The following is a 57,671-nucleotide window of genomic DNA, read 5'->3' as shown; positions in this document are numbered from 1 at the left end:
GGCTGGCGTGGTGCAACGATCCGGGGGTCGACGCTTCCACCCCTGCTGCTGACGGGCCGCGCCTGAACCAGAGCTTTGGCAGGAATAATGTCGACTACATCTGGGTGGGGCTCGCCCAAAACCACGAATTGGATCGAAGGGATCTCCGCGTCGACGAGCTGACGAACCAGATCGCGATACTTGTTTCCGACTAGGCGGCTGTTCATGTAGGTGCCATCATCGAAAACGTGGACCACGAACACGCCCAAGCGCAGGGCTCGCAAGCGTTGCAGATCCTCCTTGTTCATTCCCACCAGCGTCGTAAAGATCCTGATGCCGTGGCCCTTGGCGAAAGCATGCTCCACCATTTCGGTGCAGTCCGGATTGAGCCAAGGCTCGGAGTACCCCGCAAAACCAATGTCGACGGAAGTTGGTACGCGCGCCAGACATCGCTTGAAATCTTCAAGGCGTAGATGCTTCGCATGAGATACTTTTCTTTGCCGGTCAGCGAACTTGTCCTGCGGACAATATGAACACCCCACGATGCATCCTATGGTCGTCGTTATCTCCAAAACCCTGCCGGCTGGGATTGCTGAGCGAAGTTCCGCCAAAATCACTGGTAATGACTCCTGCCTTCTTAAATCCTGCGAAGCGCCACGATGGTGTGCTTTGGCTTTCTTGACACCGCCTGCTAGGCCCACTGAGGGAACGCGGCCATCTACGCCTTGGCAGCCTAAGCTGCCGGCTTCCCGATTTTGCTGAGCCGATTTACACAAACTTCGAGCGCATCGGCCAGAGACCGCATCACATCTGTCGACCATCAGCCATTGCGGAACATGTAGCCATAACCGTTGATCGCGGGCCCGCCGCCGAGATGGGCGAATAGCACCCTCGATCCCTCCGGAAAGAAGCCTTTCTGGATGAGGTCGATCATCCCTTGCATCGATTTGCCCTCGTAAACGGGATCCGTAATCATCCCCTCAAGCCGCGCACACAGGCGAATGGCCTCCTTGGTTTCCTCGGACGGAACGCCATAACAGGGGCCCGCGTAGTCCTCGAGCAACACGACGTCATCCTCGACGATTTCCGTTTCGAGCTCGATGAGCGCCGCTGTATGTTGGGCAATGCCAAGCACCTGCGCTCTGGTCTGGGCGGGGGTGGCAGATGCATCGATACCTACCACCGTGCGCTGTCGACCGTCCTTGGCGAACCCGACGAGCATGCCGGCATGCGTTGAACCGGTGACCGTGCAAGCGACGATGTAGTCGAAGACAAACCCAAGCTGTTTCTCCTGAGCGCGCACTTCCTCTGCGAACCCCACATAGCCAAGGCCGCCATTCGGGTGAACTGACGCGCCGGCTGGTATCGGATAAGGTCTGCCGCCCCTTGCCTTGACCTCGTAGACTGCTTTTTCCCAGCTGCGGCTGATACCAATGTCAAAGTACTCGTCGACCATATTCACCTCTGCTCCCATGAGGCGGCTCAAGAGAATGTTGCCGACCCGGTCATAGACGACATCCTCATGTGGTACCCAGCTCTCCTGGACCAGCAGACAATTCATGCCGATCTTGGCGGCGACCGCAGCGACCATCCGCGTGTGATTGGACTGCACGCCGCCGACGGTGACGAGCGTATCGGCATCTAGCGCGATCGCATCGGGAACGATGTATTCGAGCTTGCGCAGCTTGTTTCCGCCGAAGGCGAGACCGGAGTTGCAGTCCTCGCGTTTGGCGTAGATTTCCACCTTGTCTCCGAGAAGCTTGCCGAGGCGCTCGAGCTTCTCGATGGGTGTAGGCCCGAAGGTGAGCGGATAGCGTTCGAACTTTGTCAGCAATGTTTTCTCCAGAAAGCGGCCATTGCGCCTGAACCAGCTCCAGCCTGAGATGGCGTTCTTGTTTGAAGCCAGCGATGTTCTGAGACGGTGCAGTGAGCCTCATCATTATCGCCAGCGGTCTCGTTCGATCGAGATGAAGCAATCCGCGTGCCGGGCGTTACGGCGATCGACGCCAATACCGATGGAGCCGAACACTGCATCCTCCGGCTTAGATCGGCCGGAATACAGTCGCCTCTGACAGTCCCAAGTATCCCTTCAAACAATCGCCTCACCGTTCATGGTTGATCAAACGAGATGAACTGGCCTCTGATCTTGGCACGGCGGCTCACGGGATGAGCAGCGATATGCCGAGCATCGGGTTGCGTAGGAGCACATCTGGAGATTCATCCCTAACCTCATCATCATTTGGGGACTGGCATCGAAATTTCTGGGAACTGCCGGAAACGCCAGCGCTTTGACCAGTTTTGTCAGCGCCGCCGGACCGCCGGACCAGAAAGAGCACGCTTGCGAAATAGACCATTTGAAGCAGCAGCAAACAGGCCAGCATTGCAACGACGACTGCGCGGATCGAATGCGAAGCGATGTAGACAGTCACAGCGCTGCCGAAGAGGACCAGGCCCTGGAGCCGGAAAAAGGTTATGAAGCGCAATGGCGTTCTCCTGGTTTTTCGTCTCGTCAAATCAAGCTGCTCATGCCGCGATCTGGTCGGCCGCGACATGGGTCTGGCAATTCTTTGGGCAGACGCGGGCGCAGGCCCCGCAGCCTATGCAGCGGCCGGCATGATCAACGACCATGATCATGCGATTGAGCTCGCCATCGAAGTCATCATCCTGGTCGTCGCAGGGACCAAGGATTACACCCGCGTCATCAACGCCGTGAAGATGCATGACCTCGCGCGAGCAGACCTTGAAGCAGCGTCCGCAGCCAATGCAGGTCTTGCCATCGATAGAAGTCAGATATTCCGGCATCCATCTGGAGCCGTCGCGTGTGACGAAGGCGATCGTCATCGTGAACGCTCCCAGGAAGCGAGCTCTGTCTTGGCTGCATCCAACTCGGCAAAAATCTCGAATGTCTTTTCGGCGACCGCCTTGATCTCGGTCCAGTTGACTGGGAGATCCTCGGCAAGGTCGTGCAATGACATCTTCGCATTCCCCGCGCGCGACTGCAGCTTGCGGACTTTGTTCTGCAGATCCTCAAAGTTCGACATCATCCCCTCGAATAATCGCTTTCATCGTGCCCGGGCCAGCTCGGCGCTTGGATGCGAAGTGATCGGGTCGCCGGCCATTTTCGTGTCGGCCTTGGCCAATGTGCAGAACGCCTCGAAGCCGAACCGGCGGGTGCCGTAAGCGCTTAGACAGAACGCAACCTCCGGGCGCGGCCTGCGCCGCCCTCGGTTGCTCTCCATCATCGGCGATACCATGTCAGGAGCGGTCCTCAGCAGAGAAGATGAACCCCACTCCTGGTCTCCGGATAATCAGACTCCGGCTGCCCCGACCTCTGTTCGGCGCTCTAAAGACGTCAAACAACTTGGAGGCTTGGGCTTAGCGATGAATGCCTGGAAATAGCGCTCTCGATATGAGTACCTGGAACTCCCTGCCCTGCTCCACCCACATTTCGGGGCGCTTGCGGAGGAAACTCGACTGCAACTCGACAACTTCCGACGGCAACTTGGCGCTGACCAACGCTTTGAGATGCGAGACGTCGGCCTCGGCGTTGGCCCGCAATGCAGCAACCGTCTTCGTCGACATTTCGTCGCGGTTGGCTTTTGTGTTTCGACAATCAATTTAATCCGTCGTCCGGCGTACTGAGCATCCGACGCGATTTTGGCACGCGCTGCTGTCGCCTGCTCGTCGGCCTCTTTGGTGACCACCTGGAGAAAATCCATGGCTTTGGCAGGGTCCAATGCCAGGAAGTTGACGTTTTCATCGGCTTTGTCGTCGATGGCTTTGTCTTCGATTCTGGTCATTTTTGTATCCCTTCTGGGCGATGATTGCTTTGACGGCAGCCGATGCTTTTTTCTATGGCCCCACGGCCCCTTTCTCACCGACTAAGTGAAACGCTGAACTTCCGCTGGGTCGCCGGCCCGTCGCTACCGTGCTCGTAGCGTGTGGAAAACACAATCACGAGAATTGCTTTCCGCACTATGGCACGTCAGAGAGCGGATAAACGTAACTATATATCTTATATTTGTGGATTATTGTTTCATCACTGTATTGTTCGAGGATAATTTTTCACATCATTTCACATTTGGATGCTTTTGACCTCTATCGCAGCGGAAGCGATCTGAACATGAGCGCCAGTCACGCGTCATGCCCACGAAGCTTTCGGTAGGAGAGAATGGTGAATGGCGGCGCGCATTCAGCCGTCCCAAATCCTCCTGAGCGTAGCGGATGCTTAATGATCTGGATCACGCTGCAGGGAGGCCGGTCCTCAGCGCCCTTCCGAGGTCATACTGAAGGTCGAGACTTCCACTCATTTGGTTGCTTGTGCTGATGCCAGACCGCAGAAAAGTCGCGACAACTGCGGCAACGGGTGAAGCTCGGTGCGTCGCGGATACGGATATTGTCCAAAGCCAAGCCCCGTCGATCCTCTACTCGGCGGAAAAACCGCTCCAGGGTTCTCAAACAGATTGCCGCAGCAGGTTGGACTCGATCGGTCCATATGGACACTCCGGAACGAGTCAGCGCGCCAAAAACAGCGGCAATGTCGGCTTCTCGAATATCCATCTCGTCACGCCGCCAAAGAGCCGCTCACGCAGCCGACGGCTGCCATAAGCGCCCATGACTATCATTTCGGCAGACGTGTCGATTGCGTGCTGCGCAAGGACCGTGGCCGCCGGTTTGCCAGCACTTGGCAGTAGGTCAACCGACACCCGAGCACCATGCCGAGTCAGATAGGCAGCGATATCGGCTCCAGGCTCCGCGCCGTTCCCGTTGTAGTTCGCCTTCGGATCGACCAGAGCGACACGAACCTCCTCAGCAACGCATAGGAGACCCAGCGCTTCCCGAACCGCACGGGACGCCTCGACTCGCGAATCCCAACCGACCAGGACGCGCCGTGGCCATAGGGTGGCCTCAGCGCCCTCCGGCACAACGAGCACCGGCCTTCCCGTATCGAACAAGCAGCCGTTCACCACAGGAGGTCCGAGATTCTCGTCGTTGAGGAGGCCCGGTCCGATGATCGTGAGGTCGGCGCAGCGCGCCCGCTGTCGTGCCACTTCACCGAGGCTGACCGGATCGCAATAGTCGGTGTCAACGTCATAGGCGAGTGACATAGCTCTCAGCAGTTTCTGGATATCTTTGGAGCGTTTTTCCAGTCTTGCCACGTCCTGTGTAAATCGATCGATTTGCCGAAACCGATCGTTCAATCTGGCAATTGCCTGTCCACGTCCTCCAGGCCACTCGGGGACACCATCTCCGATCGACGGATAGGACATAAGGAGCATTGGAGGCAGTATAACCCGTACGGAAAGGTGCGCGCCGACTTCGGCACACAAGCCGGCGGCAGTTCTGACGTCCTGATCGGAATTATCAGCGCCGGTCACACAGAGTACGCTTTTAAAAGCCATTTGCCTGCTTCTCCTAAGTATTCGTTTAGGGCGTTTCAGGCCGCAGGACCGGCTCACCGCGCGCGGGAGGGGAGTGGCACCACACCCAGCACTTGATTCAGTCGTCCGGCTTCTCGAGCGAATAGCCGGCCGACCTGACGGTGCGAATGACGCTGCCGGGCGAAGCCGTTTTCAGGGCTTTTCTGATCCGGCTGATATGGACATCGACGGTGCGTGCACCGACATGGATATTGGGCGGCCAGGCCGCGCCAATAAGTTCGTCCCGGCTGAAGACCTTCCCGGGAGCTTCAATCATAAGCCGCAGCACGTTGAACTCGATGGGTCCGAGGTGGATGTCGTGGCCATTGCCGCGAACCCGGTGGGCGTCGAGCTTCATCTCGAGGCCGCCACAAGAGAGCCAACCGCCGTTTTCAAGACCATTCGCACCCCGCTTCGTCAGCGCCAGCCTCTCCCGTAGACAGTCGAGCAGCTTGGCCGGGGCGATCGGCCGCACAAAGCTCTCGTCAATGCCAGCCTTCAGGAGATCGAGGTGCTGGTTCTCGGCGCCGGGCGCGATCAGGGCAATAATCGGCAGCCCGCCGGTCCGGGGCTCGCGCTTGAGCCGGGCGCAGATTGCAGACCCGGTTATACTCGCTGGCCCGCAGTCCAGCACCACGGCCTTGAATTCCCGTTCGTCGGCCAATGCAAGCGCTTCCTTGGCGCCGCCTGCCGGCTCACTGGCGAAGCCGTCCACCTCCAGTATGTGGCTCAGGAACAGATAGAACTCGGTATCATGCGAACAGATCAGGACAAGTGGCTTCATCGGCGCTACCTCAAGAGCCCCATCGGCCCGGACCGCGTCGGCTGCGCAGGCTGGCCATCGCGGCTGCTCAAGACTTGCCATGACCCCTTCGCTCGACACCTGCTCCCATCACGCGCGCGCTACCTCGGGATAGGTTTCGATGGCTGCGATTGCGTCGCCGACCAGTTTGGTGCCGGCCTCGGCGAGCTTGCGGAGCGTCTCGAAGCCGAACCGGTGGACGTCGCGCAGCGTCTTCGAGAGGGCGACCAACCGCCCCGCCGTGAAAAGCACGCGCCCAAAGCCTTCATGGCTCAGCTCCATCATCGGCGATGCCATCAGGCCGCAACGCTCCTCGATCGCAAGCCCAACGGCGGCGTAAAACATATCAAGCCTCCACAGCACGTCCGGATCGGGATCGCCGATGATCGGGATTGCACGGCGCTGTTCCTTAGTGATGATGAAGGCGGCCAGCAGCTCGGTGTCCGCTTTGCCTTCCCAAGCCCCGTAGGAGTCCTGAGCACGGATTAGCCGCACGAGGCATTTGAGAAACGGGCTGGCAAGCGCCATCTCGTCCTCGGCGACAGCAGGGCTAACGGCAGGGTCGGACATTTCGCCTTCTCCTCATTTCAGTCGTCTTCCTCGAAGGACGGTTTCTTTTCCGCGACACCTGCCTCAGCCAGCACCTTGCGCAGCCACGGGGGAGGACACGTCCTGAGCATCATCTGCGTACGCAACAGCACCTCTTGGATACTCTGAGGCTGCCGCACCTTGATCGGATGGATCTTTGCCGAAACAAGCTTGGCTGCCGAAGGTCCGCCGATCGCCAGACAAAACAGGAGGTGGCAGCCCTTCAGCGCTTCCACCTTCGGTGCGATGCGGTCATCCCCCTCGGTCCGATGTTTCCCCCTTTCGTCGGAGACGTCGTCGAAGGCAACGGCTTCCACGAGGTTCCATTCCTCGCGCGTCACATCGTAGATGACAAAGCGCTTGGCGGACCCGAAATGTGCATTGAGCTCCTTCATGTCTTGGGTTGCGATTGCCACGCGCAAAGCGCCTGCTTGTCGTTTACGCATCGGACCCTGAACCTCGTCAGTGACGAGCGAGAGGCGACGAACGGGGCCCACCTGGCGCTTCCCGCTTGCGGAATGGATCAAGTTCCTCAGGCGTCGGCGCATGCCGGTCGGCTTGGAACATGTTGGCAACCTCGAAAACCAGATCACGGGTCCCTTGATAGAGGATTGAGAGCTTGTGCTGGCTGCCGAGCCGGTCGAAGACGGGGAAGCCGACGCGCATGAGCGGAATGCCAAGGCGATGCGACGCCTGGCGTCCATGGGAATGGGTGACCAGAAGATCAGCGCCGCCGGCAAGCGTTTCCAAATCGCCGAGATCGCCGATCTGAATCGACTCCGCCGGTACCTTTTCCAGAATTTCCGACATATCGGTCGTCGTGACCGCCGCCGTGATTTCGGAGCCCATGTCCACGAAGAAGGTTGCGTATTGGTAGAGTTGGTCTGGTTCAGCAGCGATCGCAATTTTCTTGCCTCCGAAATGGAAATGTCCGTCGAGGAACGCATCCTGCAATTGCGCCCGCCGACGGCACACGCCTGCCGGCACAGGCTCGCCAGAAATCCTGGACAGCAGGGAAACAAACTGATCGGCGTCCTTCAATCCGGTCAGTGACTCGAACAGCACGTAAGGGACGCCGGTCACCTTGTGCAGCACCTCGGCCGGCCGGCGCATATGCTCGCAGATGGCAATGCAGTGCTCGGCCGCGCCGAGCTCGCGGATGTCCTCGACGCTCGTACCGCCATAGGTGGTCGGGACCCAGTGGTCTGGTACAGTACCGTCAAGCGAGCCTGAGAGGTCCGGCAAAATCACCGGGTGCAGCCCAAAGCTTTTAACCATCTCGCGCAAATGCTCGATGTCAGCCACAGTGAGGTTCCAGCCGGGCAGGATTGCGATCTTCTTTGACTGGCGCGCCCGCTCGCCAGGCCGCGTAATGCCTTCGATCATCGCGGTGACAGCCTTGGACCAGCCCTCTTCGAGGGCGCCGCTGAAATCCGGCGTGTTGGCCAGCACGATCTCAGTACCCGCGAGTTCTTCCGCCCGTTTCAGCTTGATGTCGGCGATGTCGCCTGCGGAATCCTCGCCACGGGTTTCCACCAGGGCCGTCGTGCAGACCCCGATCAGCTTTGGCTTCGTGCGAGTCTTAAGATTGAGGATCGCCTCTTCCAGATTGTCCGACCCGCCGAGGATGGTTGTCACTTCATCCATGGCGGTGGTCTGTAGGGGGATCGTTTCCTTGAAATGCCGCACGAAGAGCACTAGCGCGAAGCTGGTGCAGCCCTGGGTGCCGTGGAACAGCGGCACTGCGCCGTCGATCCCTAGAAAGGCCAAGGCGGCACCCAGCGGCTGTGAGGATTTCAGTGGATTGACCGAGGCTGATTTGGACTGGGCAAGGATTCGGGTCATCGGATTTCCTCAACACTCGCCGAAATCGTCGGCGTCGTGCCGGCGAATTCCTGGGCAGAGTGCACCGTCGCGGTCTCGTTCTTCGTGCTCGGCTGTTCGTCCTTCACACCAGGCTGGCAATCCCACGGGGCCCGCTCCCGCACCTGGGACCAGATCGGGTTGTGAATGGCGAGGTCGATCTGGCGTACGAGTTCCACCATGCCGTCATAACCGGCGTATGGGTGTTGGCGCTCCTGGTTGATGTCGAGCCAGGGCGTCTTGGCCTTGAGCGCGACGAATTGCGTGCGCCCGCCCGACAGCATGATATCGGCCTTGCCTTCTGAGAGCATGGTATAAAGGTCGCGCGCCGCCATCTGCTCGAACATGTGGTTGTCGTCCTTGAGGATCTGTTTGATGCGCTCCTTGTCTTCGACCGTGGATTTCTTGACCGAGGTGCCCACGATCTCCATGCCGATCTCCATCAGCGCATGGACGACCGACCAAGACTTCACACCACCCGTGTTGAGCAGCACGCGCTTGCCTTGCAGCCCCCGCCGGTAGGCCTCGAGCTTCTCCCATGCAATCGCCTCCTGCTCAGCGATCAGCGTCTCTGTGCGGTCGAGGATCTCCCGATCGGCGCCCTTCCTCACCAGCAGCTCAGCAATTTTGCGAAGTGCTTCCGAAGTGTCTGAAATCCCGTAGAAGGAGCCTTCGAAGAAAGGGATGTGCCAGCGCTCGTCCATCTTGCGGGCTAGGTTGATGAGGGCCGTCGAGCACACCACCATAGCCGCCCGGGCGCGGTGCGCAGAGGCAATGTCGAGATAGCGCGCGTCGCCCGGAATGCAGGCGCGAACCCGGATCCCGAGCCGATCGAGGAGCGGCTTTATCAGCCAGAATTCGCCGGAAAGGTTGAATTCACCAAGGATGTTGATGTCGTACGGCCCGGCGTCGTCGGGTTCCACCGTGCCGATGACATGATCGAGCAGCGCCTCGGCGGCGAGCTTGTTGCCGAGGTTCTTGGAGCCGGCCAAGCCCGGCGCATTGATCGGAACCACGGCCAAGCCGAATTTTTCGGCGGCGCGTTTGCAGACTGCCTCGATATCATCGCCGATGAGCGCCGTCACGCAGGTCGAATAGACAAAGACTGCCGGCGGCGCATACGCTTCCTTGATTTCGCGGATCGCCTTGAAGAGCTTCCGCTCGCCCTGCCCCATCACCACATCGAGTTCGGTAAGGTCGGTCGTGAAGCTTGTGCGCCACAAGGTTGGCCCAGACGAAGCTGCACCGCGGTTGTCCCAGGAATTGCCCTCGCAGGCGAGCGGCGCATGGACCAGGTGCGCAACGTCAGTGATCGGCTGCAGGACGATCTTGGCCCCGTCAAAGGCGCAACCGCCCGCTGCCGCTCCCGGCGTCAGCGGCCTTGCGCAGCCCTCCTTGCGCGCCTTGGCATCCTTGCCACGGTTCTTGTCGCAGGCAGGCTCGTCGAAAACGTCCTGGATCTTGGCACTGAGCGAGGTCATTGCGTCAGTCTCCAAAGTCCATTCGGCAATGAACAGCCTGGGCGAAAAGCCGGCCGTGTCTTCTAGCGGGTGAGGTCATAGGAATAGTCCGTCACGCCCGTCTGGCTCGTCTCGCGATCGAGCTTGTCGAAGATCTTGTCGAGGATCGTCGTCAGCACGCGTAATCCGCCCTGGTAGCCCATGAGCGCAAAGCGATGGTGGTGGTGCCGGTCGAAGATCGGAAACGTCAGCCTGATCAGCGGGGTGCCGGTGTCGCGCTCCAGATACTTGCCATAGGAATTGCCGATCAGCAGGTCCACTGGCTCGGTGAAGAGCAGCGACCGCATAGCCCAAAGGTCCTTGCCCGCCCAGACCTGAGCGTCCTTGCCGAAGGGCGAGGATGCAAGCAGTTCCTTCAACTCGGCTTCCCACGCCGAGGTGCCGTTGGTGGCGAGGCAATGTGTCGGCTCGCCGCCCGTTTCCATGACGAAGCGGGCCATGGCGTACACGAAGTCCGGGTCACCGTAGATCGCGTATTTCTTGCCGTGCAGCCAGGACTGGCTGTCCGCCATGGCATCAATCAGTCGGCCGCGCTCCAGCCGGATTGCCTCGGGGATTTCCTTCCCGGAAAGCGCCGAGATCTTCATCAGGAATTCGTCAGTCGCCTGGACGCCGAGCGGATAATGGAACGAAGCCGTAGCCTGCCCGACTTGCCCGCAGTAGTCGAGGGTTTTTCGGGTGTTGTAGTACTGCAGTGAAACCGTCGCCTCGGCGTCGAGTGCCCGCTTCACCTCTTCGATCTTCGTGCCGCCGTCATACATGCGGTATTCCCCGTCCGATGGCGTGTCGAACTGGTCAGACGCGTCCTGGATGAAGGTGTAGGACACACCCATCACGTCGAGCAGGCGCTTGAGTTCCCGGTTGTTGCCAACGCAGAAGCCGTCGAAGCCCGGAATGACGTTGATGGTTCCCTTGGCTTCCGTGCGCTCCTGGCCTTTCCAGAAGTGCTCCAGAATGCCCTTCAGCATGCCATCATAGCCGTCGACATGGCTACCAACGAAGGCGGGCGTGTGGGCAAAGGGCACGTCAAAGTCGCGCGGGACCGATTTTTCGTCTTTGGCGTTCTCGATGAAGCTGTGCAGGTCGTCGCCAATGACCTCCGCCATACAAGTCGTCGACACTGCGATCATCTTGGGGTCGTAAAGCTGGTAGGTGTTGGCGAGCCCGTCCACCAGGTTCTTCAGGCCTCCGAACACTGCCGCGTCCTCGGTCATCGAGGAGGAAACCGCCGAAGCAGGTTCCTTGAAATGGCGCGACAGGTGCGAGCGGTAATAGGCCACGCAGCCCTGGCTGCCGTGGACGAAGGACATGGTCCGCTCGAAGCCCGCGGCCGCGAACACCGCGCCGAGCGGCTGGCAGGCCTTGGCGGGGTTTATCACAAGCGCTTCTCGGGCGAGGTTCTTTTCGCGGTATTCCCAGGTCTTGGTGAATTCGCCTTGATCGGTAACGATCTGATCCGGGTGCGGACATTCGAAATTCAGCTTCTTCTCGGCGAGCATTTGCCTGTATTCCGGCTCGCGGAACAGGGGAGCGTGGTCGAGAATCTTTTCGGCCGACTGCGGCATTGGGGTTACCTCTTTTTCATCTGGCCGCGCCATACGGCAGCTCAGGTACGTCGAGACGTTTCGGGCTTCCCGAGGCTCACAAGCTCGCGGGGTTCATGGTCTCTCTGGGGAGACCAGGCCAGGATAGGGTGTCTATTCGGCAGCTATCGCCCGCCCACTGGGCGGGCGTTCTTTCCAAGGGGCCTGGTAGAGATCCCAGACCGGATTGTTGATGGCAAGATCCACGTCACGTGCGAAAATGGCAAAGCCGTCATAGCCGTGATAAGGTCCCGAATAGTCCCAGGAGTGCATCTGACGGAACGGAATGCCCATCTTCTGCACCGGGTATTTTTCCTTGATGCCGGAGCCCACGAGGTTGGGGCGAACTCCCTCGATGAACTTCTCCAACTCGTAGCCGGTAACGTCGTCATAGATCAGCGTGCCGTTCTTTACGTAGTGACTGGTGCGCTGATAGTCATCGTTGTGGCCGAACTCGTAGCCGGTGCCGACGATCACCATGCCGAGGTCCTCGTAAGCTGTGATGACATGGCGGGGGCGCAGGCCACCGACGTATAGCATGACGGTATTGCCTTCGAGACGCGGCCGGTACTTGGAGATGACGGCGTCAACAAGCGGCCTGTACTTGGCGATCACCTTCTCGGTTTTCTCCTCGATTTCCGGCCCGAAATGCTTGGCTATGTTGCGCAGAGAGGTCTCGATCTGGGACGGTCCGAAGAAATTGTACTCCATCCAGGCGACGCCATACTTTTCCTCCATATGCCGGCAGATGTAGTTCATCGAGCGGTAGCAGTGGATGAGATTGAGCTTGGCCTTTGGCGCGCGTTCAATCTCGGCGAGTGTTGCGTCGCCCGACCAGTTGCCGACCACGCGCAATCCTATCTCCTCAAGCAAGATGCGCGAGGCCCAGGCGTCGCCGCCAATATTGTAGTCGCCGATCACGTTGACGTCGTAAGCACCGGCCTCAAACTCAACGTCCTTCTTGTCGAAGACCCAGTCGCGGATCGCGTCATTGGCGATGTGATGGCCGAGTGATTGCGAGACGCCGCGGAACCCCTCGCAGCGCACCGGCACGATGGTCTTTTTGTACTCCTTGGCCTTCTTGCGAGAAACTGCCTCGGTGTCATCACCAATGAGACCGATCGGGCATTCGGATTGCACGGTGATGCCGTTGTTCAGCGGAAACAGCACCTCGATCTCGTCGATGATCTGTTCCAGTTTCTTGTCACCGCCGAAGACAATGTCTTTCTCCTGGAAATCGGAGGTGAACTGCATTGTCCCGAACGTGTCGATGCCCGTTGTGCCCACATAGTAATTGCGGCGCTGTGACCAGGAATATTGGCCGCAACCGACGGGGCCGTGCGAGATATGGACCATATCCTTGACTGGGCCCCAGACCACGCCCTTTGAGCCGGCATAGGCGCAGCCGCGGATGGTCATCACCCCGGGGATGGACTTGATGTTCGATTTGACGTCGCATTCGGAAAGGATCTCACTTTCCCCCCCAGCCTCAACCCCGCTCTTTGCGATGCTGAGGTGTTTTTTGCGGCGCTTCGCCGCTTTGTCGGGATATTGCGATAGCACCTCCTCAATAAGCTTTGCATGGAGAGCACCATCATTCTCGTATTCCAGGCTCATGGGACCCCTTTCAAGGTGTCTGGTGACGCCTCACCGACGAGGCGCCGTTCTTTGCAAGGCGCGCGCCAACTCAAGGAGGCGCCCAATATCGGTCGTTACTGGGCGGCCGCCTTCGCCGCTTCCTTGGCCTGAAGCTCGGCAAGCATCTGCTCGTCGGTCTTCATGATGCCGAAATCGAGCAGCATGTCCTCGAGCTCCTCCATGGTGATCGGCGTCGGAATGGTGCCCTGGCCAGAATTGGCATGGATCTTCTCGGCCAGCGCGCGGTACTCTCCGGCCTGCTTGGAATCCGGCGCATACTGGATAACTGACATCTTCCTGAGTTCGGCGTGCTGGACGATGTTGTCGCGCGGCACGAAGTGGATGAGCTTGGAATTGAGCCTGGAAGCCAGTGCTTCAGCGAGGTCGAGCTCACGGTCGGTTTGACGCTCGTTGCAGATCAGCCCTCCGAGCCGCACGCCCCCTGAATGGGCGTATTTCAGGATGCCCTTGGCAATGTTATTGGCGGCATAGAGCGCCATCATCTCCCCGGACATAACGATGTAGATTTCCTGCGCCTTGCCCTCGCGAATCGGCATCGCGAAACCGCCGCAAACCACGTCCCCGAGCACGTCGTAGGAGACATAGTCGACATCGTCGTAGGCGCCGTTCTCTTCGAGGAAGTTGATTGAAGTGATGACGCCTCGGCCGGCGCAGCCAACACCCGGCTCCGGGCCGCCGGATTCCACGCATTTGATGCCTCTGTAGCCAATCTTGAGCACGTCCTGCAGCTCGAGATCTTCCACCGAACCTTCCTGTGCCGCGAGATGCAGGACTGTATCCTGAGCCTTCGAGTTCAGGATCAGGCGGGTGGAGTCGGCTTTGGGGTCGCAGCCGACGATGAGGATTCTCTGTCCGAGGTCGACAAGGGCGGCGAGCGTGTTTTGGGAGGTGGTGGACTTGCCGATGCCGCCCTTTCCGTAAAAGGCGATCTGACGCAGACCTGACATTATAGATTTCCTTCCTTCGTTCCATCCGTCGCGGCTGGCCGCATTATGAATGCCGATGGGCAGCTTTTGCAGCCTCACACCGAAAGGGTCTCAAGACTCGTGCCAAGTAGACTGGCTCATAACCAACAGGGATTTTTTCGTTTGTGTCCCGCGATTTAGCCTGAGCTCCAACGAGTGTTTGCTGCCAAACAAGTGATTGTCGGAACAAGCCCTGTAGCGGACCCGACAATGCCCGACACAAGGCGTCAGCTTCGAGACCGCTAGGGAGGAAGCTGGGCCTTCGAGCTAGAGCCGACTTTTGGCTGCATACAGGCGGCGGCAAGCGACCGGCTGCGTGCCCCGCTGCGGGACATCAGATGTCCGTGCTTGGTAGCTGGTTGCGCCTGGCTGGTTCGAGACTGGCCCGCGAAGTCGTCATGGAACATGCCTGATGCGACGCCTTCCGACGATCACATCCTTGTCCGGCTGGGACAAACCGGCACTGATATTGCACGCGGTGCTTTCACAACATGTCGGGCAGCGATGAACATTCCCTTCGTGCGACGCAGCCGGCAACGGCGTGCTCCTGGCATGAATGCGGGTCAATGCAGCCAACCCATGTTGCAGTGCACCCGAGCTGGCGAGCTTATTCATGACCGACTCCGCGACAAGCTTCATGGAGACTTTTCTGCACGGCCCAGAAAAGCCGGATCAACGGTCTCGTCCCGCATGGGGCGCGGTCATATCGCTTGCCCTGGGCACCTTCGGGCTGGTGGCGGCAGAGCTTTTGCCTGCCAGTGTGCTGACGCCGCTCGCGCATGATCTGCATGTCACAGAGGGTGCGGCTGGACAGACGATGACAGCGACGGCGATTGCCGCGGCAATCTCTGCGCCGACGGTCGCCTTCATAACAAAGCGCCTGGACCGTAGGATCGTCCTGTGGGCGATGATGCTGCTTCAGATCCTGTCCAACCTTCTGGCTGAGCTCGCGTGGTCGCTGCCGGTTTTCCTGGCGGCACGGGTCGTGCTCGGCATTGCGCTTGGAGGCTTCTGGTCGATTTCGGCATCGCTGGCGATGCGGCTCGTTCCAAATCACCTCCTGCCGCGCGCCATGTCAATCATCCTCACCGGCGTTTCGGTCGCTATCGTTTGCACGCCTCCAATCGGCGCCTATGTCGGCGACATCTGGGGATGGCGAGCCACCTTCGTGATCGCCGCAGCCGTCAATGCCGTTACACTGCTGGTGCAACTCGTAACCATTCCGACGTTGCCGCCGGTTGAAATGGCTGGATTCCGCGGTCTGCTGAATGTGATCAAGAAGCCAACCATCAAGGTCGCGCTTTTGGTCGTACTGCTGGTCGCTTCTGGGCACTTCGCCAGCTTCACCTATGTCCGGGTTTACCTCGAGAAGATTTCCGCGCTCCATATCGAGACGATCTCGCTGCTGTTGCTCGTTTCTGGCGTATGCGGCTTCTTCGGCAATTTAGCCGGCGCATTCCTGGCGAAACACAGCCTCAAGGCAGTCGCGGCGCTGCCGCCCCTGCTCATGGCGATAGCCGCTGTCTCGTTGCTGATGCCTGGGGCATCGGCCTCCGCCTCGGCCATTGCGGTTGCTGTATGGAGCTTTGGCTTCGGTGCGGTGCCGGTGGGGGTACAGACTTGGATGGTGCTGCGCGCCGTTCCCGAGCAGGCCGAAAGCGCCGGTGTGCTGATGACCTCAACGTTCCAAATTGCCATCGCAGCCGGCGCGATCTTCGGCGGACTGCTAGTGAATAATGCCGGCGTGGCCAGTGTGTTTGCCTACAGCGCAGTAGCCACGTTCCTCGCCGCCCTGACAGTGTTCTTGCTCGGACCGAAGCGCGAACCCTAGACCGCCTGACACAGGCCAGTGCAGCACGGGGAAAGATGCAATCGCATCAGCCGCGCGGCGCGATCCTGCCACGACTACTTTGTCGGTTCAGGGCTTCGTCTCGCCTATCGGATAGGCCGCGTGGAGTTCGCGGCTACTGCCTCCGCTTGGGACCCGACCAGTGCCGGTCGCCTCGCCTCGCCGGCTTCACCGTTCGCGGCTACAGGAAGTGCATCAGCGTTCGCCCGGGCGGAGTTGGTCAGGGTATCAGGGAGAAGTTCCTCGTCAGTTAGTCGTCAGCCAAGCGGTCTATTAGACCTGCCGCGCCTGACCAGCCTGAACCCATAGGAGTGCTGATACATAAACTGAGGACAGCATGTGCGGCGTGATTCGATCGAGTACGAGTCCCGACCGATTTTGGTTGCTGCTGAGCAGTACTGGGTCACGTCGTCGGTCCGGGCTGGCCGTGACGATTGACGAAATCATGCCGCTGGTTCTCAGAGGTCATGCCACCTGTCATCTAGGCGATTGCACTTACCCCGCCAAAGCCCTGATGCACTACGGCTGAGTGACATCAGCCCCAATCCATAGGCAGCGCGTTCTCGCCTATATCGGAGATGAATAAATGACGGGCATTGGCCGATCTGGAAAACCGCGAATTGGGGATGCTGGAGCCGGATCGAGCAGTTCGCGCTCGCAATCAAGTCTTGCCTCCGGGGAAGGCAGCCAATCATTCGGTTCCGTCCTGGAGCGGATGCACTCAGAGCCTCAAGGTAAAGGTTCACCCTCGGCGGGCGTTGGGCGCGGTGCCCATGATGAGCTTGGCGGCAGATCCTCCGGCCCCTCCGTCCCCTCACATCGAATCCCGGCTGCTGCGCCACGTGCGGCCGCCGGGCCACGTGCAGCCAGTCCGCGCCGGCGCGGTGTTCACCCAATGTCGGATGGTGAAGCCCTGGCGCCGGTGGCCAGCCAGTCGCCAACTTCGGCTGTGGCAGTCCCCATGTCCTCGTCAGGCGAAGAGATCAACACGGCAAAGGGACAAATGCACGTGCTGGTTCAGGAAATCGAGGTTCTCGAGAAAGAGAGCCTGCCAAACGGAGCATCGTGGGAGGAGGCGCAAGACCAGCTCGATCAGCTCGTCAATGCCGGCGCAAAAGTTCTGCACTACTACGCGAGCCTGCCCCCCCATGTGGCGCGTAGCATTCTGTCCGACGCTGATGTGCGTCAGTACCGCGACGACATGGTCCGTCGGGCGGAAAGTGGCAACATGGTGGCCGAGGCGATCTTCGAGAAGGAGGAAGAGGACCGGAAGCGGGTGGCCGGCATTCTCCACAACTTGGTCAAATCCAATGCCACCCTCGACCAGCTGAGCCGATCGGCTCCCAGTGCAGCGAAGTATCACGTGGCCCGCATGGAGTTTTATGACAAGAAAGTACAGCGCTACGAATGCATGCGGTCCGTCTGCGCCGCGACTGCCAACTTACCAAGCTCAACAGCCGAGATGCGGCAGGAAGAAGAGGCCGCACTGCGGCTGCACTCCGGCGGGGTTGTCAATTCAAAGGTAAGGCAGCTGCAATCGCGGATCAATCTCGCACAGGTCAACATGGCCCCCCAGGCGATCATGCTCGAAGCACCAATCAGGGAACTCCTCGTCGGTGAGAACGGGCAAGGGCGCCTGCTGGATAACTTCATCACCGACGTTTTTCCGGCATTCCTCTCGACGGGCGACGCTGTAATGAAGAACAAAGGGCGCCCGCTCGACGCAGAGCACTGCGCCGTTCTGGAAGGAGTTGTGGAGCGGCTTTCGGAATTTGCGTCGGCCTCGCACTCCGTGGTTGCCAGGCTTAGGGATCACCAAACAGGTGCCGGTCTCCCATTGGAACTGTTGAGCCAGATCGTGGACGACGCCTGGATCACTGCGGACGAGGTCATCCATCTCCTGGAACTGCAGCCGAAGCCGCCAGCCATTGCGCTGCCGGCCGACGCTGGTGCTGCGATACCAGCCGAAACTGCCGGCAAGACTACAGTGGCCGAAAGCACCACAGCGCCCAGAAAAAAAGGAAAAGGCAAGCGGGCCGCCCGCGCTGGGAGTTCGACGGCCCGGCGGCCCGAGCCGCAAGCCGCTGCGCCCGTCAGGGACCCTGCGCCAGAAGCCAAGGTTCTCGTGCGCTCGGATCTAGGCACGAAGAAGCTCGTGAGCGCGAGCGAGGCGCATGCGAGTGCGTCGGCGGCGGGCGCAAACTTGGCAATCTGGCGGGCCCCGCTGTCCATTGAGGTCCTGATGCCACGACTTGAGCGGTTGGACGAACTTTTGCAGTTCAATGTGGCCGGTCAGCAAAAAACCATCTCGCAAGCGCGCCAGATGAAGCCCGAGGACGCCGAACACGCGGTCGCCAGCGTGATCAATCGCCTGCAAACGCAGGCCACCGAGATGCAGGCCTGCCTTGCCGCGTTGGAGGAGCATCGTCAGCGCGTCCTACTCACGCCTGTGCGCGTGCAAGAAGCGCACCGCAAAATAGGCCAGCTCAAGTTGATGTTGTCCGAGGCGCAGGGACTGGCGAAGGCTTTGGACAGCGGAAAGGCCGCTAGTTCCATCGATTGCATGAAGACCTACCCCTTTCCCTCGCAGAAGTACCTTGAACACTTGCGGGCAGCCGAGGAGTTGGAGGCTGCGGATCGACCACGTGCGTTGAAGGGGGAGCCAGGCTCGCTGTTCGAGATCAGGCTGCAGCCCAAGGCGCTGCGTAATCGTGCAATACCGAGTCCGATGTGGGTGCACATCCATACGAACCGGCCGGTACACGCCCGCCACTTGGCAATGCTGGATGACGCAGCCTTCGCCGCTTGCCACGTCAAGTCCAATGAACAGCGCGGGCATAATCGGCAGTGGCAAGACGCCCGCGCTGCGATCGGCCACGACAACGTCGTAATCCACCGGGGCAAGCTCACTCCCGGGTTCTGCAAGTCCTTGTTGACTGACCGGGCCTAGATGTCGAAATGGTCCGGCCTGCTCGCCGCATGTTGTGGTCTCCAACCAGCTTGGCAGACCGAGGCGCGATCTGGGAGGTGCCCTGGCAGGGCGGGCAGTGGCTTGGATCGCAGGTGTGGCTGGGTTCTCGCGGTGGCGAGCATCGAGCGCGGTCTCGTTGGGTTCTCCGGGTCCTGCCCGACGCCCTGCCGACATTCAACGACGAGACGATCGAAGCAATTCGCGTGCCGGACGGGCGGTCCGTTCCGCTTCCACCTGCCGTTAACCGGACCCCGCTTTGCGACTTTCGGTGAGTCCCGACATTTTTTGTTAAATTTCGGACACAAGAAGGTCCCGATAGAGACGCTCGCCAAGAGCAAATCGGGCCTCAAGTTTGTGATCGTCCCACCGGAGCCGAGTTCGATGCTCACCCATTCCGGATCAGGGTGCGAAAGCGCGCGCGCTCATGATCGCTGCGCGAGTCGTATGATCGCGATAGCTGTGCCCCAGCACGCAATAATACGCTAGCGGCAGGCGCTATGCCGTGCCGCCGGTATGCGGACAGTGCATCGGCCTGGCCTGCCTGCTTCGCACTTTCCCATGCGATGGGGAGCGCTGGTATCCGCGCTACACAGGACTTTTGTTCAGTGTGATGACGTGACGGCTATAGCGCGCATCGGCTTGCCGAAGACGTCGTCCCCGAAGCGAAAGGGTTGGTGCAGAAGCAGCTTCATCGGAGATGGCATGCCGCTTGCTACTCGTGCTTAGAGCGCATTGAACCACGAAGAAAGCGACTTCCGCACCATGGCTGGCACGCGAAGCTCTAAACGATCGACAAACGCGGCGGTGGTCGTCGTCGCTGAAGACCGGGACGTCGTCCGGATTGCAGATTCGTCCTCGGAAGCCGCTTTGCGGAGGAAGCCCGATGTGGACATGCCAGATGATGCTCGCGCACTTGCCGTGTACCGGTTCGCATCAGCATGTGGATATCCAAGAGGCTCCTCAAAATTTCGCCAGAGCCCACGTCGGCCGGAAATAGGCAAGTCCAGCCAATACGCTGAACCAGTTCAGCCACGCCGGTCTGCGGCGTGGAGACTCACAATTGCGACTCATATGCTTATCCCGCTTCCCGCTCCTGGCATTTCCGGTTGCCAAGAGTTTCACCCCGGGCACGAGCAGTGGGTGATCCATGCCGGCTCCGGCGCCGTAGTCGCGGCAAGACGGATCGAGCCACTCGAAGGTGCCCTCATCCCTCACATCGACACTGTTCGGGTGAGAAAGATCTGGAGCCGCACCGTACCCATGCATCGGGTGCCGCGTCCCCTCATCCCTCACGTCGATGCCGTTCGGGTGAGAAAGATCTGGAGCTGGACCGTTCCCATGAATCGGGAGCCGCGTCCCCGCATCATCTCGCGCCCGGCACAGGACCCCAGCGCGGTAGTGCGCCAGCCCAGTCCAGTGCGGCAGTTTTTTCTAAAGGAGCAAGTTGAAATGACCGGTCAAAAGAAGGTGCCCTTCGTCACGTTTCTCACGCGTGTTCGCGATGATTCAGTCCCGGGGCCAAATCCATACCGCTGGGAAGAAAGGACATCCGACGACTACTTTGCCGGCAAGCGCGTCCTCCTGTTCTCGCTGCCTGGCGCTTTCACCCCGACCTGCTCGACCTACCAACTGCCAAATTTCGAAGATCTCTATGACGAATTTAAGAAGGAGGGGATTGACGCGATCTACTGCCTCTCCGTCAACGATGCCTTTGTCATGAATGCATGGGGGAAGTCCTTGGAGCTGCAGAAAGTCGAGTTGATCCCGGATGGGTCAGGCGAGTTCACGCGCAAAATGGGCATGCTGGTTGCCAAGGACAATCTGGGTTTCGGTATGCGTTCGTGGCGCTACGCGGCTCTGGTCAATAATGGTGTGGTGGAGCAGTGGTTTGAGGAGGAAGGTTTCTCCGACAACTGCGAGACCGACCCCTATGGCGTCTCATCCCCGCAGAACGTCCTTCAAACATTGAGGGCCGTTGCATGATCTGGTGCAGGATCGACCATGTGCAGCGGCGTTTTTGGGCGAGACCGTGCACGAAAGGCGAAACTCTAAGGCGCATCGTTTGAGGTCGATGTGACGCGTTAGAAGCCTCGACCTGCGAGAGATCCAGTTAGCCACGGCCAAGAGCTTCGTTGAAAATGAACTGACCATGAAATCATCGTTTGGCTTACTTCAGAAACAGTCTCTTGCAGCATCGCCTCAACTCATCGAGTCGATTCGCTTGCTGCAACTGACGCATGCCGAACTGCATCAATTCGTGGACCAGGAGCTCGAGAAGAATCCGCTTCTGGAGCCTGCGCCAAACGACGAGGGGCCTGGCGAAGTTGAAGGACCGAGCTGGGCTGGGTCCCCGGACCTGCCCAGGCAAGGGAAATCCCAGTCGAACGCGACCAACACCGCGCCGGGTGATCGTCCTGCCTTCGAGGAGTTTGTTGCCTTAGCCGAAACGTTGCACGACCATGTCGCTCGTCAGATCTCCCTCACTGCCTTCACACCGCACGAGCGGCTGATTGCTAATCAGCTTGCCGGTCATCTGGATGACACTGGCTACCTTCAGGTAAGTGCTTCGGACCTGGCTGGGAACCTAAACGTCGGGCTGGCCGATGTGGAACGAGTTCTGGGTATCTTGCAGCACCTCGATCCACCGGGAATTTTCGCACGAACGCTCAGCGAATGTCTTGAGATACAGTTGCGCGAACGAAACCGGTTTGACCCGGCGATGGCGGTTTTGGTTGCCAACCTTGAAATGCTTGCGCGACGCGATTTTCAGACACTGAAGCTGCGTTGCGGCGTCGATGAAGAGGATCTTCTCGACATGCTGCAGGAAATCCGTGCGCTCGACCCCAAGCCCGGAAACACATTCCAATCGGGGACGCCGGAATGCGTCATACCGGACGTCTGGGTTATGCCTGCGCACGGAGGTGGATGGCAGATCGAACTTGATCCGAACACGCTGCCCAAGGTGCTGATCAACCAGAGCTATGTCGCGGAGGTTTCAAGCCGAGCCGCCAAAAAATCGAAAGACATGACATTTCTCAACGAATGCTTGCAAAACGCGAACTGGTTAATCCGCAGCCTCGATCAGCGCGCAAAGACGATCCTGAAGGTTGCAACTGAAATCGTGCGCCAGCAGGATGCCTTTCTGCAATATGGCGTCGACTACCTACGCCCCCTCAATCTCAGGACGGTCGCTGACGCGATCAACATGCACGAGTCGACTGTAAGCCGGGTGACGTCGAACAAGTACATGGTTACCCCACGCGGGGTGTTCGAACTGAAGTATTTCTTCACTGTCGCGATCGCCTCCTGCGAAGGCGGTGACGCGCACTCCGCCGAAGCTGTTCGCCATCGGATCAAAGCGATGGTCGCCGAAGAATCGTTTGATAGCGTGCTTTCGGACGATGACATCGCTGACCGGCTCAAGGAATGCGGCATCGATCTCGCTCGCCGCACCGTCACCAAATATCGCGAGGCGATGAATATCCCCTCCTCCATACAGCGGCGCCGGGAAAAGCGCTTGTGGCGCAACGGCGATCAAAGCCTCAAGGACTCGTGACGAAAAGCGGCCCTTGAATCAGTGTGACGCGTTCTTCACATTCGCCGTCCTCCGGTCCGAAGCAACTGTCGAAATCGCTACATTCCCGGCAATTGGGCGCAGTGCATAGCGAAAACCCCTCGGCCTCACAGAGTTTGCGGTAAAAGTACTTCTTCCATTTCATGTTTTGGGTATTGCCAGCCGCCAGCATCGGAAAATGGATGGCAAGCAGGCGGTTGAGCTCGGCCCGATTGACAAGACCAAGGTCCTGCCACAGATGGTCGTCGCGCATGGCGCGCCGGGCGACAATCTTAGCGAAGCGGCCGCTCGCCGGGTCCCCCGGCCGGGCATGCGCCAGCAGCAGGCCGCGCAGAAGTTCTTCCTCCATGCCCGGCTCAGGATCGCTGACGTCTTCCAAGGCGAAGGTTGCCATAGCGGTGGCGGACAAACTGCGGGGCAGGACCTCGCGCAGCTCGGCAAGGGAAAGGCCTGTTGACTCCGTCGCTGTCGCTTCGCCATCCTCGACCTCCTTGAGCGCACACGAGAGAACGCAGGCAAGGACATGTTCGTCGAACCCCTTCTCCGGCTCAATGGCGGGGTATTGGCCTGCGCGGACACATGCATCGTTATGGGCGGACATGGTCCCGTCTCCGTCGCAGGGCAGAAAGGCAACCCGCCGGCCGCATCTTCACCCCTGCAGGGTGTCGGTGGGGTCGCTATGGTCGCTCTTCCGCTGCAAAGATGTCATGGTCCGTGGTCCCACTGATGCGGCCCTCCCGTTGCGAAGCTGCGAAGGCATTGTCGCCAGAAGCAATGCGACGCTTCCCGAGCGCGTAGACCGGATCGTCCGGATACGGTGCTCCAGTCGGCTGTCGCGGGCCGAACCGTTCTGCGTCAAGCACCGCCGGTGGGATCTGCTCCTCGATCCAATCGTAGACAACGGTCCGTTCGGCGATCCGCCACTCCCCTTGCCTCTTTTGAAACAGATCGCAGTAGCGCCCGCATAGAAGCATCTGGCGTACTTCTCCGTCTTGGTCCGGTCCGCGTTGCAGCGCGGTGAAATAGCTCTCGACTGCGGCCTCTGCCGCGCTGATGAATTCGATCAGGATGTTCGTGATCTGATGGATGTTGCGCGGTCCGGTCTTGAAGACATCGAGCGCAAACCGAATGAAGCCCTCGGCCGGGCCGCGATACGGCCCGTGGCTGTCATGGGCGTCGGGCCAGTACGCGCTGCGCAGCATCGCCTCATCGGCGCGGTCTGTCCCGCGGCAATACCGATAGAGGCAGTCGCGGATCGCCTCGCGGTCGAGCAGTTCGACGATTTTCGCTTGGCCCGTCGGGTCTGTCGCAAATTCGGCGGTTCTGACGTGCTCCGGGACCTCTGTCTTCGGTTTGGGGGTGGCCTCCGAAGCGATTCGCGCAGCGGGTGGATCGTCGATTTCCAGCGCAAGTTCGGGGCAGGATCGCACTCCATCCGACGCAAGCAGTTGCTCCCCGTCCGCAACCTCAATGTCACCGGCGAGGATGTAACCCGCCTCATCCAGCTTGAAGACTGCCGGCGCTCGCGCCGCGCATTGCGCATGACCCTGACATCTGGCTTGGTGAACGATGATGCGCAAGGCGACCTCCAACGTCTGTGCCCGGCTCAGGCCGGGCTAGGTTTAGGCCCAGTCCAGGATCAGATTTTCTATCCCGAACAGTTGGCCGCCATGGGTGATGGGTGCCGTTCCCTCCTTGATCCGAAAGGGCGGCAGGCGCGCCAGCCACTCCTCCAGGCCAATGACAATTTCCCGCCGGGCGAGATGTGAGCCAAGGCAACGGTGGGGACCATAGCCAAAGGAGGCGTGGCGGATGCCTTCTCGCGTCAGATCGACCGTGTTGGGGGCTTCGAATTCCGCCGGGTCACGATTTGCAATCATCGTGGCGCAGGAAACAAAGTCCCCCTTGCGGATCGGCGCGCCTTCGAAGTCGATATCTTTCCGTGCCACGCGGATCATATGGACGCTCGGAAAGGCGCGCAGCAGTTCTTCGGCTGCGCGCACGATCCGGTCCGGTTCTTTTCGGAGCAATTCCTGATCTTCCAGGTTTCGCGCGAGATAGGCCAAGTCAAAGCCTATGGCTGTAGCGACCGTGTCGAGCCCCGCCACCAAAACGAGCACGCCAATGCCACGGATCTCCTCGTCTGTCAGCCCGCGGCCCTCGACCTGCGCCTGCACAATGAAGCTCATGAAATCGTCGGCGGGCTTTTTGCGGCGCATCGCCGCCAGCTCGTCCACGAACGCCACAATCGTCCGAGCCGCCGCCGGCCGTCTCACATCATCGCCGTGGAGCAGATCTTTCGCCCAGGCAACAAACGTCTCAAGACGGTGCTCCGGCAGTCCGATGAAGCGAAGGAAGATGCTGACTCCGAAAGGGTAGGCGAAATCCTTCATCGCGTCGCAGCTTGTGCCCGACGAGGCGATCCTCGTGATAAGCGTTATCGCTCGCTCGCGGATGGCGGGCTCCAGTTCCGTTACACGCTTCGGCGAAAAGAGCGGATTGAGCAATGAGCGAAAGACTGCATGGGAAGGGGGATCGAGTTCGAGCGGGATCGTCGGCCAGTCTTCGCCCAGCGCAGATGCGAAGATGTTGCGATGACTGGAAAAGTTTTCGGTCTCCTGCAGCACCCGGCGCTGATCTGCGGCGCGAGTGATGACCCAAGCACCCTGCCCGGTACGCGTGTTCCAGGGCGAATAAAAGATTCGCGGTCCGGCATGCACGCAAGCGACGGCTGCGTGCGGGTCGCCGTTGGGCGTCGGTGACATGCCTGGCGACGCAAAAAGGTTGAAGTCGCCCACCATTTCCGGCGGGACATGATCTGGAATCGGGTTGGTCGCCATTTGGTTCTCCTGCGTTCAGGCGTTTACGCGCTCGACTGAGATCGCAAGGCTGTTCGTCACCGCTGGGCTCCGCAACGCACTGCCGACATCGCCTCCGATGACAATATCGAGCAAATTGCGTGCCGAATAAGCGCACCATTGGCGCTGCTCATATCTCCGTTGTAGCGGCCCTTCTGAGGCTACCCTTGGTAGGGATTTCGACATTCATGACCGTTCCAGACACGACAAGGTTTGCGGAACAGAAAGCTACCGAGTGAAAGAGGCTAAGTATCGAACGAGGTCACCTGCGAGAGAGGGTGTAGCTCGGCGGTAGCGAACCGCTCGCGAGCGCGCCCTCCACAAGCGCTGTAGCGAGCGAGCGGCTTCGCGTCGTCATCGACACTTCGTCGGTAAGGTCGGGTTGCTGACCCAACTAATTCGAAGGACGATGATGACCGACGGCGTGGTGAACCGACGCGCTCGTGGAGAAGGCTCCGGATCCCGATCTCTTGCGCGAGATGGATTGGATTGCCGTCGAGCGGCTGCGCGAGCCGGAGATCGGGGCCGCGATCGGCCGCGCCTATAGCAAGAAGAAGGCCCACGTCGGCCTGCGCCGACCCATCAGGGCGCCCGCAAATAGCTCATTGCCGAGATCGGCAGCCCCACATTCTTTTGCGTCAGGATCACATCGGCCTGGCGATGGCGATCGCCTCGTCGGGTATCTGCTGGTAGCCGGAGAAATCCTCGACCGCACTGGTCGCACCGGCAACCCGGCGGTTGACTGCTGTGCTGGTGCTCTTGGCAAGAATCTAGCCGCGCTGTGCCGATAGCGCGAACAGGATGCGCTAACCGTTCTTTGATGATGCGGCTGCTTTGGGCCGTGTTCAGCTTTGCATCCGTGTCGGACGCTAGCTTTTCGGGCTTGGCATTAGACGGGGAGGACGTTGCCGGCGAAGGATAATTCGAGGATGCCTTTGTGGAGGCCGTCCTCTGGAAACTTGACGGAGGGACCAATCGACTTCACTTCGAACAATTCCTCCCGCCCGCTGCCGTACAGGACTGGGATGTTGGACAATTGACCGACAATATGCCCCTCCGCGGGCAGCTGATGCATTTGCCTACATTGGGCTGCTTTACCGCGGAGTTTCGGTTGTGACCCATCGCAACGGGAGCAATGATGCGATCCTCGCCGGGCGCGATGGCGCCCTCGGGAATGGCGCCTCCGATCGAGGCGATCCGCGGCGGGCCGCAAAAGACAGCTGTGCCCTCAATGGCCGCCTCGGCAGGCAGACTGGTGGCCAGCAAAATCCAGAGTAGCGGCGCGGACGCCGAGCGAAAACGGAAATCAATATGTATCGGCCTCACCTCAAGCGGCGGTTGAACGGGGAATGCGCGGCAGGTTCTCGGCCAGTAGCCGCCAGTCGTGGCGCTCGGGTTCGCCTTCCTTGCGCGTCCCGAAGAACTGGATGATCATCTTGCCGTTAGCGCCATAGGCTTCGAGTGACGTGACGTGACCGTCCCTGGTCGGCTTGCGCACGGCCCAAACCTCACGGATGTGGTGGGCCCTGAGATGCAGGTGGAAAGTCTCGTCGAGCACATTGATGCAAGGCCCGATCTGCTTGACCGACTTGATAGGGCCGGAATGAATCTGGATGCAGCCACGATTGCCGACGAAGCACATGATCGGCATCTCGTCCTCGGCCGCACGATGGAACATGGCGCTAACGGCAGCATTGTCGAGCAGCCAGGCGTAATCCTGGCCGACCATGCGCACCGCCTGGCGGCGGCTCAGGTTCAGGGCCTTCAGCATGCCGAAGAACTGGTGCACGTCGGTCAGCCGACTCCAGTGCTCCCGTAGGTCATCGACCGTAGCGGCTTGGTCCGGAATCCTTGCGTCATTTTCGGCTGACCTCCCCTTAACCGACACGATCGGCTCCTGGTTCGAGGATTGGAGCTCGTCTGTCAGTTTTTGATAGGCATAGAGGTTGGAGAACGGTCTCAGATGCACCTTGTGCACTGCCTCGCCTGCGGCGTCGAAGAATTGCAGGCTGCGGTGGATCTCCCCGCCATCGCGAGTCTCGACGGCAAAGCCATGTGCCCACAGGTTCGGGAAGATGCGCAAATCAATGTCATTGCCGAGCACCATGGCGTGATGCTTGCCGGTGAACACCTTATCGTAGATGCCTATCTTCTCATGCACGGCACTGGCATTGCGGGTCAGCGCCATCACCTCGCCGACCGCCTCGAGACCGGTTAGCACATCATTAACGCGTGGCTGGATGCGCACCGTGCCAAAACCGCAATGTGCCGCGAAAAGCTCCGCTTCCGAAATGCCCAATTGGGCGGCGAGATCGCGGTCGCGGATTTTGGGGCTGTCTTCGCGTGCCCGCCGGATTCTCTCCGGCGAAGGTTTCTCGCGCTGGTGCATGTCTTCACCCCTGCTTGCGCATACTATCGGTCGGGCGTCTTCGCCCTCGCCAAAAAGAGCTCAAAAGTCGTGCCAATTGCTCGAAGCGTCTCGGAAACCCGGCTTACGAGCCAGTTCAGAGGGAACTTGAGCCCACCCCCTTTGTGGCTGTCTCGACAAATCCGACAATACGTGTCGGTTGCCCAACGCCTTCGCGGCAACAGCCGAACCAGAATCGTCGCCGCGTTGGCGATGTCGCACTGTCCGGAAACGATTTTTTCCCATTGGCACGGTCTATGCACGGTGATCCGCGAAGTGTCACGCACCGAGGAGAAAGCGAGCGATGATTACGCTCACCGACAAGGCCGTTGCCGCCGTCAAGACCGCTCTTTCCGCCGCTAGTGAGCCGGCAGAAGGCTTTCGCATCATGGTCGAGGCCGGCGGCTGCTCCGGCTTCAAATACTCGATGGGCCTGGAGAGCGTCCCGCGCGAGGGCGACGCGATCATCGAGACAGATGGGATCAAGGTGTTCGTAGACGCCGGCACCCAGCCGCATGTAGCCGGCATGGCCGTCGACTTCGTCACGGGTCTCGAAACCTCCGGCTTTGTCTTCGACAATCCGAATGCGAGCGGGAAGTGCTCCTGCGGCAAGTCCTGTAGTTGATTGCCGAAGAAGGAGAGAGTGCGCCTGAGGTGAGCTTGTCGGTGCGATGGCGGCCCAATCTGCGCCAATCTGTGGGGCACCTGCACCGCTTCTGGATCGTCTCCGCCAGCAACGGCATGCGCAAGGCTCGATGCGACCGGGTTGCGCCTCCCTTCCGCTCCATTGAGGACCACAGCCCATGAAAGTTGTCTATCTCGACAACAACGCAACGACACGGGTCGATCCTGAAGTCTTTGAAGCGATGTTGCCGTTGCTTACGGATCAATTCGGCAACCCTTCGTCGGCGCACGGTTTTGGCGCCCTTGCCGGTGCCGCGTTGAGAAACGCGCGGCGCCAGCTGCAGGCGCTGATCGGCGCGGAGTTCGACGACGAGATCACCTTCACTTCGGGTGGAACGGAAAGCGACAATGCTGCCATTCTTTCGGCGCTCCAGGTGATGCCTGACCGAACAGAGATTGTGACTTCCGCCGTCGAACATCCGGCCGTTCTGACGCTCTGCGCGCATCTCGAGGAGACGCGCCGCGTCAAGGTGCACAGAATCCCGGTGGATTGCCAGGGCCGGCTTAACATTGACGCTTACCGGGCCGCGCTCAACCCGAACGTGGCAATCGTCTCGATCATGTGGGCCAATAACGAGACTGGTACGATCTTCCCCGTCGCCAAGCTCGCCGATTTGGCCAAGGAAGTCGGCGCCCTTTTCCACACTGATGCCGTGCAGGCAGTCGGCAAGCTCCCGATGGACCTGAAATCGACCGCTATCGACATGCTGTCGCTCTCCAGCCATAAATTTCATGGACCAAAAGGGGCCGGCGCACTTTTCGTCAAGCGCGCTGTGCGCTTCCACTCCCTGATCAAAGGGGGTCACCAAGAGAGCGACCGGCGTGCGGGCACCGAAAACACGCCCGGCATAGTCGGGCTCGGCATGGCAGCCGAACTCGCCTTGAAATTCATGGATGATGAGACCCCACGGATAAAGTGGCTCCGCGACCGGCTGGAGAACGGGCTTGTCCAGCGTGTCCCAAACACCTTCGTCAACGGCGATCCCCTGGAGCGCTTGCCGAACACCGCAAGCATCGGCTTCGAGCGTATCGAAGGCCATGGAATCCTGCATCTCCTCGACCGCAAGGGCATCGTCTGTTCCTCGGGCTCCGCCTGCACCTCCGGCTGTGCCGAGCCGAGCCATGTCCTGAGCGCGATGAAAATGCCATATGGGGCGGTCCGCTTCTCTTTCGCGCGTGACAACGACCAAGAAGACGTGGACCGGGTGCTCGAGGTCTTGCCTTCAATAGTGGAGAAGCTGCGCGACGCTTCGACTTCTGAGCCGGATAGCCGGGGTGCCGAAGACCTTCATTGCGTTCCAGGTCTAAGCGGCAGAAGAACCGGCCACCATTCATGATCAGTCAGGTCTTTCTCAACGATACGACCCTGCGCGACGGCGAGCAGGCACCCGGCGTTGCCTTCACGGTGGCGGAAAAACTTGCGATCGCCGAGTCGCTTGCGGCAGCCGGCGTGCCTGAGATCGAGATCGGCACGCCGGTCATGGGCGCCGACGAGATCGACGCAATTCGCGCCGTGGTCGCGCGGAGTCTCCCGGTGCGGCTCACGGCCTGGTGCCGGATGACCTCACAGGACTTCGATGCAGCGGTCGAGAGCGGCGTCCGCGCCGTCAATCTTTCGTTGCCCGCATCGGATATCCAACTTGCCGCCAAGCTCGGCCTCGATCAGGCAAGAACGCTCCAGATTCCGCTGTGCCATGGGCTATAACGCCCAAAACCTTGCGGAGATCAAGGCGCGCAATCCGGCCGCAGCCGGCCCGTCTTCTCATTGGTGCTGGCGGCAAGACCTCGGTCGGGCCAAGCGCAAGGTCGAGGGCCAATGCAGAGATAGTCGAGCCCATCCCGCTCGCCCGGCGCTGCGGGCATTGGCGCCCGTGCGCCACGCCCGGCCTGGGCACCGGATGCCCAGTCCCGTCGACGAAGCGATTGCCTCGCTGGCTCAGCGCATTTCGTTTACCAACCGCGGATTTCGCGACTGCAAAACAGAGCGTATCTGATCCCACAGTCCGACAAGGGAGAATGCAATGAGTTGTTTCGCTGACAGACGCCCCATCGATTTCACCAATATCCTCACGCGACTGAAAGGCCTGTCGTCCGCGGAGGAGTTCTTCGCTGTCCTTGGCGTCTCGTATGATCCGAAGGTGCTCAATGTTTCACGGCTCCATATCATGAAGCGTATGGGCCAATATCTTGCAGAGGAAGATTTCTCCGGTCTGCCCGACCAGGTGATCGCCGCGCGCGTGCGCGCCATGCTGGAACGCGCCTACGAGGACTTCGCGGTTTCCTCGCCGCTCACGCACCGGGTTTTCAAGGTGCTCAAAGACCACGATCCGGACAAACCTCACACGCCAGGCCGCACATTTGTTCCGTTCGAATCCGTCCTGAAGCGGTTCGGCAGGGAATAAGCGCGACATTGTTGCGACGCGACAATGTCAAGAAGCCGACAATTCGGGCATCGCAACGGCGCCTTCAGAAATGACCAGCCGAATTTCAGGGAAAAGAGGCCGCAAAACACTTGGCACAAATGATGCAGCCAAGAACTCGCACCGCCGGCCCGCATCGGGATAACAGCGTAGAGAACGCCAATGCACATCGTCGTCAGCATCAAGCAGGTGCCGGACTCGGCTCAGATACGGGTCCACCCGGTGACGAACACCATCATGCGCCAGGGTGTGCCGACCATCATCAACCCTTACGACCTATTTGCCCTGGAAGAAGCACTCAGGCTACGCGACGCTTATGGTGGGGAGGTCACAGTGCTCACTATGGGTCCACCCATGGCAGAGGACTGCCTGCGCAAGGCGCTCGGCTACGGCGCTGATCGCGCGGTGCTTTTGACCGACCGCTATTTTGCCGGTTCCGACACACTGGCGACCTCCTTTGCTCTTTCCCAGGCAATCGCGAAGATTGGCGAGACGTTCGGCCCGCCGGACGTGGTCTTCACGGGCAAACAGACGATCGACGGCGACACCGCCCAAGTCGGGCCCGGCATCGCCAAGCGTCTCGATCTCTTTCAACTCACCTATGTCGCGAAAATCGCCTCCATTGATCTTGCTGCGCGCGAGATCACGGTCGAGCGCCGTTGCGAGGGCGGCACCCAGAAGCTGAAGAGCAGGCTGCCTTGCCTCATCACCATGCTGGAAGGCACAAACGAGATGCGCCGGGGCTCGATCGAAGACGCCCTGTGTGCTGCGCGCAGCCGGATTGTGAAATGGAGTGCGGCCGAGGCCGGCATTGAAGACCTCACCAAATGCGGCTTGCGTGGCTCGCCGACCGTCGTCAAACGCGTTTTCGCCCCTAACCCGCGGTCGCAAAAAGCGGTGCAAATTGACACCGCCGAAAAGACGCTGCGCGATCTCGCCGACGAACTGATTGGCGCAATTTTCACCCGCCAGCCGGCACTGGAACCGGAACTCGCCTTCGAAGCCGCGTGACGGCAAGGAGCAGACCATATGTCGAGCGCGAACCCAGACACCCCTCGCCCGCCCGCCGGCCGTGCCGGGATGAAGAAGGAGCTGCCCGAGCGTTTCAGGGACTATCGGCACGTTTGGGTTTTCATTGAGCTCGAACGCGGCCAGGTCCATCCCGTATCCTTCGAACTGCTTGGTGAGGGCCGCAAGCTGGCGGACAAACTTGGCGTCCAGCTCGCGGGCGCTGTGCTCGGACCGCCTGGAGAAGCCACCCAGAACGCAGTCGCCGAGGCCTTCGCCTATGGCGCCGACCTTGTCTACTTCGTTGAGGCGCCGCTGCTCGCCGACTATCGCAATGAGCCTTTCACCAAGGCAATGACGGATCTGGTTGATACTTACAAACCCGAGATCCTGCTTCTCGGTGCGACCACGCTCGGCAGGGATCTCGCCGGTTCCGTCGCGACGACCTTGCTGACAGGGCTAACGGCCGACTGCACCGAACTCGACGTGGATGCCGACGGTTCACTCGCCGCGACCCGTCCGACTTTTGGGGGTTCCTTGCTATGCACGATCTACACGCTCAATTACAGGCCGCAGATGGCGACGGTGCGACCGAGGGTCATGCCCATGCCGCAGCGGGCGGACAGAGCGATCGGGCGTGTCATCGCACACAAGCTGTCGCTAGCCGAGGATGAAATCGTCACGAAAGTGCTTGGGTTCCTTCCGGATAGCCAGTCGGGGACCGCCAATCTCGCCTATGCCGATGTGGTGGTTGCGGGAGGACTCGGTCTCGGCGGGGCGGAGAACCTGCAGCTTGTGAAGAGTCTCGCGCGAGCGATCGGCGCCGAATTTGGCTGTTCGCGGCCGCTGGTCCAAAAGGGCTGGATGCCGGCCGATCGACAGATCGGCCAAACTGGCAAGACAATCCGGCCGAAGCTTTACATAGCGGCCGGTATTTCCGGCGCCATCCAGCATCGCGTGGGAGTTGAGGGAGCCGATCTTATCGTGGCCATCAACACCGACCCGAACGCGCCGATTTTCGATTTCGCTCACCTCGGTATCGTCACCGATGCGGTTCGCTTTCTGCCCGCACTGATCGAGGCCTTCACCCGGCGGCTTTCGCCGCACAGTCGCGACAAGCTTGCGAGCTAAGGCAGATGCAGATGATCAAGGAAGAGTTCGACGCCATTGTCATCGGCGCCGGCATGTCCGGGAACGCAGCTGCCTACACTATGGCAAGCGACGGCTTGAAGGTACTCCAGTTGGAGCGGGGTGAATATCCGGGCTCCAAGAACGTCCAGGGCGCCATCATGTACGCGAACATGCTGGAGAAGATCGTCCCGGATTTCCGGGATGATGCACCGCTCGAGCGGCATCTCGTTGAACAGCGGCTCTGGGTGATGGACGAGACCTCCCACACCGGGATTCACTATCGGTCGGACGACTTCAACGAGGTGAAGCCCAACCGCTATACGATCATTCGTGCCCAGTTCGATAAATGGTTTTCACGCAGGGTGCGCGGGGCCGGCGCGACGGTTCTGTGCGAGACGACGGTGACGGAACTCGTCCGCGACGCCAAGGGCAAGGTGATCGGCGTCCGCACGGATCGGGCCGGCGGAGCGATCTACGCGGACGTAGTTGTTCTTGCAGAAGGTGTCTGCGGGCTGCTTGGCACGCGGGGCGGCCTGCGCAAGATGCTGAAGCCGGAAGCGGTGGCACTCGCAGTCAAGGAGATGCATTTCCTGCCCGAAGAGGTCATTGAGCAGCGGTTCGGGGTCAAAGGGAGTGAAGGCTGCGTGATCGAGGCAATCGGCACGATATCCCACGGCATGGCTGGGCTCGGGTTCCTCTACACCAACAAGGAATCGATCTCACTGGGTATCGGCTGCCTCGTCTCGGATTTCGCCGCGAAGATGGAGAGCCCTTACGCCCTTCTCGACGCGCTAAAGAACCATCCTTCGATCCGGCCGCTGATCGCCGGTTCGGAGGTGAAAGAATACGCGGCGCATCTCATTCCCGAAGGAGGCTACAAGGCTATTCCGCAGCTCTTTGGCGACGGTTGGGTCGTTGTCGGCGATGCCGCGCAATTGAACAACGCCGTTCACCGTGAGGGTTCGAACCTCGCCATGACCTCCGGTCGCATTGCGGCTGAGGCTATCATCCAGGTGAAGAGACGCAACGATCCGATGACCAAACGGAACCTCGCCCTTTACAAGACGATGCTGGATAAATCCTTCGTAGTCAAAGACCTACGGAAATACAAAGACATGCCAGCTTTACTCCACACCAACGCCCGCAATTTCTTCACGACCTACCCGCTGTTGATGTCGCAAGCCGCGCAGAACTTCATGCGTGTCGACGGCACGCCAAAGATCGAAAAGGAAAAGGCGACCACGGCAGCCTTCATCAAGGCGCGCTCGCGGTTGGGGCTGGTCAGCGACGCGATCCGCCTGGCATTGGCGTGGCGGTGAGGCACTGACGACATGACGAACTCAGGGACGAAATTACGTGTCGAGGACAAGCTTTACCAGAACCGCTATCTGGTGGACACCGGCCGTCCGCATATAAAGGTGCGACCGCACAAGCAACCAAGCGCGAATCTGCTCGCGCTGACCCGCGTCTGTCCAGCGAAATGCTATGAGTTGAACGACAAAGGTCAAGTTGAAATCACCGCCGATGGCTGCATGGAGTGCGGCACCTGCCGCATTTTGTGCGAGACCAGTGGCGAGATCGAATGGAACTATCCGCGCGGTGGCTTCGGTGTCCTCTTCAAGTTCGGATGATCGGCGTTCGCACCGTTGATGGGTGTGCACCTGTGTACTCCTGAGGTTACGACCGAGCGCCAACCTTTGCTTGCACCATCTCGCAAAAGGGAGGATCGGGTGAACACTGTGCTTCAAGAATTGAAAAGGAAAAGGCGCTTGGGAGGAGCACCCTGGACCACAACCGCTGAGGTGTTTCCATGGCTCACATACGGCCGGATGATCGGGTCAACGGAGTAGGACCTCGAGACACCCTCCGCGAACCGTCCAGCGATGCGATGTGCCAAGCTGATGTCTGGCTCAGGGGAATCTACGAGATATCGAAGGCCCTGACCGCTCCCGCCCGGCTGGACATTACGCTTGCCAATGTCGCGAATATACTCCCATCATTTGTGCAGATGCGTCACGGAGCAATCGTTGTACTGGACGCTGAAGGTGAGCCGGAGATTGCCGCGAGTGCTGGCAACCCCGATACCACCCGATCAGGCACTCACCCCACCATACCACAGGCCGTAGTGGACCAGATCGTCGCTACGGGGACGCGGCTCGTCATACCTGACCTCGGCACATCCGAGCTATTTCAGGATGACCTTGAAACTTATCCGAGCGGCAATTCCCTCCCAATTGCCTTCATTGGCGTCCCGGTGAAGGCTGAGCATAAGATCCTTGGCATGTTGTCGATCGACCGCGTAAGAGACAGCGCCACCGGCTCCCGATACGATGAGGACATAGGATTCCTGACGATGGTCGCCAACCTGGTCGGCCGAACTATTCGCCTCCATCGCGCCCTGACTACGGATCGTGAGCGGCGCGCCGATGAGCAATGGACACCGGAGAATTCGCGCGATGAGGACAGTACCGACCCCGTCCCCCACCTACCTGTTAAAATGGACGGGATCATCGGGGAAAGTCCCGCACTTAAGCAGGTGCTCGAAACCGTCTCCATAATAGCAAGGACGAATTCCACCGTGCTTCTGCGGGGCGAAAGCGGAACCGGCAAGGAATTTTTCGCGCAGCTCATCCATAAGCTTTCACGCCGGCGGAGGAAGTCTTTCGTCAAATTGAACTGCGCCGCCCTGTCTGAAAGCGTTCTGGAGTCGGAGCTGTTCGGGCATGAAAAAGGTGCCTTCACAGGGGCTATTTCCCAGCGCGCCGGCCGTTTTGAACTGGCAAATGGCGGAACGCTACTGCTCGACGAAATCGGCGAGATTTCGCCTGCCTTCCAAGCCAAGCTGTTACGCGTCTTGCAGGAAGGCGAACTGGAGCGTGTTGGCGGTACCAAGACGCTGCAGGTCGACGTGCGACTTATATGCGCCACCAACAGGGATCTCGAGTCGGCTGTCGTAAACGGGGATTTCAGGGCCGACCTTTATTATCGCATCAATGTGGTGCCAATCATCCTGCCTCCGCTCCGAGAGCGACCGGGGGATATCCCTCGCCTTGCGAACGCCTTCCTCGAACGATTCAACAAGGAGAACCATCTCGAACTCGCCTTCGCGCCGTCGGCGCTCGAGTTTATCTCGCAATGCTACTTCCCTGGTAACGTCCGCGAATTGGAGAACTGCGTGCAAAGGACGGCCACGCTAGCGCGCTCAAGGACAATCGCTCCATCAGATTTTGCCTGCAACAATAACCAGTGCCTATCTTGGCTCCTCTGGAAAAAAGCTGATCATTCGCTCAGCGGCAATACCGGCAACCCGCGCTTTCGAAGCAATATAATGCCCGCCGGGTTGCCGATGCCGGCCGGGCGCTTCGGCGGCCCGCAGGATAACGTGCGACCCCATGCTGCCGACCCTGCAAACGATCCCGCTCTCCCTGCAATAGGCCCGCGCCTGACGGAACGCGACCGGCTGATCGACGCGATGGAGAAGGTCGGCTGGGTTCAGGCCAAGGCCGCTCGTATCCTCGGCGTGACGCCGCGGCAAGTCGGATACGCTTTGCGCCGACATGGTATCGAGGTGAAGAAATTCTAGCGTTCTCATGACGTGGATAACGAGAACACTGCGCCAGCTACGCGAACTGTGTCGGAGCCCGGGCCAAAGCTGCGCTAGCGTGTGATGCTGTCACACCCCCTTCATCACCCGCCCTTGCCGGCGTCTTGCCGATCGCCGAAATGACCCCACTCTCCTGAATCGGAACCATGCAGACCCAAGTGAGCAGTGGCAACTTCACCGCGGACGAGCTCGCCGTCGCCGAGAGCAACATCCTCGTCTGAAGACCGGTCGGGAGTTGTGCCGAGGGCGATCACGGCCGAGCGGTCGACGCGGGATTTCTATCTTGAACTGATGTCCGGCCGGGTCGTCTTCCTCACCTTCTAACATAGCCCTGTTAGAAGTCCGACAAAGCTATGTCGGAGCAACTCTATGATATCCGACGCGCAAAGCCAATTCGTGAACTAGCGCCACCTTTTCAGTTGGCATTGCTCTTGCGCTTCGAACCGCGACGTTAACCCGTAACGGAGCCGTTCAATGGCCGCACCGGTGATTTCAGTTGAGAGTCTGACCGGCGCGAGGTTCTCCGACCAGTTGCTGGTAAGCGCGAAGTCGGGTGGCTGCGCATCTTCCTCCTGCGGGTCGTCGACAAGGCCGGACGATGTGGATCCGGCTATCTGGGACAAGATCAAGGATCACCCGTGCTTTTCAGAAGAGGCGCATCACTATTTCGCGCGCATGCACGTCGCCGTCGCGGCGGCCTGCAATGTCCAGTGCAACTACTGCAATCGCAAATATGACTGCGCCAACGAAAGCCGGCCCGGGGTTGTCTCGGAAAAGCTGACGCCCGATCAGGCGGTACGCAAGGTTATCGCGGTCGCCAACGAAGTGCCGCAGCTTTCCGTGCTTGGCATCGCCGGACCGGGCGACGCCTGCTACGACTGGGAGAAGACGAAGGCAACGTTCGAACGCGTCGTCAGGGAAATCCCCGACGTCAAGCTCTGCGTCTCTACGAACGGGCTCGCGCTGCCGGACCACGTCAACGAGCTTGTCGACATGAATGTCGATCACGTGACGATCACGATCAACATGGTCGATCCGGAAGTCGGCGCAAAGATCTATCCCTGGATCTTTTACGACCATCGCCGCTACGTCGGCATCCAAGCCGCCAGGATTCTGCACGAGCGGCAGATGCTGGGGTTAGAGATGCTGAGCGCGCGCGGCATCCTCACCAAAATCAATTCGGTGATGATCCCTGGAGTGAACGACCAGCACCTGATTGAGGTGAATAAGTGGGTCAAGCAGCGCGGCGCGTTCCTGCACAACGTCATGCCTCTGATTTCCGACCCGGCGCACGGCACGCACTACGGACTGACCGGGCAGCGCGGTCCAAATGCAATGGAGATGAAGGCTCTTCAGGATCGTCTTGAAGGCGGCGCCAAGTTGATGCGCCACTGCCGGCAGTGCCGGGCAGATGCCGTCGGCCTGCTGGGTGAGGATCGTGGCCAGGAATTCACACTCGACCAGATTCCCGGCGAGCTCACCTACGATGCCGGCAAGCGCGAAGCCTATCGGGAGCTGGTCGCGGACGAGCGCCGTGATCGCCTGGCAGCCAGGAGCGAAGCGATCGGAATGGTCAAGACAACGAGCTCCGGCAAGTCCCTCCTCGTTGCGGTGGCGACTAAGGGCGGCGGCCGCGTCAACGAACACTTCGGCCATGCCAAGGAATTCCAGGTGTATGAAGCGTCGCCGATAGGGATCAACTTTATCGGGCACCGCAAGGTTGAGCAGTATTGCCTTGGGGGTTGGGGCGAGAACGCCACTCTCGACGGCGTCATCGCTGCGCTGGAAGGCATAGACGTCGTGCTTTGCGTCAAGATTGGAAATTGCCCCAAGGATCAGCTCGCGGACGCCGGTATCCGAGCAATCGACGCTTACGGCCATGATTATATCGAAACGGCAATCGCCGCGATTTACGCCGCCGAGTCCGGCGTCCCGGCACTCGCGGCGATCGCCTGAGCCGTCTCATTCCACCCGAACCAGGAGGCAAAATGGCTTTCAAGATTATCGCATCCCAATGCACGCAATGCGGCGCCTGCGAATTCGAATGCCCCTCCGGTGCGATCAAGTTCAAAGGCGAGAGCTACGTGGTCGAGCCGCAGAAGTGCACCGAATGCGAGGGGGTCTTCGATACGCAGCAATGTGCCTCGGTGTGTCCGATGCCGAAGACCTGCGTTCCTGCCTGACTCCAATTGCGCGGTACCGACACAGGCTGTCTCTGGGGAATGCCTGAGCGCCTCTTCGAACTGTAGCCTCAAAGAACAAGGAACCGGCCATGTGGCTCGCACGCGAACAGGAGGTCGAAATCCGCAGGCCTCCCCAATTTAGACCGGGAGAGCGGGTCCGTGCCACTCGTCACGTAAGGAATGACGGCACCTATCCTGGCAGGGAGATCGGCGAAAATCTCGTGCGCAAGGGCGAAGAGGGTTACGTGCGAGACATTGGCACGTTTCTCCAGCAGTTCTTCATCTACGCGGTCGAATGGATCGACCGTGGGACGGTCGTCGGCATGCGAGCGCGTGAATTGACGAGCCTCGACAAAGCCGACGCTCCCTGCAGTGCCGAAGAAAACGCCAATAAAGGAACGGCCGGATGAAAGTAATGATCCGCAGGACCGAGGCCGGGTTGTCGGCGTATGTCCCCAAAAAGGATCTCGAGGAGCCGATTATCAAGTTCGAGAACCAGGACCTGTGGGGCGGGGTCGTAACGCTCAGGAACGGCTGGCGGCTCCTCCTTCCCGATCTTCCGCCGCATACGCGGCTGCCGATCACCGTCGAGGCAAGGAAGCTTTCCGACGGGGACTGATGCCGCCCGTCAATGAGAGGCGTCAAGAGGAAACGAGCATGAACACGATCCCGACCTCGGGCCACCTAGTCGTCGTCCGGGACAGTTTTGCCCGAAAGCTGCTTGAGCTGGCCAGACGAGCGTTAGTCTCCGATCAGGTGATCCCGTATCTCGGTCCGGGTCTCCTCCGGCTCAGCTCTGCTGAGCCGCCTGTACCGTGTACCCCCGAAGCCGTTGCCGAGGCACTCAATACGCGGGCGCCAGCCCCCTCGAAGATCCGCACCAATATGTGGTCGGTCGCGCAGTTCATCGAACAGCGCCGGCATCGCCGCACACTTCAAGCTTGGATGACTGATATATTTGCGGGGCCGGCGGCGCCGAGCATCCTCCACGCCTGGCTGGCAAAACTCCCGCTCTCCCTCATCATCGACAGCTGGTACGAAGGCGCCATGCGCGCGGCGCTGGCAGAGGCTGGCCGAACCGACGTCGTCGAGATACAGGGCGTTACACGGGCGAACGAAGTTGGCGACATTTGGACCAGAACTTACGACTTGTCGGGAAGGGAACTCGAGGCTGGAGCAGCGACAAAGACGGTTCTCTATGCGCCACATGGCAGTATTAGGCCGGCCGCAAATTTCCTCATCGCCGATTCCGACTATGTCGAAGCCCTGACTGAAATCGATATCCAGACGCCTATCCCTGACGTGGTCAAGGAACGACGCGTCGACCGGGGCTTTTTCTTCGTCGGCTGCCGCTTCAATGATCAGATGCTGCGCACTTACGCCAGGCAGATCATGAAGCGCTCAGAAGGCCCCCGTTACGCGATAATGGACGGGCAAACGCTGACCAGAAACGAAGCCCGTTTCCTTGCGGCGAGCGGAATCACGGTGATCGACATGCCAGCGAGCGAAGCCGTGGCGCAACTCGCCGGATCAGCATCTTGAGCCGATGGTGGCCAGATCAACTTGGAGGGACGTCTTTGATGTGAGTCGACCGGCTCGCTTCCGAAGGCGCAAAATTCTGTCGGGGCACTCGGTGGGCAGTGATGCTGTTGGCACGACCTCTCTCAAATCGTCCGCGCATGTAAAAGCGGCCGGGTGGGGCCGGGGCTTGAGCACGCTACTGCGCATTACGCGCATGAATTTGAGGCACCCGTGGCAGGTCGCGTTAGCTATCGGTTCGACGATGGTAGCCGTAATCCTGCAGTTGCTCATTCCCCAGCTTCTCGGCCGGGCTGTCGACCAGACCCAGGTAGCCATCGGGGGCGGTGTCACGGTGACGGCTGCAGAACAAGCCCTTTGGACTCCTGCTCTCCTGCTGCTCGGCGCGAGTACGCTACGCGGCCTCTTTACGATGGCGCAAAACTACTTTGCCGAAGCCGTCGGGCACCACGTCGCGTACGAACTGCGGCTTGCTTGTTACGACAAGGTCCAGCGCCTGAGCTTTTCCTTTCACGACCGGGTGCATTCAGGCGACCTGATCACTCTCGGCATCCTCGATCTCGACGGCGTGCGGATGTATTTTTCCACCGTCCTGGTTCGCTTGCTTCTGCTCACTATGCTGATCGGGATCGGCGCCTACATGATGATCTCAACCGACCCGGTGCTCGGTCTCATCGCGCTAAGCTTCGTGCCTTTCGTAGCCTGGCGATCGTCGGTCACGCAGCTTAAGCTACGCGTCATCTGGCTCGACCTGCAGGAGCGGCTTTCCGTCCTAGGCCGCGTGATGGAGGAAAATCTCGCGGGCATCCGCGTTGTCCGGGCGTTTTCGGCACAAGCCTATGAAATGGTAAAGTTCGACCGCGCCTCGAAAAACGCGCTCAAACTCGCCCACGAGCAGGTTGACGTTTACGTGCCCAATACGTCGGCAATGACCCTGGCCTTCTTTTTCGCCATGGGGTTGGTCCTCTGGATCGGTTGCAACAAGGTCATCGCCGGCCAGATCAGCGTTGGGACGCTCACGATGTTCCTGGCCTTCATGACGATCCTGCAAATGCCCGTCCGCCAGATCGGTCTGATGGTCAACGGCTTCGCCCGCGCCTACACTTGCGGTTCGCGCCTCTTCGGTCTGCTCGACCAGGACATCACGATCAGGGATGCTTCCACCGCCAGACCGCTTGAGATCGGGGAAGGCACTCTGCGCTTCGACAATGTCTCGTTTGCATATCCCGGCACCGGAAACCGCGCCATTCTGAAGAATATCACCTTTAGCGCCCGTAGGGGCGAGACGATCGCGATCGTGGGTCCGCCGGGTTCGGGAAAATCGACAATGGCTCACCTGATCCCCCGCTTTTACGATGTCACTGGGGGCACCATCATGCTTGACGGGCAGGACATCCGCGGGGTTACCCTCGCCACGCTTCGCCAGGCGGTCGCCGTCGTACAGCAAGATGCATTCCTGTTCACTACCACGATCGAGAACAACATCGCCTATGGCGACCCCTGGGCGAAGGCACAGCGGATCGAGCGCGCTAGCGAATCCGCCCAGTTGCACAATTATATTCTTGGCCTCCCCGCGGGCTACAAGACGGTCGTCGGCGAACGTGGCGCCTCTCTCTCTGGCGGCCAGCGCCAGCGTCTCACCATAGCTCGCACGATGATGTTGCGCCCATCAATCGTCATTTTCGACGACGCAACGGCCGCGATCGACGCCGCCACTGAGCAGCGCATCCGCGCGGCGATACGGCGTTTCGCCAAGGATAGGGTCACGATCATCATCGCCCACCGGCTCAGTTCGCTCAAGCACGCCGACCGGATCCTGTTTGTCGACAATGGCGAGATCGTGGAACGCGGCACCCATCAGGAGCTTTTGGCCCAGTGCGGGCGCTATAAGGCCCTTCATGATCTTCAGTTGCGCCCGGAAGATGACATTGCGACCACGTACAGAGGCGCGCCCTGATGGCCAAGGTGCACGCCAGCGAAATCGAAACCGAACCCCATGACAGCGGTAGGCGCCCCCCGCGCGCGGTTGTCGGCTCCCACCGCGTCGAGGAGGAGATGTTCGGCCGGGCTTTCGACAAGAAGATCATTCGCCGCATCTGGGCCTTCGTTCGCCCCTACCGAGCCATGGCAGTCGCCTCGGTTGCCGCATTGCTGGTTTTCACTGGCACGCAGCTTCTCATCCCGCTGATCATCCGCTACGCGATCGACCACGCCATAACTCCGGCAGGCGTTGATCGCTCGGCCGTTCTCGCGGCAGCCGGCGCGTTTGCGCTCGCCATTCTGGTTAATTTCGCCGCCGCCTACGCGCAGGAAACCGTGGTGGGGAAAATGGCCGAGAACGTCCTCTTCGACATCCGGTGCGCAATGTTTATCCATCTGCAGAAGGTATCGCTCTCCTTCATGGACAAGACCGAGGTCGGACGACTGATGTCCCGCCTTCAAGGCGACGTCAACTCTATCCACGAATTCCTCGAAACCTCTATCTACTCCGTAGGCGATATCGCGCTTCTCTTCGGCATCATGTTCGTAATGCTGTGGGTCAACTTCAGCCTCGGCTTCCTGACGCTCTCGGTCTTGCCGGCCCTGTTGATGATCCGCATCGTTTGGCTGCCGCGTGCCCGCGAGGCCTTCATGGCTGCACAGGAGACCAACTCAGTCGTCAACGGCGCGTTGGCCGAAGCCATTCACGGCGTGCGAACCGTCCAGTCGATGGACCGCCAGCAGGTAAACTTCCTACTGTATGACGACAAAGCACATGCCGACCTCAGGACACACCTGGTCGCTGCCAGGTATGCACAGGTCATGGTGCCGATCGTCGATGGCCTCACCGGTCTCGCCATGGCCGTCGTCATTGTGGTCGGAGGCTCCACGATCGTGAATGGCGGCATCGATGTGGGGGTATTGGTTGCCTACATATTTTATATCCAACGCTTCTTTGACCCAATTCGCTCACTTACTGCGCAATATTCCGTCATGCAGCGCGCAATGGCCTCCGGCAAGCGCCTGACCGATGTGCTCGACGTCAGGATCGAGATCCAGGACAAACCGGATGCCAGGATCCTTGCGCCCGAAATGGACGGCTCGGTCGAGTTCAGGAACGTCACGTTCGGCTACGAGCCCAACCATCCGGTGCTGAAAAACGTCTCCTTCCGGGTCAATCCCGGCGAGACGGTCGCCCTAGTCGGGCCGACCGGCTCTGGCAAATCGAGCGCGATGGCCCTCGTCCACCGCTTCTATGATGCTCAGCAAGGCCAAGTGATGGTCGGCGGACATGATGTGCGCGATCTCACACAGGAATCGCTCGGCAACCAGATCGCCATGGTGCTGCAGGAGCCGTTTCTGTTCACCGGGACGATCTTCGAGAACATCCGCTACCACAAGACGGAAGCCACGCGGGACAAAGTGATCGGGGCCGCCAAGGTGGTCGGAGCCCACGATTTCATCATGAGCCTTCCCGACAGGTATGAAACTCAACTCGGCGAACGCGGCGGCAATCTTTCTCTCGGCCAGCGCCAGCTTGTCAGTTTCGCCCGCGCTCTCGTCGCCGACGCCAAGATCCTTGTTCTTGACGAGGCCACCGCCAGCATCGACAGCTACACGGAAATGCTGATCCAGAAGGCTCTCAGAAAGCTCCTTGAAGGCCGGACTGGGCTTGTCATCGCTCACCGCCTCGCCACAATCCGGGGTGCCGATCGTATCATCGTGCTTCAGAACGGCCAGGTTATTGAGACCGGCAACCATGACAAACTGATGGCTATGGGCGGGCTCTATTCCAAACTCTACAATCTGAACTACTCGTCATTCGACGACATTCCCGTAGAGGAAGCCGATCCGACCGGACAAGCCGCCTCTCGTACCTGATGCTGCTTGCGAGCGGTATCTGACCGTCCAGGGGCACCGGCGAAAGCGCGGACAGCGGTTGCGTTAAATCCCGGACGGCCATGGGAACCTGATCACTACCGGCCAGACGGCAAGTCGTGGCTGGCCGGCGCCTTCGGCCGGGAAGCAGTAGGACTCGAACGTTTCGTGCTCTATGTGCGCGTGGCACTGTTCGAGGATTGCGCTCGCCCATCTCGTCGGACGCTTCCCCCGCCTCGTCGACAAACTCACCCGCACGCAACTGCTCGTCCTCGATGGCCCACTCCCCTACCGGGCAACAGCGCTCGCATCTGTGCGAATTCGTCGAGGAACGATATCGCCGCTCCGCCCGTGTCCCGATGGCCAGATGGCCAGATGGCATTACCTCATCGCACACCCACCGTCGCCGACGCCATTCTCGAACGTTTCGTGCATAACGCACACCGCACACCGCATGGTGCTCCAGGGCGACAGCTAAACCGACCTCAAAACGGCGAAAGCAACCATCCGTGAACGCAAAGGCACCCAAGGAAGTCCAAGATATGGAATAGTCCTGATCTGGAAAGCCGGGGTCGCAGCTACAGTAGACCGCCAGAAAGCTCTTGTTCCTTTGGGACAGCGGTCGGGTTGAAGTGTACAACCGCATCCTTTCCATCGCCAATGAAGCTAAAGGGGAACTCGGGCGCGGCCGGGTCGGGACGCCTCTGCTTTTTACTCTTTTCCGATTTGGAAGTTTGGCGGAAGAACTCCCGTGAGACGTGCCCAAGCGACGGGATGATTGGGCGCTCGCCATTGAACCAGCGCTCGATTGAAACGATCTGCAATCTGGGCAAGTGACCGTGGGCGGTATCGACAAAGCCGAAGGACGCGGCTTCCGACCGCATGTCGCGCGTGGGTTCTCGAAGGCAGATGAACAAGCCCATCTCCGCGCGTTCACGATCGATGACAGCTTTGAACTCGCGCACATCTTTGGTTCCGATGTGCTGACCGCCTTTGACGGACGTTAGCACACGTCCCCACCCGCGCGGCCCGTTCATAAAATACATTTGACCGTCGATGCCACGATCCGGGCCCTTCCGAATCTCCTTTAGCGCTTGGACGCCGACCAGATAATTGGCCCACCATTGAAATTGGTATTTGTCGCGCTCGGCGAGACGGGCAGCACTGGCGAAGTCGCGGGGGATGCCGCCCAGATCGTAGCTGACCGTTCCAGGCATATCGGCCAGGCGGTCTTCAATCACTCGGATGGCATGGTACGCCACATCAATACCGATCCACCTACGACCGGCCAACTGAGCAGCAGCGATGGTGGTTCCGCAGCCGCAGAATGGATCCAGTACTACCCCACCCTCATTGGCCGAAGAACGGAGTATCCTATCTAACAGCGCGACAGGCTTCTGGGTGGGATAGTGCAATCTTTCCGCTGCTCGATTGTGAAGCGGCTTGATGTCGGTCCAAATGTCCTGGAGGGCGACCCCTGGCAGATCCTCGGGATACTGCCGGAGCCGGGGCATACCGCCTTCTTTTTTCGGCCAGTGAACCTTCCCAGCGAGATCAAGGGCGTCGAGTTGGTCGGGCGAGGTCGACCAGTGCCGTCCCTTGGCGGTGATATCTATCCCGCGCCAAGGCTTGCCAGTCTCCCCGTTTCTTTTGCCTGCACCGGTGAGATCAGTGCGCTTCCACCGCCTGCCGTCGGCATCCTCTTGATCGAAGAAAGTGTCTAAATATTCTACGTCATAAGGTTGATATTGAGCGTTCCAGCAATGTCGTTCTCCCCGCGAATAGAAAAGCAAAACGTCATGGATCGGTCCATAACGCCGTGCACTGCTATGGGCGCTGGTCCTCTTCCAAATCACCTCGTTTAGAAAATTCGTGGGACCAAAAATCGCATCAAGGATGATCTTAAGATAATGGCTCGCTGTTGGATCGCAGTGCAGATACAGGCTTCCCGTTGGCTTTAGAACACGTCGCAATTCATGCAGCCGCTGAGCCATCATAACCAAGTAGGCCATCATATCGCTGTCACCAAGCGCAGCATGCAGGGCATGAACAATGGAAGTGACACTGCCGCCTGTGTGCATAATCTCATCGAAAGCCCACTTGGCCTCTGGTCCCCAAGTCCATGTATCTCGGAAAGCCTCTACCTGAGCGCTTGCGGCATCTACGTCTGGAGTTCGGAAGAGCACATTGTAATTTGCCTGGCTGTTAAACGGCGGATCTAGGTAGACAAGATCGACGCTTTCGTCTGCAATTTCTTCTCGCAGAATCGTCAAATTATCTCCGAACCAAAGCTGGTTTTTCATCTCGGTCCCCACCGTTGCGAGAGATACTTTGCAGGAACTTCACTGACAAGCAGTTAACCATGACCCAGCCGGTGGATCAGGTGTTCAGCCGCTGCCCACGGACGCTAGCAGCAGCCGGACAGTCAGCGGCTCACCCAAAAGGGCAATCGCCAGAAATGCCCCGATAAACGGCGCGGGCGAATAATAAGCGCCGCTTCGATGCGAATGATTGTTGCTCATCGAGCCGTCCCAAAAAACATCGAAGGCGGCAATCTACACCCCACCTTTCCAGCGCAACAGCCGCATGGCGTTGGCTGTCACCAGCACCGTCGCGCCTGTGTCGGCGAGAATGGCGGGCCACAGGCCGGTGATGCCGACTACGGTCGTCACCAGGAACACCGCCTTCAGCCCCAACGCCATGGTGATGTTCTGCTTGATGTTGGCCATGGTCGCCTGAGACAGTTTTATCATCGCCGCGACATCGCCGACGCGGCCATGCAGCACCGCCGCATCTGCCGTCTCCAGGGCGACATCGGTGCCGCCGCCCATGGCAATGCCGATGTCGGCCGCGGCGAGCGCCGGCGCATCGTTGATGCCGTCGCCGACCTTAGCGACCGTCAGCCCCTGCCCTTTCAACTCGCCGACAATGCTCTGCTTGTCTTCGGGCAGCAGTTCCGAGCGCACCTCGATATCGAGGTGCTTGCCGATTGCTGCCGCCGTGCGCTGGTTGTCGCCAGTCAGCATGACAGTCCTGATGCCTACATCGGTGAGCGCCTTGAGGCCGGCCTGCGCGTCCGGCCGAGGCTCGTCGCGCATGGCGATAAAACCGGCCAGCACATCGTTGATCAGCAGCACCGACACCGACTTGCCCTGGTCATTGAGTTTGGCGATGCGGGCCGCCTGCTCGGCCGGCAGCGCGACCTTCTCGCCTCCAGCGATCGGCGAGCCCAGGAAGACGTTCTTACCGCCAATGCGACCGACGACGCCTTTGCCGCCGAGCGCCTTGGCCTCCGCCGCTGGCGGCACCGGCACGCGATCGGCCTTGGCCTTTCGCAGGATAGCCCGGGCCAACGGATGACCCGATCCGGTTTCGAGTGCAGCGGCCAGCGACAGCACCTCTTTTTCGCTGATCCCGATGGCCACGACATCCGTCACCACGGGCTTGCCTTCAGTCAGCGTCCCGGTCTTGTCCAAAGCCACGGCGGTGATCTTGCCCAAGCCTTCCAGCACCGCGCCGCCTTTCATTAAAAGACCACGCCTGGCGCCGGCCGAGAGCGAGGCGGCGATTGCCGCCGGCACCGATATGACGAGCGCGCAGGGGCAGCCGATGAGCAGCAGCGCCAGGCCTTTGTAGATCCATTCGTTCCAGTCGCCGCCGAAGGCCAGCGGCGGGACGACGGCCACCAGAGCCCCCACGGCGACGACGGCGGGCGTATACCAGCGTGAGAAACGGTCGATGAAGCGTTCCGTCGGCGCCTTGCTTTCCTGGGCCTCCTCGACCAGCTTGACGATGCGGGCGATGGTGTTGTCGGACGCCGCAGCCGTGACGGTGATGCGCAACACGCCGTCGCCATTGATGGTGCCGGCGAATACGTCCGCGTCGACGCCCTTGCGCACCGGCACGCTTTCCCCCGACACCGGCGATTCATCGATGGCGCTTTCGCCCTCGATGATCTTGCCGTCGGCTGGAATGCGATCGCCCGGCCGCACCAGAATGACGGCGCCAACCCCAAGGGCTTCGGCCGGAACTTCGCGCGTGGCGCCATTCTCCTCCAGGAATGCCGTCTTGGGCACCAGCGTGGTCAGCGCCTGGATGCTGGAGCGCGCCTTGCCGGCGGCCACGCCTTCCAGCAACTCGCCGACGAGGAACAGGAAGACCACGGTGGCGGCTTCCTCGCCGGCACCGATGATGACGGCGCCGATCGCCGCGATGGTCATCAGCATTTCGATGGTGAAGGGAATGCCGGCGAGCGCGGCCATCACAGCTCGCCGTGCAATCGGCACCAGTCCGATCAGCATGGCGGCAATGAAAAGCCAGACGCCGGTGGCCGGCCAGAAATAGTGAATAGCAAAAGCTGCGGCCAATGCGGCGCCGCTGGCGATGCTCAGCCGGCCTTTGGCGCTGTTCCACCACGGCCCCGTGGCCGGCGTGTGGTCGTGGCCATGCAAGCTCTCCACGTCGTCGTGGCCATCTTGGGCTGTGCCGGCAAGGTCGCGGCCAGCATGGTCGTGGCCAGCGTGGTCATGGCCGCCTTTGGTGCCGTGCCCGGCCGGTTTGGCATTCTGTCCGGCTTCGCTCGTGAGCTGAGCCACAGAATAGCCGAGGCCCGTCACCTTCTTTTCGATCGCGGCGAGGTCGCTTTCGGCAGCGTGCCGGACGGTCATGGTGCCGGCAGTGACCGAGACGTTCACATCCTGGACGCCATGCATGCGCCGCACCGCGCTATCGATTTTCGTCGCGCAGCCGGCACAATCCATGCCTTCAACGCGATAACGGGTTTGTGCGGCGGTTGCAGCCATCGTCTCACTCCTTGAACCATTCCAGCGGCACGCTACATTCTCTAGCGACTAGAGGAGCAAGCGAAAAATGATGCGCAGTGTCCCGATTGGCGAGGCGGCACGACAGAGCGGCGTGAAAGTGCCGACCATCCGCTACTATGAACATATCGGCCTGCTGCCCGCGCCGAAGCGCAGCGAGGGCAATCGACGGCACTATGAGACGAGCGATTTGCGCCGGCTGGCGTTTATTCGCCATTCACGCGAGTTGGGGTTCGACATCGAAGCCATCCGCACCCTGCTGACGTTGCAGGATAATCCCAGCCAGCCCTGCGCCACGGCCGACACCATAGCCCAGGCGCGGCTGGCCGACGTCGTTCAGCGGATACGCAGCCTCACGGCATTGAAGGCCGAACTGGAACTCATGGTCGAAGGCTGCCGGCACGGGAAGGTCGGCGAATGCCGGGTGATTGAGGTGCTGGCCGATCACAGCCAATGCGAACACGCCCGGCACTGACTGGACCCGATCTCGAACGATCTAACCATTCGTGAGCCGGCCTTTCCGCCACCATCCAGGTCATGAGGCGCGACTGCACGGCGAGGTGATGATTTTGACCGCGGCTAAGCCACGAGCTGAAGTGCGGCTTGCACCGCGGCGATTGTCCGGAATCGGTAGCAGCGGCCCTCTATTCCTTTGCATCGGCGCGTCACAAGGACGTGATTTTCTTTGCCCATGTAATAAACCAGATGGGCCAGACCGAAGGTGATTTTGAGATTGGCGAAGCGGCACCGCCGATGCGTTGGCCGTTATCGCTTCGGTCGCCAGAAGTGCCATGAAGATTGCCGAAACTTGAAGATAAAAAAGCGCTGGGACCGCAACCGTTGCCCTGAAATTCTCAGCGAAATGCAGACGGACCCGTTTAAGTGGGACTTGGTGCGCTCAGGCTTTGCCCAGCGCGATCCTGAATTCATAGACCTTTTTGCTCAAAACTTTGCACGTGTCGCTGCGCGAGTAAGGTGGCAATAAATCTGTGCTGCGGTTTACCTGCGGTCATCCAGAATGTTCAGGGCGTAACGCGTGTGTCGCCGTTCGCCAGTTCTTATCATCGCGCCCTTGGAAACGAGGTCTTGCAGATCTCTTGTCGCCGTCGCGCGCGATGCTTGAGTGATGGCGATATAATTCTCGGCGCTGAGCCCTCCTATGAACCCGTCGATGCCTTCGCGGAACATTCGGGCGATGACCTTTTCCTGCCGCTCGTTGAACTGGTTTCGGTAGCGTTCGTAAAACTTGGCTTTAGCTACGGAGAATTCGACGCGGACCAGCGTTACGCGTTGCGCTTCAAGGATCGTGTTGGCAAAGTAGAGCAGCCAATTTGTTACCGCGTTGCTCTTATTGCTGGCCTGCAGGTTGTCGTAGTAGGCCTTGCGGTGGCGTTCGATCGTGTATGCCAAAGCGATGAGACTTGGCTCCCCCAGGCTTTGAGCAAGCGCCTTTTCGCAGAGGGTACGTCCTATGCGGCCGTTGCCATCCTCAAATGGGTGGATGCTCTCGAAATAAAGGTGCGCGATACCGGCTCGCGTCAACGCCGGGAGCGGCGTCTTACCTTTAGGCGCGGTATCGTTGAACCAAGCGGTGAAAGCATCCATTTCGGCTTTTACCCGCGCTGAGGGAGGTGCCTCGAAATGCACTTTGGGCTTATCCAGCCGATTGGAAACGATCTGCATGACGCCGGCATGCTGGCGGTAATTGCCAATGGTCTCAATACGCCGTTCCCCCGACATCACCATCTTGTGCCAAGCGTAGAGAGTGCGATGCGAGAGGACATGGCCAAAATGTAAATACACGTCGGCCATCATCTCCGCGATGCCGCGCTCGGCAGGCGGAATGCGCCTGTTCTCGCTGCCCAGCCCAAGTTGCTGGCGCAGGGATGATTGCAGGCTCTCGCGGTTGAGGTATTCCCCTTCAATCGCGGATGTCTTCAAGGCCTCTTCACTGATAAGATCGATGCGTATCTGGTCGCGATCGTCAGAACCGACGTGCCGAAAGACACCCAGGAACTCACCCGATCGCAGCAGGAATTCGCTTTCCAGCGGTTCCAATTCTTCCTTATCGTAGGTAAAATGCGGCCAGTCAGCCTGCTCCCAATTCCATACCATGAGTTATAGCGCACCTTTCTATAACTCATAGTGCCTTAAATAATGAGCTATAGCAAACTTCTCTATGCCCAGAAACCGGGGCTTTGCCCTGGTACGCACAGGTTCGCCCTCTCTTGCGAAACGAAATCGGGGCGATTTCTTAATCGGCAGGCCGGTCGCTCCAAGTAACTAGGGCCCCCACAAGCGTGCGCGCCCTCCACCCACACACCACGCACTATATCGGCATCATGCGCGGGACCGGGGAGGTGATGGTGCGCCGGAGAAAAATTCAACTTCGAACGCGGAACGCGCATTTCACGTCAGGTAACTCGAGCCATGATTTCAGATTGGATCGTCCTTGCGGTGTATAGCGAAGCGTCTAAGGACAGATTCCCAAATGCAAGTTGGCAAAGTAGATAATTAGCACCGGCCTCTTCGAGCTGATCAAGAAGAGCTTGTCGCGCAGAAGATGCCGTTCCTACCACGCACAATTCGCTCTCGATTGCTGCATCCAAGCTCAGCGGCAGATTTGGCGGCGTCTGGAGCGCATTGAGGTCGTAGAGGAACCTGAAGCTCTTGAGCCATCGTTCGTAAGCGGGTGCCGCGAGCGCATATGCATCTGTTTCCGATCGCGCGATCACGACCATGCGGAGCATTCCAAGAAATGGCCCTCGCTCGTCCGCGTCGGCACTGCGCTCCCGGCAGGCTCGGAATGCATCCGTAATTCTTCGAACCGAAGAGGCAGGTCCTAGGCATGCGATGTTGGCGCCACTTGCAGCGGCCCAGCTGGCCGACTCGGGTCTATTGGTGGCGATCCATGTCGGTGGATGGGGGCGCTGATGAGATCTCAGCGTCAAAGGGACGTCATTCAGCTCAAAATGGCGGCCGCGATAGGACAGCGTGTCGCCCTTCATCGCCTTGATAAGGATTTCGCTGGCTTCCGCATAGTGACCTGGCGCCGCCTCCGCAGCAATCCCGAAGTAACCCAGTTCGACTGGAAGAGAGCCGCGCCCTATACCCAGTTCGACTCTGCCACCACTCAACTGGTCCAGCATGCAGATCTCCTCGAACGCACGCAGTGGATGATAAAGGGCAAGGAGCATTACCATCGGGCCGACGCGCAGGTGCCGGGTGCGCTGGACGACGCTGGATAAGAACAGATTCGGCGATGGGCCCCTCCCGTGCGGAGTGCAGTGGTGCTCTGCCAGATGATATGCATAGAAGCCAAGCTGATCGCACGCCTCTGCTAAACTCAGGCGATCGGCGTATTGCCGGGCAATCTCGCAGCCGTCCTCGTCCAGATGGTCGAATATGCCGATGGTCAGGCCCCGGGGGAAGGCATTCTTCACGAATTTTCTCCAACTCTTTGCAACGGTTCGTGGCTCGCAATGGTGCAAGCAAATTCAAATTATCGGCGCGCTTAATGGCCGGGGAACTATCGATTGGTTAAGGCAGGAGCAGCGGCCGCTGACGGCCGGCAAAGCGGGATAGTTTCCTTCGCCGTTCCAGCTATGTCGCTGGCGGCCTCAAGAAATTCATCCATCTCATCTTTTGTGCCGATGCTAATGCGGATGTAATTTTCCAAACCTGCATCAGGAAAGAAGGCAACGAGTATCTTTTGCCTTTCCAAGGCTGCTTGCCACCATGAGCCTTCCTGCCCCGCTGGCACACGTGCTAGCAGGAAATTTGCGTGGGAAGGTATTACGGAAAATCCGAGTTTTGACAGCGCCATCGTCACTCGCTGTCTTTCATGCTTGATGTGCTTGTGGTTCTCGGCATAGGCGCCTCGGTGCCCAAGGACGCTGATACCAACCGCATGGCCGATCACATTCATGTTGAAGACGTTCTGAAGATTTCGCAGCCTGCCAATGACTTCAGGGTGACCAAGTCCGAAACCGACGCGAATGCCGGCGGTGGCATAGCTTTTCGAGAACGTTCTCAAGACCAGGAGATTCGGATAACAATTGATGAGATGCAGACCATTATCCGGTGCAAAATCGACGTAGGCCTCATCCAAGACAATCATGCGGTCTGATTGTGATACTAAACGTTCGATATCGGCCACCGGAACAAACGTTCCGGTCGGATTGTTCGGATTAGCCAGCAGAATGAATTTGGCATCTTTTGCAGGCGCCAAAAGCAATTGTTCTACGGGCAAGGAATGATCTTGGCCCCATTCGACTTCGACAAATTGAGCACCCTGCAAACTGGCAAGTTTGCGGTTGAACGAAAACCCGGGCGACATCATCGCCACGCTGTCTCCTGGAACCAGGAAAGCTCTGTAAATAAGCCCAAGCAGTTCAGACGATCCGTTTCCGGCGATCACCTGATCCTTGGAGACGCCGTAGGCTTCAGAAGCTGCTTGCCTCAAGCTGACGTTGTCGTCTTCTGGATATAGATACTGCCGTTCGAGAGCCGCCATTGCACTCTGCATTATGACTGTCGGCAGCGGAAACGGGTTCTCGTTCGTATTTAGCTTGACGCAACTCGCATCCGGCGCCGGTTTGTCGGATAGCAGAACATCTAACTGTCTCGCCACTTGCGAGAGAGAGGAAAGCACAGTTCCGAGTTTTGCATCCGACATGATTTTTTCTCCGTTTCAGTCCCAGTGCATCCGGCACGGGCTGGTGATATCGAGACATGGCTTGGACCATCGATGATAGCGCTGCCTTCAAACCCAGGTGCGTCGTGAAGCCGACAGCTCCGCGGGGTCAGCCGGACTGTGCGATTGGATCGAAAGTTGGCACTGACGTGAGGTCCCCATCACCCGTTTCCAGGGGCACAAGCACGGTCCCCGCTACTCGCTTCGGTCGTTAGCTTCAAAGACGCTTGATCTCGATGCCGTATTTCCTCAACATGTAGCCAATCTGGCGGGGCGTCAGTCCAAGCAGGCGTGCCGCCTTTGCCTGCACCCAGCCACATCTTTCCATGGCCTCGATGACACGTTCAGCATCGGTCATTCTTGCACCATTTAACTGGACTGCCCCGGCAGGGCCAAGCGGCGGCTGACTTGTGATCTCAGGCGGGACTGCGACGGCGGCAGCAGCGGGCGGTATGGCCGCAACCGCTGGCAGCGGCACGATCGGCGGGGATTGCAGCGCGATTTTGCCAAATCTGCTCTTGTGCAGCGCCTCGGCGAAGCATTTGCCCTGGCAGCATGCAAAGTCGCCTCTCCCGATTGATGGTCCCGCCGCCAGAACTGCTGTCCGATACACGCAATTTTCGAGCTCGCGAATGTTGCCGGGAAAATCACAGTTTATCAGGACTTCAATCGCACTGGGATCGAAGGTCAGCATCCGGCCGTTCTCACCGTTGAAATTCTTGAGAAACTCAGCGGCGAGTAGCGGAATATCACTGCGCCTTTCGCGTAGCGCTGGCACCAGCAAGGGAACCACACTGATGCGGTAATAGAGGTCGGCACGGAACTCGTTTCTGGCAACCGCCTCTTCCAGGTTCTTGTTCGTGGCGGCAATGATGCGAACATCGACTTTAATGGTCTGGTTGCCGCCGACGCGCTCAAACTCCTGCTCCTGCAGCACGCGCAAGAGCTTTGCCTGGAAAGAGGCCGAAATCTCGCCGATCTCGTCCAGGAACAGCGTCCCCTTGTCGGCGAGCTCAAAGCGCCCCTTGCGTGAGTTGAACGCGCTGGTGAATGCACCCTTCTCATGACCGAACAATTCGGATTCCAGGACTGTCTCGGGCAGCGCCGCGCAATTGAGCTTGATGAAGGGCCGCTTGGCGCGCGGCGACAACTCGTGGATAGCCTTGGCGACCAGCTCCTTGCCGGTACCGGATTCGCCTCGCAACAGAACCGCAATCTTAGCCTTAGCTACGACCGCGACTTTCTCAAGCAGACCGCGCAACGCCAAACTGTCGCCAATCATCCCCTCAACGTGAATCTTGTTACGCTGCCGGGCCGGATGCTTCTGCTTTGGCAGCAAATCCTGCTGTGCCATCGGTTGCTCGGGGTCGCCGTCGAAAGAGCGATGCGACTTGACTGTCTGTCCTACCAGGTTGGCGATTAGGGGAAGCAGACAGAGGTTGTAATCGAGCCAAACTCTTGAGCCATTGTCCAGTACGTGGTCGATGGTCAGCGTGCCCACGACATTCGCATCGACGCGGATGGGAACGCCGACGAAGGACACTGGTATGTTTTCGGAGACCCCAAGCACCTCCATGTCGGCGGCGGTGAAAGCCGAATGAACCGCGATGTTCTCGGTGGCCAGAGGCGTGTCCGTGGCCACAATATGGTCGATTGCCTTCCGCGGCAGATACGTCCGGCAGCGCTCACCGCAGCTCTCGGTCCAGCCGGCGCCTACGGTGATTTCCAGTTCGCCATCACTATCGAAGAGAGAGATGATGCCGTGCCGCATCTGCAGAAACGATCGCAGGAGGTCTACGACCTTGGCCAGCGTGACTTCGAGCCCGGAGGGGGCGGTGAGTGCTTTCACTATTTCCCATATGCCAGCAAGCACGCTCGCGCGCGACGGCAGAATAGCGGATTCTGAGTCATCCCTTTTCCCGTCATGAAGCGACGAGCAGCATGGCGGCGTCTGCCCAGCATTTTCTTCAGGTTGGCCATTATTGTCCCGGTCTAGCATGTCATCCTCGATCTCGGGCCGCGAAAGCAACGCCGCGCCATCTGAACCTGCGACGCCCCCCCGGGCGTAGAGGCCTCGTCAAGTGGCATCGAGGCCCGAGCCACCGATGGCCGGCACCAGCAAGAGTTTCTTCGCCCCGCGGGCCACCGCATGATTGGCGCGCTTGCTCGCTCGTAGGAGCCGCTCATCGAAACGCTTGAGACGTCGATACGGATAGTCTGTGACCCGGCGTCACGGCAGCACGCCGACTTCCGCAGCCGGCATACTGGCTGCCATTGGATCAAAAGTGGGTCACGGTTTTGGGCGTCGGTCAGGCCGTGATGATCGGCAAGAACGAAAAACGCCGGATGCAATGCTTGAGGCATGGCTTGGCTATCCTTACTGAAGTGGGGCGCGGTTCAGGCTCCTCCCGAGCGCAACCACACGTTGCTCTACAGAGCGGGAACGACGGGGGCTAGTCAATCGAGCTTTCCTTGCATTTGTGAAAGGAAAGTAGGACGACATGACAGAATCCCATCAATTCAGATAGTTGCTCGCAGATCGATGCGAACGGTAGAGATGTTTACCCCGGCGTCTCGGCGGGTGCGCGGCGCGCTGAGCATACCGAGCGCCTGTGCGTGCTTCCAGCGCCCCATCAGGTGGTGCGGAAGCGGTAGCGGCTCGCTGAGTGGATCGCAGCAACCATTCATACCCTCGCTATTGATGCCGTTGACAATAGAACACGCTGCGGCGCATGCCATGGCGCAAAGTTGTCTTCGAGCGCGGCTTATGTTCGTGCTACGAAGCATCTCCTGAATCACACCGTTGCGCCCCAGGACTGGCGGAATCACCGGTCTTCTCCACTGCCCCTTCGAGACGCACTCGGCTGCAACGGGAGCGCGGCGAAGCACGGTTGTGTAGGGAATCCTCCACACCGGTGCGCGGTCAGTCGCAAACAAGACAAAGAAAGGAGGGGCACATCGGGACCCCAGAGATACCGACCGGCGGCCGCTCTGCCGGGCAAAAGCAATGGTTGCAACGCGCCCTTGTTGTATCATCCGTGCTCTACCGACCTATTGCTTCAGACACGGACCATTGCCGGAGCCTTAGGTGCGGAATTTCGCCAAGAATGGAGGCAACCAGTGCGGAAACCCGCACAAGCCTCACTGAAGCTGCGTGACCGAGCGGCGGAATACGCATAATTGGGCGCGGGTTTCCACTTGGCACAACGCTTGCGGCTGAGATGGCAGCAGCGTTTGACCGGAGCGCCGCGATGGGAGAAGCGCGGGAAGGGAGGAGCCCCACCCCGTCCGGTCAGGGAGAGAAAAGCTGTTGGTTCCACCAATCCGAAGCGCGGGTCCCACGCCCCGCAAGGCCTTCTACGCCCAGCTCTACGTGCAGGTGCTTACCGCCATCGCCCTCGGTGTCGCAGTGGGCTATTTCTGTCCGGGGACCGGAGAGGCTCTGAAGCCCCTCGGCGATGCTTTCATCAAGCTCGTGAAAATGATCATCGCACCAGTGATCTTTCTAACCGTCACGACCGGCATTGCCGGCATGAACGACCTCAAAAAGGTTGGCCGGGTCGCCGGCAAGGCGATGATCTATTTCGTCACCTTCTCGAGCCTCGCACTGGTTGTCGGTCTCATAGTCGCAAATGTCGTTCAGCCAGGTGCTGGCCTCAACATTGATCCGGCGTCGCTCGATGTTCAGGC

General features: G+C 59.7%; 49 protein-coding genes and 1 pseudogene (1 of these 50 cut by a window edge). 22 read left to right on the top strand and 28 right to left on the bottom strand.

The window, feature by feature from the left end:
- From BQ8794_RS15230 to BQ8794_RS34770, 16 genes are all read right to left on the bottom strand, one after another.
- On the bottom strand, positions 1–596 hold the 5' portion of the coding sequence (locus BQ8794_RS15230; RefSeq protein ID WP_244554973.1) for a radical SAM/SPASM domain-containing protein. The gene continues 247 nt to the left of window position 1, outside the view; 596 of the gene's 843 nt are visible here — the first part of the coding sequence; it begins with the start codon at positions 594–596; the stop codon falls past the left edge of the window.
- A gap of 203 nt (positions 597–799) precedes the next feature.
- Positions 800–1,813 (bottom strand): 1-aminocyclopropane-1-carboxylate deaminase, encoded by a 1,014-nt coding sequence (locus tag BQ8794_RS15225; protein ID WP_077378986.1) that lies wholly within the window; start codon positions 1,811–1,813, stop codon positions 800–802.
- A 325-nt stretch (positions 1,814–2,138) separates the two neighbouring features.
- Entirely contained in the window at positions 2,139–2,462 is a 324-nt protein-coding gene (locus BQ8794_RS15220; protein ID WP_077378984.1) for an exopolysaccharide production repressor protein, read from the bottom strand.
- A 40-nt stretch (positions 2,463–2,502) separates the two neighbouring features.
- Positions 2,503–2,820 (bottom strand): ferredoxin III, nif-specific, encoded by a 318-nt coding sequence (gene fdxB / locus BQ8794_RS15215; RefSeq protein ID WP_077378982.1) that lies wholly within the window; start codon positions 2,818–2,820, stop codon positions 2,503–2,505.
- Entirely contained in the window at positions 2,817–3,020 is a 204-nt protein-coding gene (locus BQ8794_RS15210; RefSeq protein WP_077379111.1) for a CCE_0567 family metalloprotein, read from the bottom strand. Before BQ8794_RS15210 ends, fdxB begins: the two co-directional genes overlap by 4 nt.
- A gap of 334 nt (positions 3,021–3,354) precedes the next feature.
- Complete coding sequence (locus tag BQ8794_RS36485; protein ID WP_077378977.1) at positions 3,355–3,561, bottom strand: phasin family protein; 207 nt, start codon at positions 3,559–3,561, stop codon at positions 3,355–3,357.
- A gap of 932 nt (positions 3,562–4,493) precedes the next feature.
- The gene (locus BQ8794_RS15190) at positions 4,494–5,381 is read right to left on the bottom strand and encodes a universal stress protein (RefSeq protein ID WP_077378971.1); all 888 of its coding nucleotides are present in this window, start codon (positions 5,379–5,381) and stop codon (positions 4,494–4,496) included.
- 97 nt (positions 5,382–5,478) lie between these two features.
- On the bottom strand, positions 5,479–6,183 hold the full coding sequence (locus tag BQ8794_RS15185) for a response regulator transcription factor (protein WP_077378968.1): 705 nt from the start codon (positions 6,181–6,183) through the stop codon (positions 5,479–5,481).
- Between the two features lie 108 nt (positions 6,184–6,291).
- Positions 6,292–6,771, bottom strand: coding sequence for a NifX-associated nitrogen fixation protein (locus BQ8794_RS15180; RefSeq protein WP_077378964.1), 480 nt, complete (start codon positions 6,769–6,771; stop codon positions 6,292–6,294).
- Between the two features lie 17 nt (positions 6,772–6,788).
- Positions 6,789–7,286, bottom strand: coding sequence for a nitrogen fixation protein NifX (nifX, locus tag BQ8794_RS15175; RefSeq protein WP_167378751.1), 498 nt, complete (start codon positions 7,284–7,286; stop codon positions 6,789–6,791).
- The gene (nifN, locus tag BQ8794_RS15170) at positions 7,252–8,634 is read right to left on the bottom strand and encodes a nitrogenase iron-molybdenum cofactor biosynthesis protein NifN (protein WP_077378957.1); all 1,383 of its coding nucleotides are present in this window, start codon (positions 8,632–8,634) and stop codon (positions 7,252–7,254) included. The genes nifX and nifN overlap by 35 nt, the downstream gene beginning before the upstream one ends.
- Positions 8,631–10,133, bottom strand: coding sequence for a nitrogenase iron-molybdenum cofactor biosynthesis protein NifE (gene nifE / locus BQ8794_RS15165; RefSeq protein ID WP_077378954.1), 1,503 nt, complete (start codon positions 10,131–10,133; stop codon positions 8,631–8,633). Before nifE ends, nifN begins: the two co-directional genes overlap by 4 nt.
- Positions 10,134–10,195: 62 nt before the next feature.
- Positions 10,196–11,737, bottom strand: a complete 1,542-nt coding sequence (gene nifK / locus BQ8794_RS15160; RefSeq protein ID WP_077378950.1) for a nitrogenase molybdenum-iron protein subunit beta — start codon at positions 11,735–11,737, stop codon at positions 10,196–10,198.
- 132 nt (positions 11,738–11,869) lie between these two features.
- Positions 11,870–13,372, bottom strand: coding sequence for a nitrogenase molybdenum-iron protein alpha chain (nifD, locus tag BQ8794_RS15155; RefSeq protein WP_077378947.1), 1,503 nt, complete (start codon positions 13,370–13,372; stop codon positions 11,870–11,872).
- Positions 13,373–13,467: 95 nt separating this feature from the next.
- A complete protein-coding gene (gene nifH, locus BQ8794_RS15150) occupies positions 13,468–14,361 on the bottom strand; it encodes a nitrogenase iron protein (protein ID WP_065010720.1) in 894 nt (297 codons plus the stop codon).
- Between the two features lie 414 nt (positions 14,362–14,775).
- Positions 14,776–14,994 carry a hypothetical protein gene (locus BQ8794_RS34770; protein WP_143744573.1) on the bottom strand — a complete coding sequence of 73 codons (219 nt, stop codon included), beginning with the start codon at positions 14,992–14,994 and terminating at the stop codon, positions 14,776–14,778.
- Here BQ8794_RS34770 and BQ8794_RS15145 point away from each other — a divergent pair.
- From BQ8794_RS15145 to rpoN, 4 genes are all read left to right on the top strand, one after another.
- Positions 14,993–16,210: an MFS transporter gene (locus BQ8794_RS15145; RefSeq protein ID WP_008878166.1), complete on the top strand. Its 1,218-nt coding sequence runs from the start codon at positions 14,993–14,995 to the stop codon at positions 16,208–16,210. The two genes, BQ8794_RS34770 and BQ8794_RS15145, sit on opposite strands and share 2 nt — an antisense overlap.
- A 913-nt stretch (positions 16,211–17,123) precedes the next feature.
- Positions 17,124–19,178: a hypothetical protein gene (locus BQ8794_RS15140; RefSeq protein WP_077378944.1), complete on the top strand. Its 2,055-nt coding sequence runs from the start codon at positions 17,124–17,126 to the stop codon at positions 19,176–19,178.
- A 1,470-nt stretch (positions 19,179–20,648) separates the two neighbouring features.
- Entirely contained in the window at positions 20,649–21,182 is a 534-nt protein-coding gene (locus tag BQ8794_RS15135; RefSeq protein ID WP_077379110.1) for a peroxiredoxin, read from the top strand.
- Positions 21,183–21,348: 166 nt separating this feature from the next.
- Entirely contained in the window at positions 21,349–22,755 is a 1,407-nt protein-coding gene (rpoN, locus tag BQ8794_RS15130) for an RNA polymerase factor sigma-54 (RefSeq protein ID WP_077378941.1), read from the top strand.
- On the opposite strand, the gene BQ8794_RS15125 is transcribed toward rpoN, so the two are convergent.
- From BQ8794_RS15125 to BQ8794_RS15100, 5 genes and pseudogenes are all read right to left on the bottom strand, one after another.
- Positions 22,742–23,374, bottom strand: a complete 633-nt coding sequence (locus BQ8794_RS15125) for a nitrogen fixation protein NifQ (protein ID WP_077378939.1) — start codon at positions 23,372–23,374, stop codon at positions 22,742–22,744. The two genes, rpoN and BQ8794_RS15125, sit on opposite strands and share 14 nt — an antisense overlap.
- A gap of 76 nt (positions 23,375–23,450) precedes the next feature.
- Positions 23,451–24,056, bottom strand: a complete 606-nt coding sequence (locus tag BQ8794_RS15120; protein ID WP_244554991.1) for a nuclear transport factor 2 family protein — start codon at positions 24,054–24,056, stop codon at positions 23,451–23,453.
- Positions 24,057–24,230: 174 nt separating this feature from the next.
- Positions 24,231–24,353 (bottom strand): annotated as a pseudogene (locus BQ8794_RS36480) (ferredoxin); the annotation flags it as partial.
- 42 nt (positions 24,354–24,395) lie between these two features.
- Entirely contained in the window at positions 24,396–25,613 is a 1,218-nt protein-coding gene (locus BQ8794_RS15115) for a cytochrome P450 (RefSeq protein WP_077378936.1), read from the bottom strand.
- 1,345 nt (positions 25,614–26,958) lie between these two features.
- Positions 26,959–28,020 carry a hemin-degrading factor gene (locus BQ8794_RS15100; protein ID WP_077378927.1) on the bottom strand — a complete coding sequence of 354 codons (1,062 nt, stop codon included), beginning with the start codon at positions 28,018–28,020 and terminating at the stop codon, positions 26,959–26,961.
- Between the two features lie 322 nt (positions 28,021–28,342).
- Between BQ8794_RS15100 and BQ8794_RS15095 the strand changes: the two genes are divergently transcribed.
- The 16 genes from BQ8794_RS15095 to BQ8794_RS15020 all read left to right on the top strand — a co-directional run bounded on the left by BQ8794_RS15095 (position 28,343) and on the right by BQ8794_RS15020 (position 44,468).
- Positions 28,343–28,663, top strand: a complete 321-nt coding sequence (locus BQ8794_RS15095; RefSeq protein WP_077378924.1) for a HesB/IscA family protein — start codon at positions 28,343–28,345, stop codon at positions 28,661–28,663.
- 178 nt (positions 28,664–28,841) lie between these two features.
- Positions 28,842–30,059, top strand: a complete 1,218-nt coding sequence (gene nifS / locus BQ8794_RS15090; protein ID WP_077378922.1) for a cysteine desulfurase NifS — start codon at positions 28,842–28,844, stop codon at positions 30,057–30,059.
- Positions 30,056–30,427, top strand: a complete 372-nt coding sequence (locus BQ8794_RS36475; RefSeq protein ID WP_425293538.1) for a beta/alpha barrel domain-containing protein — start codon at positions 30,056–30,058, stop codon at positions 30,425–30,427. The genes nifS and BQ8794_RS36475 overlap by 4 nt, the downstream gene beginning before the upstream one ends.
- Before the next feature lie 316 nt (positions 30,428–30,743).
- Positions 30,744–31,124 (top strand): nitrogenase stabilizing/protective protein NifW, encoded by a 381-nt coding sequence (gene nifW / locus BQ8794_RS15080; RefSeq protein WP_077378919.1) that lies wholly within the window; start codon positions 30,744–30,746, stop codon positions 31,122–31,124.
- A 180-nt stretch (positions 31,125–31,304) separates the two neighbouring features.
- Positions 31,305–32,153, top strand: coding sequence for an electron transfer flavoprotein subunit beta/FixA family protein (locus BQ8794_RS15075; RefSeq protein ID WP_077378916.1), 849 nt, complete (start codon positions 31,305–31,307; stop codon positions 32,151–32,153).
- Positions 32,154–32,171: 18 nt separating this feature from the next.
- Entirely contained in the window at positions 32,172–33,281 is a 1,110-nt protein-coding gene (locus BQ8794_RS15070; protein WP_077378913.1) for an electron transfer flavoprotein subunit alpha/FixB family protein, read from the top strand.
- An 11-nt stretch (positions 33,282–33,292) separates the two neighbouring features.
- Entirely contained in the window at positions 33,293–34,600 is a 1,308-nt protein-coding gene (locus tag BQ8794_RS15065; RefSeq protein WP_077379109.1) for an FAD-dependent oxidoreductase, read from the top strand.
- Between the two features lie 12 nt (positions 34,601–34,612).
- Positions 34,613–34,912 (top strand): ferredoxin family protein, encoded by a 300-nt coding sequence (locus BQ8794_RS15060; protein WP_077378910.1) that lies wholly within the window; start codon positions 34,613–34,615, stop codon positions 34,910–34,912.
- Positions 34,913–35,169: 257 nt separating this feature from the next.
- Complete coding sequence (nifA, locus tag BQ8794_RS15055) at positions 35,170–36,864, top strand: nif-specific transcriptional activator NifA (RefSeq protein ID WP_244554972.1); 1,695 nt, start codon at positions 35,170–35,172, stop codon at positions 36,862–36,864.
- 495 nt (positions 36,865–37,359) lie between these two features.
- A complete protein-coding gene (nifB, locus tag BQ8794_RS15050; protein ID WP_077378904.1) occupies positions 37,360–38,841 on the top strand; it encodes a nitrogenase cofactor biosynthesis protein NifB in 1,482 nt (493 codons plus the stop codon).
- A 32-nt stretch (positions 38,842–38,873) separates the two neighbouring features.
- Positions 38,874–39,068 (top strand): 4Fe-4S dicluster domain-containing protein, encoded by a 195-nt coding sequence (locus BQ8794_RS15045; protein WP_077378901.1) that lies wholly within the window; start codon positions 38,874–38,876, stop codon positions 39,066–39,068.
- A gap of 89 nt (positions 39,069–39,157) precedes the next feature.
- The gene (locus tag BQ8794_RS15040) at positions 39,158–39,478 is read left to right on the top strand and encodes a nitrogen fixation protein NifZ (RefSeq protein WP_077378897.1); all 321 of its coding nucleotides are present in this window, start codon (positions 39,158–39,160) and stop codon (positions 39,476–39,478) included.
- Positions 39,475–39,687 (top strand): putative nitrogen fixation protein NifT, encoded by a 213-nt coding sequence (gene nifT / locus BQ8794_RS15035; RefSeq protein WP_040594248.1) that lies wholly within the window; start codon positions 39,475–39,477, stop codon positions 39,685–39,687. Before BQ8794_RS15040 ends, nifT begins: the two co-directional genes overlap by 4 nt.
- A gap of 38 nt (positions 39,688–39,725) precedes the next feature.
- Entirely contained in the window at positions 39,726–40,610 is an 885-nt protein-coding gene (locus BQ8794_RS15030) for an SIR2 family NAD-dependent protein deacylase (RefSeq protein WP_077379108.1), read from the top strand.
- Positions 40,611–40,701: 91 nt separating this feature from the next.
- Complete coding sequence (locus tag BQ8794_RS15025; RefSeq protein WP_077378894.1) at positions 40,702–42,564, top strand: ABC transporter ATP-binding protein; 1,863 nt, start codon at positions 40,702–40,704, stop codon at positions 42,562–42,564.
- Positions 42,564–44,468, top strand: coding sequence for an ABC transporter ATP-binding protein (locus BQ8794_RS15020; RefSeq protein WP_077378891.1), 1,905 nt, complete (start codon positions 42,564–42,566; stop codon positions 44,466–44,468). Before BQ8794_RS15025 ends, BQ8794_RS15020 begins: the two co-directional genes overlap by 1 nt.
- A 575-nt stretch (positions 44,469–45,043) precedes the next feature.
- Here the strand turns inward: BQ8794_RS15020 and BQ8794_RS15015 are convergent.
- The 3 genes from BQ8794_RS15015 to BQ8794_RS15010 all read right to left on the bottom strand — a co-directional run bounded on the left by BQ8794_RS15015 (position 45,044) and on the right by BQ8794_RS15010 (position 49,267).
- Entirely contained in the window at positions 45,044–46,768 is a 1,725-nt protein-coding gene (locus BQ8794_RS15015) for a site-specific DNA-methyltransferase (RefSeq protein ID WP_077378888.1), read from the bottom strand.
- An 84-nt stretch (positions 46,769–46,852) separates the two neighbouring features.
- Positions 46,853–46,987: a hypothetical protein gene (locus tag BQ8794_RS37030; RefSeq protein ID WP_280174588.1), complete on the bottom strand. Its 135-nt coding sequence runs from the start codon at positions 46,985–46,987 to the stop codon at positions 46,853–46,855.
- Positions 46,988–47,020: 33 nt separating this feature from the next.
- Entirely contained in the window at positions 47,021–49,267 is a 2,247-nt protein-coding gene (locus BQ8794_RS15010; protein WP_077378885.1) for a heavy metal translocating P-type ATPase, read from the bottom strand.
- Positions 49,268–49,337: 70 nt separating this feature from the next.
- Between BQ8794_RS15010 and BQ8794_RS15005 the strand changes: the two genes are divergently transcribed.
- Entirely contained in the window at positions 49,338–49,760 is a 423-nt protein-coding gene (locus tag BQ8794_RS15005) for a MerR family transcriptional regulator (protein ID WP_077379107.1), read from the top strand.
- Positions 49,761–50,284: 524 nt separating this feature from the next.
- Here BQ8794_RS15005 and BQ8794_RS14995 read toward each other — a convergent pair.
- The 4 genes from BQ8794_RS14995 to nifA (BQ8794_RS14980) form a co-directional block, all read right to left on the bottom strand.
- Complete coding sequence (locus BQ8794_RS14995) at positions 50,285–51,400, bottom strand: Fic family protein (RefSeq protein WP_077378879.1); 1,116 nt, start codon at positions 51,398–51,400, stop codon at positions 50,285–50,287.
- A 299-nt stretch (positions 51,401–51,699) separates the two neighbouring features.
- A complete protein-coding gene (locus tag BQ8794_RS14990; protein WP_077378876.1) occupies positions 51,700–52,728 on the bottom strand; it encodes an LLM class flavin-dependent oxidoreductase in 1,029 nt (342 codons plus the stop codon).
- 86 nt (positions 52,729–52,814) lie between these two features.
- Positions 52,815–53,963: a histidinol-phosphate transaminase gene (gene hisC / locus BQ8794_RS14985; protein ID WP_077378873.1), complete on the bottom strand. Its 1,149-nt coding sequence runs from the start codon at positions 53,961–53,963 to the stop codon at positions 52,815–52,817.
- Positions 53,964–54,198: 235 nt separating this feature from the next.
- On the bottom strand, positions 54,199–55,980 hold the full coding sequence (gene nifA / locus BQ8794_RS14980) for a nif-specific transcriptional activator NifA (RefSeq protein WP_077379106.1): 1,782 nt from the start codon (positions 55,978–55,980) through the stop codon (positions 54,199–54,201).
- A gap of 1,308 nt (positions 55,981–57,288) precedes the next feature.
- Here nifA (BQ8794_RS14980) and BQ8794_RS36465 point away from each other — a divergent pair.
- Positions 57,289–57,671 (top strand): cation:dicarboxylate symporter family transporter (locus BQ8794_RS36465; protein ID WP_342188138.1); only part of this gene is annotated, 383 nt, incomplete at its 3' end.

Source organism: Mesorhizobium prunaredense (assembly GCF_900156895.1).
Lineage (GTDB): Bacteria > Pseudomonadota > Alphaproteobacteria > Rhizobiales > Rhizobiaceae > Mesorhizobium > Mesorhizobium prunaredense.
The sequence above is the reverse complement of the archived record's forward strand: the minus strand, read 5'-3'. Positions and strand labels throughout refer to the sequence as shown.

Excerpts from the sequence above, each read along its gene's own strand:
- BQ8794_RS36475 (WP_425293538.1), top strand. The coding sequence starts at position 30,056 with ATGATCAGTCAGGTCTTTCTCAACGATACGACCCTGCGCGACGGCGAG.
- BQ8794_RS15185 (WP_077378968.1), bottom strand. The coding sequence starts at position 6,183 with ATGAAGCCACTTGTCCTGATCTGTTCGCATGATACCGAGTTCTATCTG.
- hisC (WP_077378873.1), bottom strand. The coding sequence starts at position 53,963 with ATGTCGGATGCAAAACTCGGAACTGTGCTTTCCTCTCTCTCGCAAGTG.
- BQ8794_RS15010 (WP_077378885.1), bottom strand. The coding sequence starts at position 49,267 with ATGGCTGCAACCGCCGCACAAACCCGTTATCGCGTTGAAGGCATGGAT.
- nifW (WP_077378919.1), top strand. The coding sequence starts at position 30,744 with ATGAGTTGTTTCGCTGACAGACGCCCCATCGATTTCACCAATATCCTC.
- BQ8794_RS15015 (WP_077378888.1), bottom strand. The coding sequence starts at position 46,768 with ATGAAAAACCAGCTTTGGTTCGGAGATAATTTGACGATTCTGCGAGAA.
- nifE (WP_077378954.1), bottom strand. The coding sequence starts at position 10,133 with ATGACCTCGCTCAGTGCCAAGATCCAGGACGTTTTCGACGAGCCTGCC.
- BQ8794_RS15060 (WP_077378910.1), top strand. The coding sequence starts at position 34,613 with ATGACGAACTCAGGGACGAAATTACGTGTCGAGGACAAGCTTTACCAG.
- BQ8794_RS15100 (WP_077378927.1), bottom strand. The coding sequence starts at position 28,020 with ATGCACCAGCGCGAGAAACCTTCGCCGGAGAGAATCCGGCGGGCACGC.
- BQ8794_RS37030 (WP_280174588.1), bottom strand. The coding sequence starts at position 46,987 with ATGAGCAACAATCATTCGCATCGAAGCGGCGCTTATTATTCGCCCGCG.
- BQ8794_RS15075 (WP_077378916.1), top strand. The coding sequence starts at position 31,305 with ATGCACATCGTCGTCAGCATCAAGCAGGTGCCGGACTCGGCTCAGATA.
- BQ8794_RS15065 (WP_077379109.1), top strand. The coding sequence starts at position 33,293 with ATGATCAAGGAAGAGTTCGACGCCATTGTCATCGGCGCCGGCATGTCC.
- nifN (WP_077378957.1), bottom strand. The coding sequence starts at position 8,634 with ATGACCCGAATCCTTGCCCAGTCCAAATCAGCCTCGGTCAATCCACTG.
- BQ8794_RS15095 (WP_077378924.1), top strand. The coding sequence starts at position 28,343 with ATGATTACGCTCACCGACAAGGCCGTTGCCGCCGTCAAGACCGCTCTT.
- nifS (WP_077378922.1), top strand. The coding sequence starts at position 28,842 with ATGAAAGTTGTCTATCTCGACAACAACGCAACGACACGGGTCGATCCT.
- nifA (WP_244554972.1), top strand. The coding sequence starts at position 35,170 with ATGTGCCAAGCTGATGTCTGGCTCAGGGGAATCTACGAGATATCGAAG.
- nifK (WP_077378950.1), bottom strand. The coding sequence starts at position 11,737 with ATGCCGCAGTCGGCCGAAAAGATTCTCGACCACGCTCCCCTGTTCCGC.
- BQ8794_RS15030 (WP_077379108.1), top strand. The coding sequence starts at position 39,726 with ATGAACACGATCCCGACCTCGGGCCACCTAGTCGTCGTCCGGGACAGT.
- BQ8794_RS14995 (WP_077378879.1), bottom strand. The coding sequence starts at position 51,400 with ATGGTATGGAATTGGGAGCAGGCTGACTGGCCGCATTTTACCTACGAT.
- fdxB (WP_077378982.1), bottom strand. The coding sequence starts at position 2,820 with ATGACGATCGCCTTCGTCACACGCGACGGCTCCAGATGGATGCCGGAA.
- BQ8794_RS15190 (WP_077378971.1), bottom strand. The coding sequence starts at position 5,381 with ATGGCTTTTAAAAGCGTACTCTGTGTGACCGGCGCTGATAATTCCGAT.
- BQ8794_RS15180 (WP_077378964.1), bottom strand. The coding sequence starts at position 6,771 with ATGTCCGACCCTGCCGTTAGCCCTGCTGTCGCCGAGGACGAGATGGCG.
- nifB (WP_077378904.1), top strand. The coding sequence starts at position 37,360 with ATGGCCGCACCGGTGATTTCAGTTGAGAGTCTGACCGGCGCGAGGTTC.
- rpoN (WP_077378941.1), top strand. The coding sequence starts at position 21,349 with ATGAAATCATCGTTTGGCTTACTTCAGAAACAGTCTCTTGCAGCATCG.
- BQ8794_RS15045 (WP_077378901.1), top strand. The coding sequence starts at position 38,874 with ATGGCTTTCAAGATTATCGCATCCCAATGCACGCAATGCGGCGCCTGC.
- BQ8794_RS34770 (WP_143744573.1), bottom strand. The coding sequence starts at position 14,994 with ATGAATAAGCTCGCCAGCTCGGGTGCACTGCAACATGGGTTGGCTGCA.
- BQ8794_RS15145 (WP_008878166.1), top strand. The coding sequence starts at position 14,993 with ATGACCGACTCCGCGACAAGCTTCATGGAGACTTTTCTGCACGGCCCA.
- BQ8794_RS15070 (WP_077378913.1), top strand. The coding sequence starts at position 32,172 with ATGTCGAGCGCGAACCCAGACACCCCTCGCCCGCCCGCCGGCCGTGCC.
- nifH (WP_065010720.1), bottom strand. The coding sequence starts at position 14,361 with ATGTCAGGTCTGCGTCAGATCGCCTTTTACGGAAAGGGCGGCATCGGC.
- nifT (WP_040594248.1), top strand. The coding sequence starts at position 39,475 with ATGAAAGTAATGATCCGCAGGACCGAGGCCGGGTTGTCGGCGTATGTC.
- BQ8794_RS36485 (WP_077378977.1), bottom strand. The coding sequence starts at position 3,561 with ATGTCGACGAAGACGGTTGCTGCATTGCGGGCCAACGCCGAGGCCGAC.
- nifA (WP_077379106.1), bottom strand. The coding sequence starts at position 55,980 with ATGCTAGACCGGGACAATAATGGCCAACCTGAAGAAAATGCTGGGCAG.
- BQ8794_RS15040 (WP_077378897.1), top strand. The coding sequence starts at position 39,158 with ATGTGGCTCGCACGCGAACAGGAGGTCGAAATCCGCAGGCCTCCCCAA.
- BQ8794_RS15135 (WP_077379110.1), top strand. The coding sequence starts at position 20,649 with ATGACCGGTCAAAAGAAGGTGCCCTTCGTCACGTTTCTCACGCGTGTT.
- BQ8794_RS15210 (WP_077379111.1), bottom strand. The coding sequence starts at position 3,020 with ATGTCGAACTTTGAGGATCTGCAGAACAAAGTCCGCAAGCTGCAGTCG.
- BQ8794_RS15140 (WP_077378944.1), top strand. The coding sequence starts at position 17,124 with ATGTCGGATGGTGAAGCCCTGGCGCCGGTGGCCAGCCAGTCGCCAACT.
- nifD (WP_077378947.1), bottom strand. The coding sequence starts at position 13,372 with ATGAGCCTGGAATACGAGAATGATGGTGCTCTCCATGCAAAGCTTATT.
- BQ8794_RS15125 (WP_077378939.1), bottom strand. The coding sequence starts at position 23,374 with ATGTCCGCCCATAACGATGCATGTGTCCGCGCAGGCCAATACCCCGCC.
- BQ8794_RS15115 (WP_077378936.1), bottom strand. The coding sequence starts at position 25,613 with ATGGCGACCAACCCGATTCCAGATCATGTCCCGCCGGAAATGGTGGGC.
- BQ8794_RS15020 (WP_077378891.1), top strand. The coding sequence starts at position 42,564 with ATGGCCAAGGTGCACGCCAGCGAAATCGAAACCGAACCCCATGACAGC.
- BQ8794_RS15005 (WP_077379107.1), top strand. The coding sequence starts at position 49,338 with ATGCGCAGTGTCCCGATTGGCGAGGCGGCACGACAGAGCGGCGTGAAA.